Source organism: Edaphocola flava, assembly GCF_004118155.1.
GTDB classification, from domain to species: domain Bacteria; phylum Bacteroidota; class Bacteroidia; order Chitinophagales; family Chitinophagaceae; genus Edaphocola; species Edaphocola flava.
In genome coordinates, this window is sequence record NZ_SAIQ01000003.1 from 173,015 (window position 1) to 230,685 (window position 57,671).

Below are 57,671 nucleotides of genomic sequence, written 5' to 3' on the forward strand. Positions count from 1 at the left end.
TTGTACCTTCTTCAAAATGCAGTTTATCAAAACCTACATTACCGGCAATGTTATTACACAGTGCTACCAGATCCTGTCGATACTCAACTCCCGTAACGGTTGCAGGTTTCTTCAGGGTATTGGTCAGGTAATCATATAAGGCAAAGGTCAGGTATCCCTTACCGGCACCCATATCAGCTACATGCAGCATATCCTTTGCCGGCAGCTCTTTCAGCAGGGTACTTAAGATTTCTATATAGTGATTGATCTGACGGAATTTATCCTGCGCACTTTTATATACCTTTCCTTCTGCGTCTGTGATCTGTAATTCATGCAGGTACTGCTTGCCATTGGCTTCCAGCTTACGCTGCTTGGTACGGTCATGAGATTTCTCAGGCACCACATTCAGACTGGCTTTGCCTTTACGGAAGGTCAGTGTATTGCTTTTATTAAACTCCAGAACGGCATCAAATGCAGTGGTAAAAAGAGTGGCAATACGAAACTGATCTGTAGCAATATGAGTACTCAGCTCTGTACGGGCCTCCTCCGGCGTATAGTTCTTTACAATATCCCTGGTCTTATAGCGATACGTAAAACTCAGCATCGCCTTCTGTTTGATCAGCACTGCTTTTACATAGATATTCTTCAGCGGCTCTGTGCCACGGTAGTTACCCAGGCTGATCTTCACCAGGCTATCGTCAGCCATGCTCTGGTCCAGGGCAGCAAAAAAGTCATTAAAAGCAGTTTGCATAAAACAGGTATTTTTTTAACACAACAACACCAGGTAAACTGGTGTTGCTGAATCAGAATGATCAAAAATATTATCAGTAAAGACTAGTGTCTGAAGTGTCTCTGACCGGTCATTACCATAGCCAGGTTATGCTCCTTACAGTATTCAATGCTGTCTTTATCGCGGATAGAGCCACCCGGTTGGATAAAGGCTACAACACCTTCTTTATCGGCCATCTCCACACAGTCATTGAATGGGAAGAAAGCATCAGATGCCAGTACAGCACCATTCAGGTCAAACTTGAATTGTTTGGCTTTTTCAATCGCATGACGCAGGGCATCTACACGGCTGGTCTGACCACAACCTTTACCAATCAGTTGTTTATCTTTTACTAATGCGATTGCATTACTTTTTAGGTGTTTACAAACGATGTTTGCAAACGTCAGTTCTGCTTTTTCTGCTTCGGTAACCGTTCTGCCGCCAACATCTTCCCATTTCTCGAAGTTGCCCTGATCTGCGTCCTGTACCAGTGTACCATTCAGGATAGACTTAAAGTTGGTTACATAAGAAGCCGTTTGCTCGTTCATCGCCAGCAGGATACGGTTTTTCTTGGATTTCAGGATCGCCAGTGCTTCTTCGTCGAAAGAAGGTGCCATTAATACTTCAAAGAAGATCTCGTTGATCGCATTAGCCGTAGCTACATCAACCGTTTTATTGGTAATCAGTACACCACCAAAAGCACTTTCCGGATCACCGGCCAGCGCAGCATCCCAGGCTTCTTTTACCGTAGTTCTTGCAGCCACACCGCATACGTTGGTATGTTTAATGATCGCAAATACAGCATCATCAGCCGCTTTGAAATCGCTGATCAGTTGTACCGCAGCATCAACATCAACCAGGTTATTATAAGACAGTTCTTTACCGTTTACCTGGTTGAAGATTTCGTTCAGGTCACCGTAGAAGCTTGCAGACTGATGAGGGTTCTCACCGTAACGCAGGCTCTGCTTATGTTTCAGCGGTTGTAAAATAGTACCGTTAAAGTAGTTGTTGATCGCAATATCGTAGTTCATTACTACTTCAAATGCTTTGGCAGCAAATGCTTTACGCTGTTCCAGACTGGTTTCACCATTTTGCTCACGCAGCATGTTTTCCAGTACAGCATAATCATGCTTATCGGCCAGTACTACTAAGTCTTTAAAGTTTTTAGCCGCCGCACGAATCATAGAAGGTCCACCGATATCGATTTTCTCGATGATCAGTTGCTCTTCGTTAGTATTTTTTAAAGTCTCTTCAAATGGATACAGATCTACAATCACCAGGTCGATCTCCGGGATATTGTATTCTTTCATTTCTGCCAGATCCTGCTCATTGCTTCTTCTGCCCAGGATACCACCGAATACTGCAGGGTGCAGGGTTTTCACGCGGCCGCCCAGAATAGCAGGGTAGGTAGTCAGGCTTTCTACCGGAACACATGGGATGCTCAGGTCTTCAATAAACTGCTGTGTACCACCAGTAGAGTAAATGGTTACTCCCTGACGGTGCAGTTCCTGCACCAGCGGTGCCAGACCATCTTTGTAGAATACGGAAATTAAAGCCGATTTGATCGATTTTGTAGACATATAATTTATATTGAAATATTAGCCAATTGCTTTGGGCTGCAAATTTCGGTATTTTTTGCAAGTATTCAAAAAGTACCTTCAACAGGCCGCCCAGCACATCCAACAATAAGCGGCAGCAGGCTACCACACTCCCTTAATCAGCACATTGATGTATAGATAATGCTTCCGAAATAGGACAAAAGAGCTGTTTTCAGGTGTAGTTGACAGGATAGCAGCATTTTTTTTATTAAAATAGATTTTTTCTCAAATAAATGAATTAATAAAAACCATCCTATTATAAATTACCAAAAATAAATTATTTTATTTTTTCACTGTTTCATGAATTATTTGTCACAGTACTGTTTTATTTCACATTTTTATGATATACCTTAGCTTTAGTTAACGGATTTATAAAGAGAAAGGCGTAAAACTGATCACTGAGGCCTGAAAAAAATCAATATGATGCAGTATAAAAAGAGTTATTACTTTATTAAAGGAAATGTGCTTGTCGGCGGAAAATATGAAATCATTTATTCCACTTTATCCAATAAACTATATGCCCTGGATCAACAGATCGGCGGATTGATAGAAGAAGGACAGTTTGAACAGATACCGGAAAATATCCTGAATAAGCTGGTGGAAGATAAGTTCATACGGTTATCGGAAACAAACGAACTGCAGGAACACATTACGGTAAACAAGCAGGCTATCGATAATGACAGCTATACCTTATACCAGTCTATACAGCCCTCTGCGAACTGCCAGTTAGGATGCAGTTACTGCGGCCAGTCTCACAACAAAAAGACAATGGGCTTCTTCCAGGAAGAGGCCATCCTGAGCAGGGTAGTGCATAACCTTACTAAGAAGGAGTATAAGGCACTGGGTATTTGCTGGTTTGGCGGTGAGCCGCTGATGGGGATCAAATCTATCCGCAGCCTGAGCAACCGGTTTCAGGATTTATGCAATGAACAGCAACTGGACTATAGTGCAAAGATCGTTACTAACGGGCTTAGCCTGAAACGGGAGATATTCTTTGACCTGCTGCTGAACCATAAGGTAGATGAGTTTGAGATCACCCTGGATGGTACGGCAACCTATCATGACCAGCGCAGGCATACTAAGGAGGGTAACCATACATTCGATATTATCCTCAACAACCTCAAATCTATTGTAAATGATGAACGGTTTGCACAGCATAAGCCAACACTGATCATTCGTTCCAATATAGACAAGAACAATTACGAGAGTATTACTGAACTGGTAGAACTGCTGGAACAGGAAAATATATTCAAGTACGCCAAGTTCTACCTGGCTCCGATCCACTCCTGGGGTAATGATGCGCACTTTACCTCGCTCTCTGATACTGAATTTGCAGATATAGAGCTGGAGATGAAGCTGCAATTACTGGCCAAAGGCTATCCGATACAATTTGTACCCGGCCAGCAGAAGAATATTGTGTGCATGAGCCTGAAAGATAATGCGGAACTGTTTGATGCAGAAGGCAACCTCTTTAACTGCTCCGAAGTATCGCAGGTGCCGGTGTATGAGAATAATAATAACCAGCACCGCATTGCACAGTACACTCATTCTTCCAACGAACTGATCGATGAGACCTTCCGTCCGTTCAGCAACTGGAACGATACTATCCTGAAAGGGGAGGTGCCTTGCTCTACATGCAAGATACTACCCATATGCGGAGGACAATGTCCTAAACTATGGCATGAGGGTATACAAGCCTGCCCATCTGTGAAGTTCAATTTCCCAGACCGCATTGTAGCACAGTTCTATGCCAATAATATGCTGGATGCAAATAAGAATGAAATGAACTACCTGAGCATAGGCTAAACCGGCATTGCCGGTAACCAACCTGATATTTTCTAACCCCTAAATACATATCAATTATGAACAGTTTCGAACAACTGAAGAAAAAGCTGGAAGTAGTAAAGCTGGAAGAACGCCTGGAAATGGTACAAATGGTGCCTTCTGCAACATTAGAAGCAGGCGATAATGGCTGTTGCTCCTTCACCGACTCCAGCTGTAACCCTAAAGAAGTTGTAAAACCAACTCCGAAATAGTATTTATTCCTAACCCCTAAACAATAACAATTATGAACAACAGTTTCGAACAACTGAAGAAAAAACTGGAAGTAGTAAAGCTGGAAGAGCGCCTGGAAATGGTACAATTAGTAGCCTCAACTGCCACCCTGGAAGGTGACAATGGCTGTTGCTCTTTTACCGATTCTAACTGCAATCCTAAAGAAGTTGTAAAACCAACCACTAAGTAATTTTTTTCCTAATCCTTAATCAACAAAACTATGAACAACAGTTTCGATCAATTAAAGAAAAAACTCGAAGTAGTAAAACTGGAAGAGCGCCTGGAAATGGTGCAACTGGTACCATCACAATCTTTAGAAGAAGGCAGCAACGGCTGTTGCTCATGGACTGACTCCAGCTGTAACCCTAAAGAAGTAGTTAAGCCGACACCAACGACTAAAGGCTAGTCCGGAATAACCACTTATTATCATGAATAATTTCGAACAGTTGAAAAGCTGCCTGAAGTAGTAAACAATGAAGGAGTGCCTGTACAATGGCACTACAAATTCCTTCATAAACTGTACCCGATAGCAGCAATGCTGCATCCGTACAGGTGCGGGTCGTAACCTGAGTGTGAAGGCCTGCCACAACTAAACAGCGCAAACGATTTTATCCAAGATACTAAACCGGCCAGGGTTCGCCACTGTATAAAGTGGCCCCTGGCTTGTTTTAACCATACTATACCGACCATCTTAATATCAGCACGTATGAATTTATATAACGAAGCACTGACAAAGGCCACGCTGAAGCGATTCTTCCGCGAGGATCATGAATCTATTTATGAACGGTATCAGGACTACCTGTTATTCAATAACGAACATTGCCTGAAAGAGCATGATTTTGAGAATGTATTTACCCTCAACAGCCAGTTGGGTAACCGGTTGTACTTCTCCTTTCACTTTGGGCCGTTCTTGTATATTCTGTACCACCTGATCAAAAGAATGGAGATAGATGTTATTTTCATTGCCTCGCAGCATTCGCGCGACAGGGTTGAGCATTTTATTGAATTCTCTAAAACGGTAGATCTTAAGTTTAATGAAAATACGGTTATATACGCCGATTCGTATACAGGCTTCCGCCAGATTGTAGAAGCCATGAAATCCGGCAAAGCTTTATTCTCGCTGATTGATATCGGATCGGGATCGAATGCTATTGACAAAAGTAATAATGTAAAAGAAATTGAATTGCTGCAAGAGACAATGCTGGTGCGCAACAGCTTATTTGAGATCGCCGCCAAACTGAAATACCCGATTACCCAGGGGCTTGGCTACTGGAAAGACGGGAAGCGGCATATCGAATTAAAGGACATTGAGCCAGAACAGTTTTCTATGGCTGCTGTCTGGAAAGACTTTGAAAAAATGCTGGTACAATATCCTGAACAATGGGAATCGTACCATACTATATATAAATTCATGAAACCATCCCTGCCTGGTGATACAGACCATATAGCCCGGGAGCAGGACTATACCTTCTGCAAAGACCGGTATGACATCCTTAAAGACAAAGACAATAAGTATCTTTTTGCACAGGAGTACTTCTCCTTCTTCAAGATCAGTGACCGCACTACAGAAATTATCGAGTACTGCGAGACCAATAACCTTACTTTTAAACTGGACGAAATAGAGGAGCTGTTTGAGCACAACGGATTTGTAACAGACCTGATCAAATATAAAATTATAGGCACATGCTAGAGCGATTTACAGAAAATGTTGCAGCGGTACAACTTCACCATAACCAGTCTGAGGAGCGTTATTTTATCGAGTTCAATAATAATTTTTTCCTCATCAGTGAGTTCACTTTTGGCTTTATAGAGTACGTCAAAAAGAATCCGGGTATTAATTACGGCAGTATCGGAAATCAATTTCAGTTAAGTCCCGAAGAGACTACTTTTATTGTAGAGAACCTGAATAATGAGGTGCATGACATCATCAGCACAGAACACAAGAGTTCGGTTAAATTAAAGATCACTTTACTGAATGCCCGCTATGTCAATATTATATCGGACAAGCTCAAATTCCTGATCAGACCCAGCCTGCTGCAGTTTATCATTGGCTTGCTGGCTGTGGTGGCTATGTATATTGGTATGTATTATTACCTGAAAGGGCATATCACAAAAGTGACAGGGGTAAACTATTATATCCTTTATCCCATCTTTCTGTGTACCCTCATCATTCATGAACTGGGCCATTCGGTAGCCACCAAGAGATTCAATCTGGCACCACGCGAAATTGGTTTCGGGCTCTTCTTTATCCTGCCGGTACTGTATTCCAATATCAGTTGTATATGGGTATTGAATAAGGAAAAGAGAATCATTGTAAACCTTTCGGGTATCTTCTTCCAGCTGTTTTTTACACTGGTCATGAGTATTATTTTCTTTGCTCATAAAGAATTCCTGTTTGTATTGTATAATATCAATATTGCTGTGATCTTCTTTTCCCTGTTTCCGTTTATTAAAACAGACGGGTACTGGGTACTATCAGATTTCTTTGGCAAGCCCAATCTCTTTGAAAATTCTAATCAGTACCTCTATAAATTATTCAAGAAAGAAGTGAAGTTTGATCTGTTCTACTTTTTCTACAGCATTGCACATTTCATTTTTATCTTTTATGTATTGAGTATATTTATACGCAATATGTCTGGTGTATTAGACATCGACTTCCATAATATCACTTATATATCCCTGTTCAAAGGTATATACTCTTTGATATTCGTATACTTTCTTATTAATAGTATCATCAGTAAATTCAAATCATAAAATGAGCAAACGCTATATTGTATACCTGATGCTGGCCTGCGCTGCCGGATCATTGAGTGCCTGCCGCTTTTTCAGTAATGGCAATGACAAGACCAATGTAAACGAAATTAAATACAGCAGTAACCAGCTATCCCTTAAAGGCAATGCAACGATTACCGTATTGCGCACAGACGATGATACTGCAAGCATCCGCATTTTAAATGAGGATAAATACAAGGTATCCAGAACCGGTTCTGAAGTATACCTGTACCAGGAGCCGGGAAAGGGATCATCAAAAGCCACAGCAGAGAAGGATCAATACCCGCGTATAGAGTTTCGTGTGCCTAAAAAAACGACCAGCTTAAACCTGGAGTTATTAAGAAACGGCGACATTATCCTGGCCGACAGCTTTGACCTCAGCGAGCTTGCCATAAGTCTGAATGGCAATGGGGACATTTCAAGTCCTTACAAAACAAAAGTCGGCACCTGTACCATGACCCTGAGCGGAAACGGAGATATAACCTTCAACCAGATTGAAGCGCAGACCATCAATACAACTTTGAATGGTAACGGCGATATCCTGCTGGAGGGAACGACCAGAGTACACAATTCAGACAATAATGCAGACATCAATACCGAACGCTTAGTGATCTTAAAATAAAACCTTACATGAATTATAAAGTAATACTGACTACCAGTGCCGCCAGCTTATTCTTTGTGACTGGATATGCCCAGAATAATGATACGATTGCCTCTACCGCAGATACCAGCCAGATGATCAAAGGCCAGAACATGAAAGAAGTGGTAGTTGAGAGCCGTCGCAGCCTTGCTATAGTAAAAGCTGACCGGACCATCTTCAACTTTGCCGGACATGATTTCCTGACGAACGGATCTACTCTGGAAGGCTTGAAAAAACTACCCGGATTACTGGTTTCTGATGTGACAGGCGTGGTATACCAGGGTAAACAACTAACGGTGTATGTTGATGGCAGACCGGTGAATCTCTCCTCCGGCGACCTGAACAATTACCTGGAAGGAATGCCAGGTAACTCGGTAGACCGGGTAGAGGTAATTACCCAGCCCGGGGCCGAATTTCCGGCTACAGGTGGGGGAGCCATCGTTAATATTATTACGTCCAATAATTCTATGGACTATTTCTCGGCTACCTATGGCAATGGCATCAGTTATGCACCAGACAGTAAAAACCTGAGATTTAACAATAACCTTTCCCTCAATTCAAGGATAAAAAATGTAGGACTGCAATTGCAGATCGGGCAGAACCATATTGAGCAAACGCAAAACAGCCGTTTCTTTAAAGAGCAAAACACTTATTCAACGAATAATGTTGACCGCACACTCAATTACACGTTCCTGAATGCCGGCCTGAAATATTATTTCAAAAGAGACCGCCTTATCCTGAACTACAGGCTGAGTCATAACCGGGACAAGTCATCTATATACTCCTTCAGTACCGGTTTCCAGTCAGACGACAATGGCCTGGCCAACAGGAATAACCATGACCTTGCCGCGACCTATCAGAAAAGATTTAAGCAGCCCGGTCAGACCCTGGATGTCAACCTCAGCTATAACACCAACCGTAACCTCAATAACCTGGAGTCTAAACAGCAGAACACTCCGGCATTGCTCGACAATGAAAACATAAGCGAAATACTGCTCGCCAAGATCGACTATAGTCAGAGTCTTACAATCGGTGGCCTGCGCGAGTCCAGCATTAATGGAGGATTGCTGATGGAAGGTGTCGATTTCAGAACCAACAGCTTCGAGATCAGGAATTTTAAATACCAGAGAAATACACTGGCTGCATACCTGGAACTGAAAGGCTCTTACCATAAATGGGATTTCATCCTGGGCAATCGCCTGGAAAAATACGATATATCCGGTGCTTTCATCACAGACAAGGTACCGTCCTACAATAAGCTGCGGTATTACCCCAATGCTACGCTACAGTATAATATCATGAAGGGGATACACCTCAACATGAATTATAACAGTAAGATTACCTTACCTAACCTGGCAGCACTGAACCCGAACAATGTCAATTATGTAAACCCTAATTTATCCTTTGGTGGTAATCCGGGATTGGCGCCTACACTTTCTGACAACTATGAAGTGAAGCTGAGTGCATTCAATTACTTTTTCGTGTCCTATAATATAAGACATGCCCGCAACTTCATCACTGACAGGTTGGTTGACGTTAATGGCACAGTAAATAATGTTATGGTGAATGTGCCGGAGCTGATGCATTATAATTTCAATATCGGTATTCCTGTTCCGTTCATGATCTTCACCAAAGGGCTGAAGCAGACATTGCAATTCAACTTTAACCCAGATGAAATGAATTTTCTGTATGCCCAGGCCGGAAACAATCGTTTCAATATTGAAGGCATTACCTCCAAATCGATCTGGAACCTACACCTCACTACACAGCTGGTACTGCCATTGAAAGTAAAACTGATGGCACAGTATTATTCCTCATCGAAAGGCGGTAATCATTATTACTTCATGATACAGCAGCCATTGAATAACCAGTTTGACCTGAACCTGTCGCGCCGTTTCTGGAACAATAATCTCTCGGCCTCAGTATTTGTGTATGACCTGTTCAATACCAACCGGAATGCACTACAGGATATGGGCTCCGGTGTAAGCTACTACAGCAAGTATGACACCAGGAGATTCGGACTCTCCCTCAGCTATAAATTCCGCTCAGGCCACTCCAAAAAAACCAAGGAAGATCAGTTTATAGATGATCAGCCAAGAACGGAAACACCAACAAATATTGTTCAGTAAAAAATAAAAATATCCGGTAGTATACCGGATATTTTTATTTTCAGAAGGCCGAAAAATCACATTAACATATTACATCATACATACATCGGCAACAGTAAGCATATTATCTTATCGTTAAGGATATAAGTGCCTGTATATTAATAAATTGTTGTTTCCCTGCTCAAGTGAATCATAATTTAAATATTGGTCTAATTTTGCGATTCAGTTCAATTATAATATGAAAAAATTATCTCTACTGTTGCTCTGTGGTACGCTCGCTGCATCCACATTAACCTTTAACGCCTGCGTTAAAAAAGGACATGACGAACCTATCGACAATACAGGAAATGATCCTAAGATTCCTGTTACCCATACTATTGCACAAGTATTAGCCATGCCGATTGGTACTGCTATTACGGAAGATGTTGTGGTATCTGGTATTGTTGTTATGGATGACCGCAGTGGTAACTATTATAAAAAATTCGTTATTCAGGATGAAACCGGCGGACTGGAAATCAACCTGGATCAGAATAATATCTACAATGACTATCCTGTAGGCCGTAAAGTATATATTAAATGTAAGGGCCTTACCATGGGTACTTATGGCGGTATGATTCAACTGGGTTATGGTCTGGATGAAAGACAATCTATAGTAGCTATTCCATTTGCAATGGCCGATAACTTTATCGTAAAGGCTAATTATCCGAACCCGATCAAGGTCGATACCTTCTCTTATGATGAGCTGGCTAATGCTGAAGCAAACGGTGCCCGTCTGAATACGCTTGTAGCCATCAGAAATACACAGTTTACCAATCCTGGTCAGCCTTATGCTGCACCAAGCGGAACAACCAATAGAGACCTGGAAGGTTGTGGTGCTTCTGGTACCGGTATTGTATTAAGAACAAGTAACTACTCCCGTTTTCAACCAGTGACGACTCCGACAGGTAGTGGTGTAATTGTGGGTCTGTATACCAAATTCGTTTCCGGTAGCCGCAGCACACCGCAGTTATTCATCAGAGATACAACTGACGTACGCTTCTCTGGTGCGAGATGCGGATCGGCTAATGGGGTAACCTTATTCAGTGAAGACTTTACCGGTGGCGCGGCCAATGCGATCGTAAGCTTAACCGGCTGGTCTAATGTAGCTGAAGCGGGAACTATGCAATATGTATATGGCGGTTCTAATCCTTACGCTAAGATTACAGCGTACCAATCGGGACAGTCTGATGTAAAGTCATGGCTGATCACCCCTGCTGTAAATTTAAGCGGGTACAGCACGTATGCTTTATCCCTGAGATCTACTTATGGTTTCCCTGATGCGGCAACACTTAAAGCATATGTAACGACAAGTTATAATGGTAACCCGGCTGCTTCTTCATGGACAGAGCTGGATGCGATTACCGTATCCGGACAGGCCAACTGGGCATGGAAAGATATCAATGTGAGCATTCCAGCATCTTTTGCAGGTCAGCAGGTATATATCGGCTTTAAATATACCGGTAGTTCCAGCGGGGCAACAGGTACTTTTGAGGTTGATGATATCAAAGTATTAGGAAACTAATGTTCCTATAAATTATTGTGATAAAGGTTGCTTTATATGAGCAACCTTTTTTTATATCTTTGCGGGGCAAAACAATATTGTTATCTTTTATCTTTCTTTATGAAAATAGGTATTGTGTGCTATCCTACGTTTGGAGGGAGTGGTGTGTTGGCGACAGAATTGGGTATAGCATTGGCCGACAAAGGCCACGATGTACACTTTATTACTTATCAGCAGCCGGTTAGGCTGATCAATAGTTTCAGACCGAATATCTTTTTCCACGAAGTCAGCGTACCGGTGTACCCGTTGTTTGACTTTCCGCCGTATGAGACAGCACTGGTGAGCACCCTGGTAAGTGTAGTAAATAACTATGACCTGGATGTACTGCATGTACACTATGCCATTCCACATGCCTCTGCAGCATACTTTGCCCAGCAGATCCTGAAGAAAGGTGGTAAAGGTTTACCGTACATCACCACACTGCATGGTACAGACATTACCCTCGTAGGCCGCGACAAGACCTATGCGCCTGTAGTAACCTTCTCCATGAACCAGTCTTCTGCGATTACAGCTGTATCTAACAACCTGAAAGAAGAAACACTGGCTTACTTCGATATTGAGAAGGAGATTGATGTGATCTACAACTTCGTTGATGTGGACCGCTTCCAGCGAAAAGATAAATCTCATTTCAAAAAAATGATTGCTCCGAACGGAGAGAAGATCATTGCCCATGTCTCTAACTTCCGTAAGGTAAAAAGGGTAGATGATGTGATCAAGATCTTTGAAAAAATCCGTAAAGAGGTACCCAGTAAATTACTGATGATCGGTGACGGACCGGAGCGTATCGAGGCAGAGGAACTGGTAAAACAGTTCTGTAACCTGCAGACAGACGTTCGCTTCCTGGGTAAACAGGAGCAGGTCGAAGAGATATTCAGTGTAACGGACCTCTTCCTGCTGCCATCAGCGTACGAGAGTTTCGGGCTTGCCGCACTGGAAGCTATGGCCTGTGGTATACCGGTTATTTCCAGCAATGCAGGCGGCTTGCCAGAGATCAATACTCATGGCGAAACAGGGTACCTGAGCGATGTTGGTGATGTAGATGATATGGCAGACTGGGGCATTAAATTGCTGGGCAATGAAGATTTACTGAGCAAAATGAAAGAAAATGCGTATAATCGTGCTCACAGCTTCACCATTGACAAAGTAGTTCCTCAATATGAAGCCTTATACAACCGTGTGATCGACGAATACAAAAAAAGCAAGTAATTTTTTCATGAGTGTACCTCCAGCACCAAAACCATACAGCCAGTTCCGGGCATTCCTGGCTTTAACCAAAGCCTCTATTAAGTCAATGCTGAAGAGCCCCTCATCGGTGGTATTCAGCCTGGCATTCCCACTGGTCTTTATCCTGGTATTCGGATTCATGGGAGGCAGCAGGAACAGCATCAGCGTGGCGCTGGACCCCAATAGTGATACTTTAAATCCTATATACAGGGAGCTGAGTCATAACCCGATTGTAAAATTCAACCGGGACATCAAAGACACTGCCGAGCTGAATGCACAATTACAAAAAGGCGCGCTGGCTACGGTATTAAATATCCGCAAAGACACAAAGCAAAACGGCAGGTATATCGTAGATATTCATTCCAATGTAGCGAAGATGGCCAATGCAGAACAGCTGCAGGCCATTATTAATCAATCGATGCTGGATGAAGACTCCTTACTGCACCATCGTTCGGCGGAAATTGTTGCGGTAAACAAAACCATTATCCAGTCCCGCCAGTTCAAAACTATAGACTTTATATTGCCCGGACAATTGGGCTTCTCTTTACTGGCAGCCAGTGTATTCGGCACAGCATTCGTATTTTTCCATTTACGCCAGATGCTGGTACTGAAGCGCTTCTTCGCCACACCTATCCGACGCAGTAATATGCTGCTGAGCGAAGGGGTAGCGCGGCTGATCTTCCAGTTATTGGGTGCATTACTCATCATCCTGATCGGTAAATATTTCTTTGATTACACCCTGGTCAACGGGGCAAGTACCGTATTTTCGATGCTGGTGGTTTCGGCTATTGCCCTGCTGGTATTCATGAGCTTTGGATTTGTGATCAGCGGTATTGCCAAAAGCGATGCGACTATTCCACCATTAGCCAATATCTTTACCCTGCCGCAGTTCTTACTGGCAGGTACATTCTTCTCTATAGATGCTTTACCCAAATGGCTGCAGTTCTTTGCGAAACTGATGCCGCTAACTTATTACAACAATGCACTGCGGGCCATCGCTTTTGACGGGGCCAGCCTCTGGCAGGTGAAGTGGGAGATCCTGGTGCTGCTGATCTGGGGCGTGATCGGGTATGGCCTTGCAGCCAAGCTCTTTAAGTGGGAGTAACACTAATTTCAAAAAAACAATTATGATTCAATTCGATAAATTTACTTTAGCCAACGGTCTTCGCGTGATCGTGCATAAAGACGAAACCACCCCTATGGTGGCCGTAAATGTACTGTATGATGTGGGCGCACGTGATGAAGAGGAGCACAGAACAGGATTTGCACACTTATTTGAACACCTGATGTTTGGCGGTTCTGTCAACATTCCTGAATATGATGAGCCATTGCAGATGGCCGGTGGGGAGAATAATGCCTATACGACAAACGACTTCACCAATTACTACATTCAATTACCCAAAGAGAATATCGAAACGGCTTTGTGGCTGGAGAGTGATCGTATGCTTTCCCTGGCGTTTAGTGAAAAGAGCCTGGAAGTGCAGCGTAAGGTGGTGTGCGAAGAGTTTAAAGAACACTATATCAACAAGCCTTATGGTGATGCCTGGAAGCATGTACGTGAGCTGACCTATACTACCCATCCTTATAAATGGATGACCATCGGTAAGGAACTCAGCCATATAGAAGAGGCACAGCTGGAAGATGTAAAGGCTTTCTTCAAAAAGCATTACAATCCTTTAAATGCGATCTTGTGTGTAGCGGGAGATGTAGAGACCGAAGCCATAAAAGTACTGGTAGAAAAGTGGTTTGGCAATATCCCTTCAGGAGAGAAATATACCCGTCAATTGCCTGCAGAACCAGTACAAACCGAAGATCGCAGAAAAACCATTACGGCAGACGTACCCCTGAATGCACTGTACAAAACCTGGCATATCGGTAACCGTTTAGACAATCAATACCATGCGGCAGATATTATTACAGAAGTGATGGGCAGCGGACAATCGTCCCGTATGTACCAGGAGCTGGTTAAGGAACAACGCCTGTTCAGCAACATCAGCTGTTATCATACCGGCAGTATAGATCCGGGTATTATCGTGGTAGAAGGTAAGCTGGTAGAGGGTGTGGCTATTGAAGATGCAGAAGCGGCTGTGGATGCTGCCCTGAAAACATTACAGGACAAAGGTATTACGGAAGAAGAACTGCATAAATCCATCAACAGACTGGAATCTATGGTTGCTTTCGAAGATATGAACCTGCTGGCCCGTGCCAATAACCTGGCGTTTTATGAACTGCTGGGCGATGCCGATATGATGAACACCGAAATGACGAAGTATGCACTGGTAACTGCTGCTGAGGTAAAAGAAGTAGCCAGAGAAATTTTCAGACCGGGCAATAGTAATACATTGCACTACCTGAAACAATCCAATGCACCGGTTGCAGAATAGTAATCATAATTAATATATAAACAGACAAGGCTCCGGAAATTCCGGAGCCTTGTCTGTTTATATATTAGGGCCATCCGCATGTAGTAACCTATCTTGTCCGTCCTTTTGTCCGGCAACAAAAGGACCAAAAATGCCTTTGTTTTCATCAAGGCGATTGCATAGCACCGCCATTTTGTACCGTTGCGTGCATTGATCGTCTGAGCTTAACGTGTGATCCGTTCGGTGCTCAACGATCGCAGCTCCACTCCAAAATGGCTATCGCTGTGATGAAAACAATAAGCGATCCGTACCGTACGGATCGCTTAATAACGGCCTTATAAATCCGGCGTTAATAAAATCATTGGCTCGGTCGATTAGTTGCAAACCACAGTCTGAGCGCAGCGTTCTGGTTTGCGACCGACCGACATGTAATACGTTTCAACTAGAATCCTAAAGTCAGGGTCAGCAAGTAATTACGGCCTGCCTGAGGGAAGTAGTAATTAAATGTTTGCATACCACCATACAGGTAGCTGAAGGTATAACCCTTAGATTCATATTTCTTGTCCAGGATATTATTTACAGAAAGGCTGATGCCTGCTTCTTTGACCCAGCGGTTGCAGATCGAATAGTTCAGGCGTACATTAGCCAGTGCGTAAGGGTCAATGCTGCGTGCAGTATTAGATGTATTATCTAGGTACTGACGGCCTACATACTTACCGATCAGGTCTATGGTGAAGTTCTGATCTATATCCATCTCAAACGGACAGAAGGATAGGGTAGCACCCGCTATGGTATTAGGCGACAGGGCAATGTCTGTATTGCTGTGCTGCACTTCCAGTTGCCCGCCGTTATCATAGTCATCAATATATTCGGTAAATGATTTGATCTTGTTCTGAGACAAAGTCAGGTTAGCCTGTACGTTCAGCCACGGAGCTACTTGCGAAGAACCGAACAGCTCCAGACCACGGCGATAGCTCTGACCTACATTGCTGCGGGTATAAGCGCCTACATCATTGATCTTACCGGTAGCCACCAGTTGGTCTTTATACAGCATATAATACAGCTGTGCACCCAGGCTGGTACGGCCATTGTTGTACTGGTAGCCCAGTTCAATATCATTCAGCTGCTCCGGCTTAGGAATCTGGTTTACACCAGCTTCAAAATCATCACGATTAGGCTCTTTATTAGCCATCGCATAAGAACCAAATACTTTATGTGCACCCTTGATATAGCTCAGACCAAACTTCGGGTTAAAGAACAGGTATTGCTCGTCGGTAGATACACCCGGGTTTTTGCGGAAGCCATTGATCTTGTATTGCACCGATCTCAGCTGCAGGTCAGCATATCCGTACAGATGAGCAGCCAGCTGCTGTTCCAGCTTGCCATAGATATTAGCATCTGTTTTATGTGCGGTAAGATTATACCAGCGGTAATCGGCCGGTACACCACCTTCCTTTGCCCAGGTTACATAACCATAGTGCCTGGCATCATATTGCGATAAAGCACCACCCAGTACCAGCTGCGTTCTGCCCCTGGTATACATCAGGGAAGCCACCGCACCATAGTTGTAGTTGTCCAGCCATAACTGGCGGGTCAGGGATGTTTCGGTCAGTGTATCGGAACCCACAATCCTGTCTGGTAAGCCATAAGTACTATAGCTTTCTCCCATACGATACTCATTGTAATATCCTCGGCCGCGGGTCAGGTACAGACCAGCATTCAGTTTCAGGGAATTATTGAACTTATGGTTGAAGAATAACTGATAGAAATCCTGCTGGTAATTATCGGTCTGGTTGTTGTAATATGTACCGTCATCCTTCAGGCCCAGCTCATTATATGTACGATTGGTTGATAAAGAATCCTGTGGTACACCATTCCAGGACTGACCGGTCTTTTCCTTACCGGTAAAGAGATTGAACTTAATATTGGTACGCTCATTGCGACTGGTCCATCCGGCCAGTAACTGTGCCGATTTCAGATCAGATGCACTGCGGTCGACATAACCATCGCTGGAGAGTTTGGACAGGCGCACATCTATATTAAAGCCACCTTTAAGGCGACCGCTTCCGGCCATCAGTGTATGTCTTAAAGTATTGAATGAGCCTACCGTATTGATCGCGCGGGCCGATGCCAGATTCTGCTGATCCATATTACTGATATTAACCGTACCACCGAAAGCACCGCTACCATTAGTACTGGAGCCCACACCGCGCTGTATCTGTATACTTCCGGCAGAGGAAATGAGATCAGGTATATTCACCATAAACGAACCCTGCGATTCCGCATCGTTCACCGGTATACCGTTAATGGTAAAATTGATTCTTTGCCCATCCGTACCACGCACCCGTATATCGGTATAACCAAGCCCGTTACCGGCATCGGAATTGATCAGTACAGAAGGTGTCTGGTCCAGGAGATTGATTACATCACGGCCATCATTACCTTTGGCAATGTCCTGGCGGTTGAGGGTAGTGGCGGCAAATGGTGCTTTGGTACTGGCCCTCAGGGCAATTACCTCTACAGGAGTCAGCTCCCGGTTACGGGTAGTGTCCTGCTGTGCCTGTACAGCAGTAGTGCAGGCCAGGCCTGCCACAAGAATTGAGGCTTGTTTCTTCATATCTATTACACAATTACAATTATTGACGTATGCATACGGGGGCACGGTACAGTATCCTGTCCTGTGTAATGAGTAAGTATGTCAGCGAAAACTTTAGTACTTCCCATTCCTAACCAGCATTACCTGGTCCAGGTTCTACGAGTATGATCTCAGCCTGATAGTAAGGCACCCCGTGGTCGATCCCGAAGGATCTTGCGCTGCAAAGCTAATCACAAATATCCTGTTCTGCAAGAAAACAGGGCAATAAAAAAAGGATAGCCAGGCTATCCTTTTCTACAAAACCATTATCTGATATTAAGACTGCATAGCACCCTTAATATCATTTCCGGCATTTTTAGCAGTATTTTTCATGTCCTTAACGGCATCAGCAGCAATATCAGCGGCTTTCTCTTTTTTATTGATCAGATCCTTGATATAGGTCTCTGCCTCGGCCCAGTATTCCTTCAGCGCATCGGTACCTTTGGTACTCAGCTCTGCAAAATACTCTTTGGCCTTATCAAAAGAAGTCTCTGCATCATCTTTAATCTTGTTTGCCTTATTCTTCAGATTATCGGTCAGCTTTTCTTTATCTTCTTCACTCATGGTCGCATACTTCAATGCCGCAGCACCTGCTGCTACACCTAAGAGGAAGGTAGCGATGTGTTTTGGTTTTACGTTCATAGTACTCATTTTTGAAAGGTGGATAATGAATTTTTATTAAAATTATTGCTTTTTGTTTGCTAATCAGCAAAATGGAGCAGGATTAACGTTTGCTTACAAAAGAAATAAAATTACCTTAACAGGAACAGGTAACAAGAATACGCCAGTAGGGAACTATACTGGTTTCCTAAAACCGGACCGGATACTCCATTAGTTTTTTACATATGGATCATTTTCCAAAGCAAAGACCAGGATTCCCGAAAACGGAACACATAAACAGTTTTACACTTCATAAATTAATGATTTTCAATAATAATAAATTGTGGCACGGCTTTGGCATATACTAATGTGTAAGCGGTTAAATAAACTTTACAGATTTATATAAGAGTGTGTTTCATTGAAGTATAAACTATTCTTCTTTACAGATCAAAACAGAGCTGTGTGATAGTAACAAAATATTTTATGGCGGCTAACCATAAGTTATCAGAGGAGTAAATGAAAAAGGAGTCAAAGTTTCTACTTTGACTCCTCATCTTTTTATACCATACGCTTATGTTAAGGTTGATAAACAACTTTGTATACGAGCTGACGTTCATGATCTTTGAAGGTTAGCAAGTAAGTTCCCGGTGGTAAAGATTTCAAAGAAATTTCTTTACGCTCTTTCGTTCCGGTAATTACTGCCGCTACCTGCTGTCCTAATATATTCAGCACCTTACATTCTGTCTCTTCCCAACCGCTATGCAGTTGAATAGTAACCTGGCCATCTTTCGTTATTGTAGGGAAAACGCTGATTCCTTCTGCGTCTTCTTTAATCTTCACATTCAGTACAGGGCTGTATTTAATATCCCCTTCATTATTCTTCCAGTACAAACGGTAATAATTCATACCATTTGAAGGATAATCATCTATGATCTGATATGTATTTGTACCCTCAGATAATTTTACAGAAGAGACTGTGCGATCAAAATGCCGTGCATCCGTTCCCTGGCTGGCATACAATGTAATATCCGGAGCAGTTGAATTCATGATAAAATCAAGCTGAACACGATTATTAGAAATGGCTTTTGCATCAAAATGATTCAGGCTTGCAGGTAAAGGGATGGGCAAAAGTACAATCTGAATATTATTATGTTCGGCATAGGCCTCTACTCTGATCGTGCTATTAGTATCCAGGATACCAGTCCAGATATTATTTATGGTAAATGCATTATTAGGACTTACATACTGCGTAGTTGTGCCATTATTAATAGTTATTTTCAATTTGCCGGCTGCCCTCAAGAGGTTGATCTGGTAGATGCCTCGCGTAAATCCTTTTCGCTTATATACTGTTGTAACAGCAGATGCGGTTGAAAATGCACAGCCATGGTAACCGGGCGCATTATGTGGCCCAGTGCCGTACCAGGCATAATAGTCATTACTGTTAAAGCCCAGGCTGTCGGTACTGAACTGTCCATAATATTTGGGATTCGCCCCATAGAATGGATTACTACTTGTATTTCCTCCGCTATAGGCAGAAACAAGCCATTTAAAGTTACCCCAAAGTGCCGTGTCCGCAATATTGGCCTCTCCGCGCTTTATGGTATAGGTAGGGCTGGTATAGATACATCCATTCAGGAAAGTGCGGAAATAAAAGTTACCGGTATCTGCAAACGTCCGCGACAACTGTACTGCCGTTGATACCTGGGCATTGTTGGCGGCATTATACCAACGTACACTATCGTATTGTAAATTACCAATGCCCCATTTCACTGTATCTTCATAACAGAGGGTAGATACCGCTGGGGTACTGCCACTGTTGATCGGATCGGTAGGTGTAGTACTGATCGGTAAGGTGCGTACACTAAGTGCACCGCTGCTATGCCTTGCTGCCACAGCAAAATACTGTGTTCCATTCCATTGCTGTCCTGCTCCCAAAATAGTAGCGGCAGACAGTAATGCTTTATTTGCCGGATGCTGTACACTATCTACCGGTTCCATATATTTATTTCCAAGCCTGTAGATAATATATTTACCTCCTGCATTAGCGGCCACCGTATCCCAGCGCAGGCCTATGGTATCGGTACAGATGCGGGTCAGAGAGAGATTAGTTGGTGTAACCATTACATGAAAATAATCACTGGTATCTACCAGACCGGTATTGCGCTGTTTGACAACGATACGCGCTGTGGCACTATTCGGGAAAGAGGCAGGTACGGCATACTCGTAATATCGTTTATTATAATCCAGAGTGGCAAGTTGGGTAAATGACTCGGCACTGCTGCGCTGCAGGTACACCTCCAGGCTATCGGCTGTACCAGCCTGCTGGTTACTGATATTCCAGGTCATCATGAGTCCATTACCCTTAGGCATACGGTACGCTGCAACCGGACTGGTAATCTCGATCTGGTACGGAACCATATCGTAGGTCAGTGCATAAGGCTGAGGTCCCTGAGGCACTGACTTACCCTTAACATAAACCGTATAATTACCCGCAAGCGGATTATCAATAGTTACCTGTTCTACATTATTCAGGGTATCTATTTTCCTTTGTGGCAAATCGTAAACGGTAGCAGGGGTCGGGTTCAGTACCCAGGGGCGCAGGGTATCACCCACAGGACTGATCACAAAAACATCCAGGTCATTGACCAATGCTTTTACCGCGCCTACAGCGCCCTGGTAATCGTGCCAGTACAGCATAAACTTGGCCTCGCTGGTGCCTGCCGGTACGGCAATCGTATATTGAGCAGCACCACCAGATCCTTGTGGCATGGAGCCCGTCATCAGGTGCTGTTGCTCTATAGCTCTTTTTGCCCGTAAAGGATTCATGGTACCAAAGCCGGTTTTAAAGTCTATCCCTTTCTTATCTATATCGTAGGCCGTATTCAGCATTACGGCTTTAACCACATCGCTGCGCGGCACGGTTGTGCCGTATGTTGTATTATACACTTCATACAATATGGCTGCAAACCCCGCTATACCGGGAGCTGCAAACGAGCTGCCATTCATGCCTTCTGCGCATATATCCGGCTTCAGACGGCCGTCTCCTGTCGGGCCTTTACTGGTCCAATCGCAATGCTCACCCGGCTTTGCGGAAGAGTGTACCGTAAAATTGTTTTTATTCATCAGAATGCCACCACACATATTGGCCCAGCCTGCAGGATAACCGTGATAAGGCCCTGAGCCACCGACATTCCCGGCAGCATAGGTATGCAGATAGCCGCCCAGGCTGCGGGTTATCCTATCTAAATCGCGGGCAGCATTGTCATAGGTAATAAGTGATTGGCTACCAGAAAACCAACCTACAGAGTGATTACTCACCATAGGTTTGATATTATGATTCAGATAATAATCTTCTACGGTATTGTACCAGCCTACATACAAGGAGGTAATGCCCGGAGCCGAACCGCGGTCATCAAACTCATCGTAATTATTGGCAGTACCTACAATTGCTGCAATGGTTGTACCATGTGCATTTACAGCCGTTCCGAAATATTGCGGATGCTGCCGTCCCCTCATATTTAAATCGTATACAGTGTCTTCCCCGAAGGTTTCATAATTACCAAAATAGACACCATTACCGGCTGCACCAAGATTATATTGATAATTGGCCGCAAATACCTGGTTGGCAAACATCCCACCTGTCAATTGCTCCTGGGGTTCACCTGCATATATTTCAACAGACGCGACAAAGGAAAGCCGGGCTATAGATTGTACTTGTTCCTGACTGAGGCCGCTCAACACAAGGGTATTGTCACCACAATAGGCTTCCCGTGTATATTTCAGGCCTGTTGTCTCGAGGTATTGTTGCAGCGAAGAGATATCTGTTTTGTCATATACAGAGATCATAAGCTGCGCTGCGTCTAAGTCTTGGAGCTGTTCTAATTCTGTACTGATCTTTACGGCAGGGGGCAGATCGTTCACACCTGTCAGGGGAATCAAGCGCTTACCTGCCAGCGTCTGTAGCTGATCGAGGTTTTGCGACAGATTGCCGATCTGGGCGATATAGCTATTACCAGGGTACCAGTCTTTCAACTGCACACCTGTGGCCTCTATACGGCTGCGCTCTTCGACAGATAGTATATGATCGAAGGACAAGAGTACATAATGCTTTTCTTTGGTACCGAAATCTATGGTACGCATAGTTGAAAACTGTGTAGCGGATCGGGATTGGAGCGGGAGGGTTCCTTTGTCTGTAAATAGCTGCTGCCCGGAGGCCTGCAGCACAGAACCTGCAACCGCTGCTCCAAGGAGCAGGGTGTGTAAAGTGTGTTTCATATTGAGGTGTTTTATTGATTTTAGAAATAAATTTCAATGCATAAACAAATTGTTTATACATCAATTAAATCTCAAACATGAAACAGCTTAATAAAGACATTGCATTTAAATGCAAAATCCTTTATTGTGGGGCGAAATAAAGACAAAATATCATAAGGTCCAAATTAATTATATGACTTTCATATATAGTGTTGGCGCGCTTTTGCGCTGCTATAAGCCTCGGCTTATATAACACTCTGATTAGGCAGGAAATACATTTGTTCGCACACAAGAAAAGTACTTCAACTATTCCAAAAAATCGCCCACAGGCGACAAAAACGGTATACCATCACCATTGGGGTCCGCTGCATGTTCCGGCAGGCAGCTTTAAGTAAAAAGTAAGCCCATCCATGATTTCAAAAGAAATAGAGCTTTAATGTGTACCAATATTGCTTCTTGAGCGACTTAAGACTTACCCGGTTTCTGTACGATATACGGATCGTTGAAATACCGGCCAGGCTTCATGTACACTACATTGTGCTGAAAGTCCAGAACGGTATTAAAACGCTTGAGTACCTCATTGCCCAGGATGTGAATGTTCAGTCCTGCCAAAGGCTTATTCGCCGTTTGTACCTGTACCGGCACTTTTTTCAGTGTATAATTACCCAGGTGCAACTGTTCAAGGTTTGCCGTAATAACCGGGATCTCCTTGTTCCGTCCGTCTCTCATTATTACCCTGTTCAGTTCCTTCATCTGCGCTGCAGGAAATTGAGTCTCTTTCAGCAGATCATTATCCAGCATAGCCGTACGCTGATATCCGCTGTCGTAGAGAAACCAGAAAGGCAGCTTTGTCTTGCCCTGTTGCAGGCTGCTTCGGACCAGAAATATATTATCTATATAATGCATGGGCAGCCGGGTGTATTTTTTGTCCGCCGCTATTGCTTTGGGCAGTTGTCCGTGCACCACCATAATACCCTTATCGTAGTTCAGTTCCACCACATAACCGTCAAAGAGATTCCAGCCGAAACGTCCTTCTGTACCATGTCCTGATAGCTTTGTGTCAAATACCGGGCTGGTATAATGCCGCGTACCGATCCGCAGATCATAAGGCTTGCGGTATAGGTCCAAAGGCGTTTTTAGTTTTGCAATGGTTTCTTCTTTAAGTGTAATATCACTGGAACCCGTGTCGAAATTGAGCCAGAGCGTATCGGTCCCGTTCAATACCGCCGCGATATACATGGTATTGTATTCGTTGATATACATCGGAATGGTATCATGCAGGGCAGGGTACTGCTGGCTGAAATCCAGGAGGGCAGGGCTTTGTATGCGGGTCAGGCAGGAATCTTTATCATTCAGTAGCACGACAAAGTCCTTATGGGTACCGGGTTTCAGGGTAAAGACAATAGAATCACTGTCTGTTTTAAAACGGATCTGCTCTTGTGTTGCCATCTTGGGTGTTTCAAACACATCCAGTTTTTGAGCTGGTTCAATATTCCATCGCCTGCCGGGACGGTCCTGCATATAGATCGCCGCTTTGGCGGATGTCGCCCTGATCACTGGTAGTGATTCCTGTGCAAATGCAGGAGCAGATAAACAAATGAGGGTAGCAAGCATGGATGTTTTCATGTATAATCAGATAGGAATGAATAATAGGATCAAGTAAAGTTAATAAATGTTCGTATCACCTGGTGGTGATACAATTATGTTTTTCTATTTTTTTGAATTACACAATGTAACAAGCATACACTTTTTTTTCGATAAGTAAGCTTCCGTTCCGGCCTGATTTGCAGTTACCAAATTGATGCCAAAGAGAAGAAGTGCCAAGGCGTATAAACAATAGGGCCGGATGATTTATCCGGCCCTGTAGTTTATATTATGTTACACTATTTACGATCTTAAGATCTTCTCCATGGCTTTACCTTTGGCCAGTTCATCGACCAGCTTATCCAGGTAACGGACCTTGCGTATGAGCGGCTCTTCAATTTCTTCTACACGGTAACCACAGATCATACCGGTGATCTTCACCGCATTCGGATTCATCTGCGGCGCTTCTGCAAAGAAAGCTTCCATATTGATTTTATGGTCCAGTACCTGCTGCAATCCTTTAGCATCATAACCCGTCAGCCAGAAAATGATCTGATCCAGCTCAGCTTTGGTTTTGCCTTTACGCTCCACTTTGGCAATATAATGCGGGTATACCCCAGCAAAAGACATTTTATAGACGCGTTCGATATTTTTTTCGTGCATGATTATGGTGTTTTAGCAAAGGTACAATTATCTTAATGTATGCATTTTGCAGGCTATATTTATGCAATATATTCAAGTATACCGATTGCGACAGAATCCTCCAGTATCCACCATTTCCTGCCTATGGTCAGGTATGGTTCTATAGGTTGATTGAGTAAGAAACGTACCCATACTTTTTTTGTCTGGCCGGGTTCTACCGGCCCATTATCAAAACAAATATCACCGATAAACCTTTGTTGTATAGCATCTGTATCATTGTATTCAAATACATGATCAGGTCTGTACCCTGAGATAATGCCTGTTAGCCTTCCTTCATTTTTAGTACTAAACAAAGTCAATTTTGCTTTGATGGTTATGTATGGAATATTTGGATTTTCGTAGACAAGATCTCTGATACTGGTATGCGTATACTTATCGTAAGCTATGATGTCAAATATTTTGGAAGCACCAGTGTTCAGCCAGCGTTTGTAGATCAGCTGACCATTCATATACAGATATAGTTCAGTGCCGATAAGTTCCTTATAAATTGCCATAATTTGCTTTAGATATTACCCTTTAATGTTACTGTTCCTTCTTGCGCTACGGCCATACGGTATAGAAGTTTTTGGAAGTAGTCAATATCACTTGGTACTACAACTAAATTCAGTTTTACCTGATCCTCAGTATACATGCCAAATCCTGTATAGTTTTCTCCCATAAGTGTAATTGATATGCCGATATGACCAGCATTATCAATACAGTAAAACCGCAGATTACAATATGCATAGTCTTCTATTATGCCGGCTTTATATTCGAGCACATCATTTGCAGTAGGAAAGTTGACCAGTTTTTTTGCAAAATCAATCAATTCTTTTTGAGTACTATATACATCAGTAGCACCGCTAAACAGGCCATTTGCCGCCGATACTTTCAATTCAATTATATCTTCATCCTTCCAGATGATCTGCATGGTAAGATGAGGCTGCTGTTTACTTGAAGACATTTTTAATTATGAATTAATTGCCCACAAATTAACGAAAGCAATGCGATATTTTCTTTTACAATATATCAATTAAAATGGGTTTGTGCGTTTCTGATGTTTAATAAATTGGAGCGTATAATTCCCCTTTACCGCCCATTCCCCCTTTCAAAACAGGTGTTTTTACCCTTTTATCACAAAGGGGAGGATTGTATTTTGCTAAATATTTCACAAAGTGATTAAATATTTCATCTAATGGACAAAAGCAACAAAAAATCCTCCAAAACCACTACCGGTAAGACTCCTGTACCGGATAACCTGGACCCATTATCGCAGCCTACGGCCAATGATGTGCCTTGCTGGGACAGCGAAGGCAGCCTGGACATCGTAACCCAACGCCTCAAAGAAATGTTTGTGGAGATGGGGCAGAAGACCCGCATCGAAAGTGGTCAGAAGCCGGCTGAACGTGCGGTATTCCGTAAGCAGCATGGCATTGCCTATGGTCATTTCCGCATCAATAAAGATATTGACCCTGCCTATCGCAAAGGTATTTTCGCCGGTGATAGCTACGAATGTGTTGTGCGCTTTTCGAGCGATACTGCTCCTACAGCACCCGACCTGCACACTACGCTGGGACTGGGTTTAAAGCTGTTCGGTGTTGAAGGGCCAAAACTGGAGGGCGAGGGTGATACCGCAGATTTCATCTTCCAGAATATAGACCGCTTTTTTGCCCGTGATGCACAGCAGATGTGCAGCTTTACCACTGCGGGGGTGATCGATCATAATTACGATGCCTATATAGACAAGCACCCTGAACTGGCGGAGATCCTCAATGCCATGAACAAGGTGGAGGCGAGTTGCCTCAGTGCCGGCTACTGGGCTATCCTGCCGTTCAAACTGGGCGAAACGCAGATTGTAAAATACCGCCTGGTACCGGTAGATACGGACCGTGGTGCGCCAGTAGATAATAATAATTACCTGGCCCTGGACCTGCAGCAACGCCTGCGCAATAAGCCGGCTACCTTCCGTTTCGAAATCCAGCTGCGTACCAATGACAACATGCTGATTAACGATGCGCAACAGGTATGGAGCGTGGAGGAGAGTCCTTATATCGCCATTGCAGAACTGCACCTGCCGCAACAGGATATCTGTGCGATAGGTCAGCCGGAATTCGGCAGCAACCTTGCCTTTAATATATGGCGCACATTGGCGGAGCATGAGCCATTAGGTTCGATTGCCCATGTACGTAAAACGGTATATGCCGCCAGTGCGGAGGCACGTCATCAGGCTAATGGGCAGCAATTGCAGGAACCCAATATTGTTAATCCACATTTTGAGGGTAATACCGATGAGGATAGCAAGTGTATTGTTACCGCAGGCATTTATCCACCGATTGGCGTAATGCGCGTGGGTAATAGTGAAAGAGAATATTTTATCGGGCCATTGGTTGATGAGCCGGAGGTGAAAACCGATGATTATGCCTATCGTGATCATACCGGTGCGTTGAAGCGCCAGGCGGCACAATTCCGCATCTATGGCTTCAATGCCGCGGGTAAGGCCGTGAAAGAACTGACAGCCGACAATGCCGAGATCACCTGGCATAGTCATCTGGCCAATCAGAAAGCATCCTGGTACCAGTTCCAGATGGCACTGGATATCCCGGATGCCGCTACTGCACCGGCTTCTATGCTGCGCAATATCAATGTGGCTGACCGTAAATCGCTGCTGATTGATGGTGGCGCACGTTCGGTAAAAGGCAAAAACATCAACAGTGGTCATGAATTTAATGGCGAGTTCCAGGGCATTCCGGTGTACCTGGGTGAAATGCATACCGATGATAAAGGCCGCCTGGTAATGCTGGGCGGACGTGGGGTAGCGGCTAATGTAGACGGCGATATTGCCATCACCTTTGCCAATAATGAAGGCTGGTACGATGATATTTCTGATGGTCCGGTTACGGCCGAAGTAATCTATGGTGGTGTGGCCCTGAAAGTAGACCCAGCCTGGGTAATCTGTGCTCCGCCTGATTATGCACCCATGCAGAAATCGGTACGCACCATGTGGGACCTGATGCGTGATGTAGCCATTACTGCGGGTATGATGCCACGCCCGGCGCGCCCTTCATTCACCAAAGATATCCTGCCAATCTTCCAGCGCATGACCGATCTGCAATGGGTAAATGCCGGTTTTGCCGCAGCCTTTGGCTGGGGTGGTCAGTTTGAATATACCACCACACAATGGATCAAAAAACTGAACGATCCTTCTGCAGCCAATATGGAAATGCGCCGTACGATTTCTAATAACTTCCGCCGTTATGATGTATCCGGTGCCGAAGCACCACAGCTCTGGCCATGGTTGTATGGCGATGCCATCAGCATCCCTACACAGGGTTCGGTACGCCAGCATGCAGCCTTATCTCCCTTACAATTATCCTTCCTGGATCAATGGGTAAAAGGCGATTTCGATGCCGACTTTATCGACCGTACCGGTTGTCCGCATGTACCGGAACCAATGACTATTGATAAACTTCCGGTGGCCGATCAGCCTGATATGCTCACCAAAGCGGCTATGGACTTCTGTCTGGCCGATGCCTTCCACCCGGGTTGTGAAATGACCTGGCCCGTACGCAGTGCGGGTATGTATATGGCGCCATTCCGATTCAAACATGCGCCGAAAACACCGCCGGTAAACTCCTGGTATTATGGCCCGGTGATGAACAGTGATGTATTTACCCTGGCCAAAGGCCCTTTAATGGGCGGACAGGTTGCTGGTGGTATTACCCGCTGGATGGCCATTCCTTGGCAGACCGATACAGCTAGTTGCCGCGATGGATATACTTCTTCTTACGATCCTTATGTGCCTACCTTCTGGCCGGCACGGGTACCGAATAATATCCTGGACGAGGCCCGTTATCACGAGACCATGGACCCTAACTTGTCTGAAGAGACCCGCCGTCTGGCCTTTGCCTACCGTGCCGCCTGGCTCAATGATCTGCCGCTGGACGGACAAACGCCGAATTATACCAACCAGATCAATTCTATGATCAAGTACTTTGATAAACTGGCGATCGTACAGCCACGTCCGGGTGTGCCGGGTAATCCTTACTTCCCGGCGCAGATGCAGGTGGGTATTGTACCGAATGCGGCACAGGATCAGGCATTGCTGGAAGAATCTATGGCCGAACTGCAAGGTATTATTGCCCGCAAAGGAGCAAGCCCTGCTACGAGAACACTGCTGGGTACTGTGGTGGATCACCTGTCTACAGAAAACCTGCTCAATGAGCAAGACCTGGTGAGTACAGCCAAAGATCAGCTGGAGGAACTGGCCGAGCATATGCTGGAGACCGATTTCAAATCAACCCCTGCGGTACAGAAACTGCTCAAACTGCTGGCTACGAAAGAACCGAAACCGGCAACCGTGAAACCGGAGCTGCCGAAGAAAATCGGTGCCGGTGTACGCGAGCTCGATCGTTTCACCAATTTCGTACCCGATACCCGCAATTAATGAATACTATAAACAACAAAAACAAAGCAGAAATAGTGATCATCGGAGGGGGCGTGGCCGGCTGTACAGCCGCCATCGCCCTCTCCGGGCACTATAATGTTGTGCTGATCGATAAGCTGGCGGCGCCCGTAGCGCGCGTTGGTGAATGTCTGCCACCCGCTGCCCGGCGCATCTTCAGGCGACTGGGACTACCCAACAACTGGGCACAGGATGGGGCAGGGCAGGTCTCCGCGATTAATAGTATGGGCATACAATCCTACTGGGGTAGTGATCGCGTGCAGATTGCCGATCACCTGCGCAATCCCGATGGTTTTGGCTGGCACCTGGACCGACAGGCCTTTGAAGTATATCTGCGCAAAACCGCCCTGGAACGGGGTGTACAGGCCAGATGGCCTGCAAAACTGCATAGCGCACACTATGAGCAGCAGCGCTGGCATATTACTGCTGTAGATGATATGGCTGAAAACGGCAGAGAAGTGCACCATATAGAAGCCAGACTGGTAATCGATGCCAGTGGCCGGTCATCACACTTTGCCCGTAAAGCCGATGTGGCGCGACAAATACAAGACAAACTGATTTCCTGCTGGGCCGTATTGCCCGATAAGGAAGACCATAAACTAAGCACTATTTCAGCAGCAGCCAATGGCTGGTGGTATAGTTCCGCCTTGCCCGGAAACAGGCGGGTACTGGCTTTCCAGACCGATGCCGACCTGGTCGACCGTGCCGCACTCCGCAGCACGAGCGGTTACCTGGACCTGGCACAGGACAATCCACAGATCAGCACCTTGCTGGAGCGTGTTGATGGCGCTATTGATTATAGAGGCACTGTAGCCGCCAATTCCAGCTGCCTGGAACAGTTTGCCGGACCACAATGGGTAGCCCTGGGCGATGCCGCCATGAGCTTCGATCCCTTATCCTCACAAGGCATGTACAATGCCATGGCAGGAGCCATGCAGCTGACCGAACTGATACAGCAGACCCAGGTACTGGCGGACAATAATTTTAAAAATCTGGACCTGTTCAATACCACCTATACCCAACAGATGAACAGCATCTGGCAGCAATACCTGCGGCACAAGGATCTCTTTTACCGACAGGAGCGGAGGTGGTTGGGAGAGGTGTTTTGGAGGAGGAGGGGGTGAGGGAGAGTTATTCGATTTGGTAATAATGACTAATTTTAAGCTCAATATTTACTTTCTAAGGATTTTTAAAGACCTCGATCATTAATTCATGATCTACAGTTCCTTTAGTCGGGACATTATTGGGGCGGATAAATTTATTATCCTTATGATCGTAGTATAATCCCATTATTCCGATCTTACACTGCAAGAAATCCTCAGCAATTATTTTACAAAGACTCAGTTTATTAGTTGTATTGTTATTAATATAGCAATTATATCCCTGAGGGCTATAACAAACGATCATATTTCCTCCAGGGAAAAAAGCATTCATTTTTTTCCATTGATCTTTATTGATAGGATTATTTATTTTTTTCGCTTGAAAGACTAAGGATTTATAAAAATCTTGGTCTGTTATTCTATCACGATAATGCAGTGTAATTATTCCGTCTGCACCAATTGTTTTCTCCATTGCATTTCTTCCTCTTCCTCTTACTTTATTATAATGAAAACGCCATTCGTAGTCCTTATTAGTATGCCATTGGGTTCTCATTTTACCAAAGAAATCTCCAGTTAATGTGTCTTCATCTTGATTTGCAAACTCCCAACCAGATTCTGCTGTTGGACATTGATTTAATATATGTGCTTTTAACTCATCGGAAATGTAATATGGTATTGGTATCATTGTGTTTAATATTTATATTTCTTAGTTGTAGTAACAAATAAGCTACATTAAAAATTGGTTACTGTTACTAAATAGGTACTACATTAACATCTCCGAACCATTCTTTAGCCTTTGTTATAATTTGTGCATCTGGATTGTGAAAGAATACTGCTAAATTTTCTTTTGCACGCGTACAACACACGTAGAATATTTTTTGAGTCCTTGCTAGAACTCTTGGAAAAGATTCAAGTTTACTTTTCGTCTTTGATTTCCCATCTACAAGCTGTTGGTAAATGTTTTCTTGATCAAAGAGGTAACTAAAATTGTAATCATTCCAATTACCATTATCTAGGATAACTAAGACGTTATTAAACTCTGCTCCTTTAGTTTTGTGTTGCGTTGAAAATGGTGTTTGTCCTTCTAGATATTCATACAATTTTTGAAATTCACTAAACTTAACAGCCTTTACCCGATTATATAAGTACTCCTTATGCTCTTTAAAGGAAATTACCTTGTCATCAATCAAACAGATCTCCTTTTTACTAGCATCATTAATGACTTCTTCAATTGTTTTATCTCCAACATTCACAAGACTTTCGATATTTTCTTTTAAAGCTTTTTTGCTTGCAATGTTTATTATTCTAACTCGATAATCGGTTACCCTTAAAAACTCATTGTATTTTTTATTCTGATAGAGGGAAATGTTATTCTGAATTTTGAATAAATGCTTAATAAGATTATCTCTTTTGGAGCCTTTCTTTTTTTCATCATCTTCATCTTGTTTTTTATCATCAAGTAATTGATCTTTGTCAACGTATATTTTGGAAAATTCAGTGTATTTTAATGATTTGGCATAAGCATATAATTCTGCATTATCATCGATAAAAGTCTGCATTGTATTCGTTGGACTGACAGCGTTTAATTCTTTTCCGATTTTGTCCTGCTGTAAAGCTTCAATTACTTCTCCAAATGTATTTTCAGAAAAGTCTGTATCAACATTATTATCCTTAATATACTTTTTAATCCTATCTCTATAGCCTAATATATGATCTTTATCATAAATATCCATCAAGCTTCTAAAACCCGCTTTGCCTGCTATTAAATTATGAGTTAAGTTTAGTTCTTTTGTTTCTTTTGAATTTTTAAAATCCCAACTATAATTTTCTTCCAAAAACTTTTTAACTTTTTGAATATCTCCATCAGCAGAATGTAGAAACAAAACAGTACCTGGCTTTATTGAACCTCCAATCATGTTTGGAGCATTTGGGTCAGTAGAAGGTTCTTGAGTTATACCATCGGTACGAAGTTTGTTTGCTAAATCAATAATAAGTTGAGGATTCCTTCTATTTTGTTTCTTTGGGATTTCATTTACTTTATCAAGATCACTTCCTTTATAATCGTCTAAATTACCAATACCTTCTTCGTAAATTGATTGCATCGCATCCCCAAAAAAACCGATAATATTCTTTCGCTCACTTTTTTTAAAATGGGTAAGAAATGTTTCTACAACAGCCTTGCTTGTATCCTGATACTCATCAATAAAAATGAATTTATATTTATCTTTTACAATACTGCTAAGCTTAGGATATTTTTCAAAAAGGTGATTGGCTACTATAATTAATTCATCGTGAGATATAATTCCTTCGCGTATTCTTACAAACTCTTTGTACTGTATTCCATCAGGTAAAACTGCATAGTAATTATCTGGAACGGGGTTGATTTCTTCAATAGAAATTCTTGTAACATCCTCATCATTCGCTAAGGAGATAAGTGCTTCTTTAAGCTCTTTTTGAAAGTTTTTAATACTATCCCACAAAAAATCGTGTATCGTAGATACGTTGAGATTTTTATGATTTACCCTTTCCTCAATTTCTTTAACTGCTGCATTGGTATATGTCATACAAGCGACCTTAGCAGTTGGATTTTCAGCTATTGTCTGGCGAATTACATTTACCAAGGAATAGGTTTTCCCACTCCCTGCACCACCACTCAAAAGAAAATTCCTTCCTTCGTCAATTGATTTGAAAATTTCCTGTACTTCTGGTTCTAAATTTAATCTTCCTTCAACCATAATAAACCATTTTTAATGTAAGCTGGGATACTCCAGTTGCTGAATTCTTTATCACTATGATATAAGATATCCAATGCGAAATGGGTTTTCTTTTTAACGCAAGAACCTGCTAATATATAAGCATTATTTGCACAATCATCAAATAACTTTCTATTTTGTAATCCTTGAAATTCATCTTTCTTATTGTTTACAAATGCCCGATTTACGTGGATAAAGGCATCCTCGAAACTCCTTGCGTGATAATTGTCTTCTTCCTGTTGATAGCATAGGCAAATTATTGAACTCTCAATTTTTTTTGTTCGTTTTGCGATTGGTAAAATTTTTAAATCCTCCCAAGAAGTGCCTGCTAGAAAATGTAGTAATGCGTTATTGCTCGTCTCGGCACCCAGTTTTACTTCACAGGCTTCAATAATTGGATTACCTTGCTTATCTTTATTGCCAATATCTCCAATGGAGTCAATGTCTGTAAGTATCAAAGTCTTAATACCTAAAAACTCAATGAATTTCTCGAAAATTTGAGAGTATGCCCCAACTTCTATAGTTGATATATTTTGAGATAGAAGCGGTAAAAATGCATCGGCTTTTCCTTCTGCTTCTAAACGTTTAGCTTCTTCTAAATCAACTTTTAGCATAAAAGTTGGTATCAAAATCCGTTCTGTATCTCCTTCAATAAGAATAGCCTTATCAGCGAAAAAGATTTCAGCTCTGCTAATTGTTAGGTACTGTTTTAAGAATTGATATTGTTTCTGGTCGGCATCATATTGCACTCTTAAGTCTTTCAGATTTTTGGCAGTTACACTATTCTTTACTATTATTTTCAAATATTTGATATCATCGAAATCACTATCTGCTACAATATGCGATGAATGTGTAGTAATTATATACTGCAATGGTCTTTCTATGCCATCATCTCTTTTAATCCCTTCCCCAAGCAGTTTTTTAATATTTTTTATAAAGACATACTGCATTTGGGGGTGGGTGTGCGCTTCGGGTTCTTCAATAATGAGTAAATTTATATCTGCTGGCTTTTTATCTTTTTCTTTTTTGAAGTCTTGTACTAAAATTTCAATCTCAAAAATCATACTTATTAGGTTCATATAACCTAAGCCATTGTAGTGCTCCGGTAACTTATGATTATCGTGAGTGTATACTACTGTAGTATTTCCTTCAAGCAATTCTCTATGCTGTAAAGTTGAAATAATTTCTATATCTGTGTCATTTAACTTAACACCGCCAAAATCCTGTACTTTTTTTATTACATCTTTAAATAATTTTTTGTAAATATCGCTTAATGTGCTGTCGGTTTCTGAAAGCTGATCTTTGAAATCCTCTGTAGCCTGGGTTTTATCACTACTATCTTCTTTCTTTTTATAAAGGCTGGAAGTCTGTTTTGAGAGGGTGTTTTCCTTTTCCTTGTTGGTCACATCTCTTCTTGCACTTATGTATTTAAAGCCGATTATGTCTTTTAAATTAATATTTTCACGAACAAGGTCAATTGGTTTAGTTTCAGTAATCTTATTTGTGACAGTATCGTATTCAAAAGAGAATTTATGAATCTTAAAATAAGCTTCTAAGTTTTGCTTTAAAAAATCTTTCAGTTCTCTTGGTTTATATTCTTTCTTCTTAATTTTTTTGGCATTTTCATTAGCGGTGAAGGCAGGATAGTCCGTTCTTATTCTTAAAAAATCACTATAACTAACAGTGTATTCAAAACCCAGAACAATGTTGTTATTTTCGGGGTCTAAATCCATCAATACTCTGCTTACATTAGACAAATCATCAGAATCATTATATTCAATATAAATTTTCAGTTTAACTCCTTTAGATGGGAATTCATCAGGAACAGCAGCTGACTTAATTAAACCTTCTAAATCGTTTTTAAAATCGATATTAAAGTCCTCATAGGAAAATTTGCTTTTTTCATTTATAAATTTATCAAGAACTGATAGAATAGAGGTTTTCCCCGTGTTATTTTTGCCAATAATAAGAGATAACTCATTTTCAAGGTCCATTGAAAATGTTTTCAACAATCTAAAGTTTTCAACTTCTATTTTTTTTATCTTCATAACAGCAATTTATGATAAGAAATTTAGGGTTTTGATTTATCACCTATGATATAATGTAAATTATTTAGCAATTAAGGGAATAGCCATTTTTTCTTGTAAAATGCAAATTATTTTTTTTCTTCTAAGTGATATTATCCACGTTTTTTTAACCGTAAAAATACGGTACTCTAAATTTTATGACATAAAATTTGATTGCACATCCTTTTAATTGTTTTTTATTGGATTAAATTTTTTGTCCTATAATTTATATTATGTTAAGTAATGAATTATAAAACACCCTTACACTCATTTTAAGACAATAATCTTCCTTATTATCCTACAGCAATTCAACCCCAAACCTCGAACTACATCTCAGCTGTTTCTATAAGCCCCCTGCCTACTGTTTTCGATTTTACTGTTTCATTATGATATTAAACTCACCTTTTGTTGTATTATTGTATGGTATGAAGTCTGTATTCTTTTCCTTATTCCTGCTATGCAGCACTACGGTGTTGTATGCGCAGAAGCCTGCGCTGAAGTCTGCTGTGGTGACTACTGGTGTTTCTGCGCTGATTGAATCTAATGAGCTTTGGGTGTATATACACGAGGAGCCTGAAGATGCTTTTGTGGTGGTAGATTCTTTCAAAGCTGATGCGGAGCTGGTAAAACTGCTGCGACAAGGTCGTGTACCTAAGAAACCGATTGATACGGTTACGCTGCAGGTCAAACAGAAATATCCTAAGGCGGAAGGGATTATTATCCGGGAGCGCAAGCTGGAAGGTGATGAGCAGGTGATGGTATTTATGTTTAAATAAGCTACTTAACATAATATAAGAGGTTCTCCATTTAGCAACATTTTAAATTCATTTCCTGGTCTGATTGCTGCCTTTTGCTTTTATTGTCATTAAATGAGGAGATTTCTCGACGTCGCTACGCTGTGCTCGAAATGACGAGAAGCATAAAGACTGTTGTGCGTGAAAAAGATAGTTTCGTAACGCGATTTCTAATACCCTTTGAGCGATCTGTACGGTATGGATCGCTTTCTTGTTTTCATCACAGCGATAGGCATTTTGGAGTGGAGATGCGATCGTTGAGCATTGAAAGTATCAACCGTTAAGCTCAGACGATCAAAGCACGCAACGGTACAAAATGGCGGTGCATTGCAATCGCCTTGATGAAAACAAAGGCATTTTTGGTCCTTTTGTTGCCGGACAAAAGGACGGACATTGAGATTTCTCAGCCCCGGCTACGCTGTGCTCGAAATGACGAGAAGCATAAAGTCTGTTTCTAATACCCTTTGAGCGATCTGTACTGTACGGATCGCTTTCTTGTTTTAATCACGGCGATAGTACCCTTCAAGTACCTCAGGGTATGATATCGGATACAAAAAAATATGCCACAGGAACGTTTTACGGCTCTGCAGCATATTTTTTTCGAGGCAATATTTTATTGATTATGCCAGTTTCTGTGGCGGCTCCATAATGGTGCCACATTCGGTGCAGGTACGTTTTGCTTCGTCTGCATAAAAGGCATTCATCACCGGCGGTAACTGCGTTACGATATCGGCTACCGGCAGAAATTCTTCGTATAATTTATGAGAACAGTTCTCACAATACCAGGCAAAAGAATCGAGCATAGTATCGGGGCGAACGCGTTCGATCACCAGGCCTACTGTATTGGGTCCGCGCTGCGGTGAGTGTGGTACACGTGCCGGCAACAGGAACATATCCCCTTCCTTGATTTCAATAGGTACGATCTTTCCGTCTTCAATGATGCGCACCACTACATCGCCTTCCAGCTGATAAAACAGCTCTTCTGTTTCGTTGTAGTGAAAGTCTTTACGGCTGTTGGGGCCGCCTACGACCATTACGATAAAATCATCTACTTGCTTGTACACTTGCTGATTACCTACCGGTGGTTTCAGCAGGTGACGGTGTTCATCGATCCATTTGTTCAGGTTAAAGGGACGCTGTATAGCCATAATATCTTTAGGTATGCTTTATGAATATTGAATGCTTAAAGGTAATGCTTTTTTTATATTTCCGTTTATCCTTTACGGAAAATCCATTTGCCCACTTCCTTAAAGGTTACTTTCTTACCATACATCAGGATACCGGTACGGTAGATCTTTCCGGCCATTGCGGTAGTACCGATGAAACCCAGTACCAGACAGGCTGCGGAGGTGAGCAACTGCCAGGTCGGTACACCAAACGGTATACGCGCCATCATCACAATCGGTGAAGTCAGCGGGAAGATACTGCCAAATACGGCCATACCACTGTTCGGATCTTTGATCACTGCAGTCATCAGGATAAAACTGAAGATAATCGGTAACGTAATGATGGTGGTAAACTGCTGTGCATCCTGCTGATCTTCGTTTACCAGGCTACCCACTGCTGCAAACAATGCTGCGTACAGGAAGTATCCGCCCAAAAAATAAAAGATAAACCAGCCTGCAATGCTGAACCAGTTGATGCCACCCAGTGTGGTACTGATCATCTGCATCATTTCTGCCTTACCACTGCCCTGTGCAGCCTGCGCGATCTGTGTAGCCTGCTGTGCATCAATCTTTCCGGTCATCATAGATCCGAATCCGATAAAGATTACGCCCAGGAATACAACCCAGATCAATACCTGTGTGAGTCCGACCAGGGCTACGCCTACGATCTTACCCATCATGAGCTGAAATGGTTTTACAGAGCTGATGATGATCTCTGCAATGCGATTGGTTTTTTCTTCCATCACACTGCGCATCACACTCATGCCGTAAAGTAGCATGAAGAAATATAACAGGAATCCGGATACGGTAGAGATACCACTGGCAATAGCAGAGTTAGATTTTTTCTCCTCCTGCCCTACTTTGTTTTCAAATGTAAGTGTGGAGCGGCTTGCGGCCTCGTACTGTTGTTGATTGATGCCCGCACTTTGCAGGCGTTCGTTACGCAACTGATCATTCATCTGATCAGACAGTTCGTTTTCTACTTCGATACCGAGTTGCTCGTTACTGAAAATATTTACCGTCTGTTTCTGTTGGATGTCGAATGCTGGTACATATACCAGGGCATCGAACTCCCCTGCTTTTAATTGGTTCTTCAGGGAATCGAGCGGACTAAGGCTGAATTCGAAAGCAATATTCTTGGTTGATTTTATTTTATTGACGAAGTGATGGCTGTCATCAACAATCTTAACGGTTTTTGCGCTGGAGCTCTTTACGGTCAGGTAAGTAGTCAGTGCACTGAAACCGATGAATAATAAGGGTAATAATAAGGTGGTAATGATAAAAGAGCGTTTCTTGACACGGGTCAGGTATTCGCGTTTTATAATGATTCCTGTTTTCATTGGAAGTATTGTTTAAAGGGAAACTTAATTGCTGTCAAAAGGACGTGCAGTTGGTGTATTACCAACCAGGCGTATAAAGATCTCGTTCAGTGAAGGCAGGTGCTCCTGAAATGCCAGGATATTGTTCTGCTGCTGGATATAGTGCAGTAACACATCATTGGCCGAACGCTCTGCCGGTAACTGAAAACGCAAGGTATTGTCTTTTCGCTCCAGCACGGTAATATCTGCAGGTACCGTCTGTGCGGGTTGAGACAGGTGCAGGTTGAAGATATGTTCTTTATAATCCTGTTTTATCTGGTATACACTACCGTCGAGCAGTTTGTGTCCGAGGTTGATGAGTACAATCTTGTCGCAGATCTCTTCTACCTGCTCCATACGGTGGGTACTGAAGATAATGGTGCTGCCTTCCTTGGCCAGGCGGAAGATCTCATTTTTGATCACCTCTGCATTAACCGGATCCAGTCCGCTGAAGGGTTCGTCCAGGATCAGGAGTTTGGGCTCATGTATTACCGTAGCGACAAACTGCAGTTTCTGGCTCATGCCTTTACTCAGGTCTTCTACCTTTTTGTTCCACCAGCTGCCCATCTCCAGGCGCTCGATCCAGTAACGGGCACGTTTTATGGCTTCATCCTTATTCAGGCCTTTAAGCTGTGCCAGGTAGAGGATGTGCTCCCCCACTTTCATCTTTTTATATAAGCCACGCTCCTCGGGCATATAGCCGATCATGGCGGTATTTTTCAATCCTTCAAACGGCTGTCCGTCCAGGGTGATGGAGCCGGAATCCGGGTAAAAGATACCGGTGATCATGCGCAGCAGGGTGCTCTTCCCTGCCCCGTTCGGTCCCAGCAATCCGAAGATGCTGCCCCGTTCAATATCAAAACTAATGTCGTCTACAGCCTTATGTGCAGCGTACGATTTGCTCAGGTTACGAACAGAAAGTAAAATGTTGTTGTCTTGCATTATGCGTAAATCCTTAGTGTACAGAATAAATCTTATTGCGCGATGGCAATCACTCAAAGATAGCGGAGAATTTTTAAACAGAGATGGCAATGAAAATATATCCCCTCATATTTCACCCTTTTTGGATTTACATTGATTGGCGGTATTCCGTGCATAACAAGGCCCTGCCTATAAGACAGGGCCTTGAATATGGTGAGGTTGTTTATCGCAGCAGCGTTACATCTCCCTTAAATGTTTTGGTAGAGCCATCCAGGAATACGATCGTGACGAGGTAGCAATACACATCCTGGCTCTGAAGCTGGCCTTTGAAAGTACCATCCCAGCCAATATTGACATGTGCCGTAGAAAAGAGTAACTGTCCCCAGCGGTTCACAATTCTGAAATCGGTCAGCTGGTAACCATCGTCTATAGCAAGGACCGGCATGAAGACATCATTAACCCCATCTCCGTTAGGCGTAAAGGCATTAGGCATCATAACCTCAGGACGGTATGGCCTTACGGTAAAGCTTACTTTAGCCGTATCGGTACAGCCCTCCTCACTGGTGCCGGAAATTACTACCGTCATGCCCGTCGTTGCTTTAAAGCTCTGGGAGAGACTTTGCTGATCGGCAAAGGCACTGGCTGGGGTCCATGAATATACCGAATATGGTTGTCCGTCTGCACTGTGGGTACTGATCGTCACCTCCTGTCCTTCATAAGGATTGTCCAGATTGATGCTGGCCTGCAGATCAAAATGTACGATACGGATATTGATATCCCGGATCATACTGTCGCAACCATGCGATGTCTTGAAGGTATCTTTTACCAATGCATTCTGGGTATAGGTCACTCCATTGTACACAAAGTTGGCACAGCTGGTAGTATCAATAATCTGGGTGATATGGTATTCTGGATAAACCGTCAGTTGCGTAGTACGGTATAAGCTATCGCACCCATATATGGTATGCAGGGTATCCTGTACGGTTGCATTGGTTGTATAAGTAACACCCTTAAAAGTAATACTACCACAGCTGGTCAGTGCCTGGCTGGTAGTTACCGGGTTTACCGATACGACATTCAGGTTAAGGGTAACAATACTGTCACAACCATTGGCATTGACCAGTGTATCCTTTGCGGTATTATTCGGAGTGGTATATACTATGCCGTTAAAGGTATAGCTGTTACCCGCACAGATTGTGGCCTGCTGTATGCCATAAGTTTTAGCATGTACTGCCAGGTTCAGGGTGATGATACTATCGCAGGCATTGGCATTCGGTATGGTGTCTTTGACCCCGCTTACAGATGCAGTATAGGTGATGCCGTTAAATGTGTAGCTATTCCCTTCACAGATATACACATTCCGGTTGCCGGTAAGGTATGGCTTGATGACAATAGTCATCGTTGTGGTGGCAGCACATTGTCCTGCAGTCGGTGTGAAAGTGTACGTTGTCGTAGCCGTGTTGTTGATAACCGGGCTCCAGGTACCGCTGATGCTGTTATTTGAAGTAGTTGGTAATGCAGCCAGTGGCGTATTGATACATACCGGTGGTATCTGGGTAAATGCCGGAATAGTTGGCGGATTCACCACAATAGTCATCGTCGTAGTGGTGGCGCATACGCCGGCTACGGGCGTAAACGTATAGGTAGTGGTTACGGTATTATTAATAGCTGGTGTCCATGTGCCGCTGATCCCATTATTAGAAATCGTGGGCAATGCATTCAGAACAGCTCCGGCACAGATGGGTGCCACCGGTGTAAATGTGGGTGTCGTATTCGGATTCACCGTAATAGTCATAGTTGTGCTGTTAGCACACTGACCGGCATTGGGCGTAAAGGTATAGGTAGTGGTAGCAGTATTGTTCAAAGCCGGACTCCAGGTGCCGCTGATCCCATTGGTGGAGCTAAGGGGCAATGCTGCAAGGGCTGCTCCGGAACAGATTGGTCCGACTTGTGTAAACACCGGTGTCAGAATAGGATTCACGACTATTGTCATGGTGGCTGGTATCGCACACTGTCCGACAGTTGGGGTAAATGTATAGGTTGTCGTTGCGGTATTATTCAATGCGGGCGCCCATGTGCCATTGATTCCGTTTGTTGAGGTTACCGGCAATGCATTCAATGTAGCTCCGGAACAGATCGGTGCCACCTGTGTAAATGCAGGTAGTATATTGTTGTTGATCTGTATCGTCATCGTCGCTGTAGTAGCGCATTGTCCCGCTGTTGGGGTAAATGTATAGGTAGTGGTTACCGTATTGTTCAATGCCGGGCTCCAGGTGCCGGTATACCCGTTCAGCGAGGTAGTCGGTAAGGGTGCTAAAGTCGCACCCACACATACCGGCAGTACCTGGGTAAAGGTTGGGGTGATATTCGGATTGACGGTTACCGTCATTGTGGTGCTGGTCGCACATAAACCAGCATTCGGTGTAAAGGTATAGGTAGTGGTGGTGGCGTTATTCCAGGCTGGTGCCCAGGTACCACTGATCCCGTTGGTGGAGGTATTGACTAATGGTGATGCTGCCGTTCCGGCACATACAGGTGCCACTTGTGTGAAGGTGGGCGTGACATTCGGGTTGACGGTAATGGTCATACTTGCGGTTGTAGCGCATAGTCCTGCCGTTGGGGTAAAGGTATACGTTGTGGTCGCTGTATTATTCAATGCCGGACTCCAGGTACCGGTATATCCGTTCAATGAGGTAGTGGGTAATGCACTTAATGTGCCTCCGGCACAGATGGGTGCTACCTGTGTAAAGGTTGGCGTTATATTAGGGTTTACCGTAACAGTCATGCTCGCTGTTGTCGCACATAATCCTGCCGTTGGGGTAAAGGTATAGGTTGTGGTGGCCGTATTGTTTAATGCCGGACTCCAGGTACCGGTAATGTTATTAGTGGACGTAGTCGGCAGAGCCGCCAGTGTACCTCCCGAACAAATGGGCGCGACTTGTGTAAATGTTGGTGTTACATTCGGGTTCACCGTAACAGTCATGCTTGCTGTTGTAGCGCAGGAGCCTGCACTTGGGGTAAAAGTATAGGTGGTGGTTGCCGTATTATTCAAAGCCGGACTCCAGGTACCGCTAATATTGTTAGTAGCAGTTGTCGGCAATGCTGCAAGAGCACCTCCGCTACAGATCGGTGCCACCTGTGTAAATGCCGGTGTGACGGCCTGCTGGATATTCAGGTTGATGACAAAATTGGTATCACATATATTGGCTCCGGTTACATTGATCGTATCATAATTAGACTGTGTTGTAGTTCCGGCAGGAATTGTAAGCCCATTCCATGTTACAGGTAGCTGATTGCTGCAATAGGAAAGCGTAATGGGTACATACGGATTCAGGTAATTTATATTCAGTGTATCATACAAGGTAGTGACTGTTGTGGAGTTACAACCTATAGTACCGGTGTACTTGGCTATGTAATAATCCGTTGCTGTATCGGTGGTAATGGACACACAGTTTGTGTTAGCATATGGTGTAGTACTATTGCCTTTATACCAGGTATAACTACCCCCTGCATTGAAGAACAGTATTGGTGCATAGCTTATACTGCTGGTGGTATAGGTGCTACCCGATGGGGTGAATCGTTGTGCTTCGGGTACGGTAACCGTCCATGCGGCACTGGTTGGTCCTCTGCCGGCAATAAATACCCCCGATGCACTAGTCATTCCCCTTACTCCCTGCACGCCTTTGCCTACAGCGGTAGTACTGGGCCAGCTGGTACAATTTTGTTTTTTATTGATGTGCATTTCAATCACATTGCTGGTCTCGTATAAGATCAATTGATTGATCGTCTCCATACTGGTACACTGGTAATACCCTACCCGACAGAACTCAACCACAAAGCGCCTGTTCGGGGCTTTGCCCGTTGTCATATACCGGATTGTACTGACCGGGTATGTAGCCACATTCAGGTCCTGGAATGGGAACATGATTACATTATTCAGTTCTCCTGCTGTCTCTGCGCTGGCATATACATAGTCGCTGTGCTGACCGGCAAGTGCTGTATTGAAAGAGATGAAGTTATTGTCTGAAATAACGCACTGACTATAGTTTTGCCCGTAAAAACTGAAAGGGAAACCTATATTAATCACTGTAGAAAATTCATCATCAAAACTGATATTGGATAAGGTGCTGGAAGGGGTTGCCGCACAAACATTAAATGTGGTGGCCTTACATACAGTCGTATCACTGATCGTAATATCCATCTGGGCATGGACGGTAAAGCTGCATATGAATAGCAGTATCCAGAATATACCATAGCAGCGTTTTGTCATATATGGAAGGGTATTTTTACACTTTTATACTCTATAAAGATATTATAATATGTTAAAAAAGAAACATTTTTGAGGTGTATAAACGCGTTGTGCAGGTTAAAAAATGTTAACTGACCATACGCATGTGGTCAACTATTTTATTGGTCCTTTTGTCGGGCAAAAAAAGGACCAGAATGCCTTTGTTTTCATCAAGGCGATTGCTAAGGCACTGCCATTTTGTACCGTTGCCGTGCATTGATCGTCTGAGCTTAACGTGTGGCGCGCTCGCATCTCCAACCAAAAATGGCTATCGCTGTGATGAAAACAATAAGCGATCTGTATAGTACAGATCGCTCGAAAGGCCTTATACATCCGGCATTCATAAAATCATTGGCTCGGTCGTAAATGTTAATTCAAAGGGCCCCGTTCTCACAGGGCCCATTGAATTTTTAAAGATTAATTTATCTGAGCAGTGTTACATCTCCTTTATAGAATTTCTTCGTACCGTCCATCAGTACAATAGTTACTGCATAGAAGTATACATCCTGGCTTTGCAGCGCTCCTTTAAAGGTACCGTCCCAGCCTATGTTGACATGTGACGTAGAGAACAGCAACTGGCCCCAGCGGTTGAATATTCTGAAGTCTGTTAACTGGTATCCTCTGTCAATACTCAGCACCGGCATGAACACATCGTTTTGTCCATCGCCGTTTGGTGTAAAGGCATTCGGGATCATAATCTCCGGCTGGTAAGGTCTTACTTTAAAGTCCACCACAGCTGTATCTCTACAACCTCCAGGTCCTACCCCGGTAATGATTACATGCTGTCCGGTTGTGGCTGTAAAGGTTTGCGACAATGCAGTCTGATCGCTAAAGAAGGAGAATGGTGTCCAGGAAATAACCGCATATGGCATGTTGCCTGAAGTCTGAATATGTACTTCTTCACCTTCATAAGGATCTTCTGGTGTTACGGTCGCCTGTAATTCAAAATTGACGATCTGTATATTAATGTTATTGATCACGCTATCGCAGCCATGTATGGTATATAAGGTATCTTTTATGGTAACACTTTCTGTGTAAGTAACCCCATCATATACCAGTTTACCACAGGCTATAGTATCGATCGTTTGTCCGTAGTGGTATTCCGGATACACCGTAATGTTTGTGGTGCGATACAGGCTGTCACAACCCAATTGGGTATGTAAGGTGTCATGCACCACTGCATTGTTGTTATAAGGTTGTCCGTTGAAATATACAGTACCACATCCTGTCAGATTATAAGTAGCGCTGATCGGGTTAACCGGTACTACCGTTAAGTTCAGCGTAACAATACTGTCACAGCCATGACTGTTGACCAGTGTATCTTTCGCTGTGCTGTTGGATGTAGTGTAGTTCACCCCATTGAATACATAAGTATTGCCCTGGCAGATGGTCGCCGTTTGGGTACCATATGTTTTCGGATATACATTCAGGTTCAGGGTGATGATACTGTCACAGGTATTCTGATTAGGAATAGTATCCTTAACGCCATTTACAGAAGCAGTATAAACAAGACCGTTAAAGGTATAACTACCGCCTTCGCACATAGATACATTGCGGGTGCCTGTCAGGTATGGATTAATGACAATAGTCATGGTAGTACTGCCAGAACACTGTCCGTTGCTAACAGGAGTAAAGGTGTAGGTTGTAGTAGCCATATTGTTTATGGCCGGAGACCATGTTCCGGTTACTCCGTTAGTAGATGTGGTAGCTAAGGGACTGATTGGCGTTCCTGCACAAACCGGGCCAACTGGCGTAAATACCGGTATTACATTCGGATTTACAGTAATCGTCATGGTTGTCGGTAAGGCACACTGGCCGGCAGCAGGAGTAAACGTATAAGTAGTTGTAGTTGTATTATTGATAGCAGGGCTCCAGCTACCACTGATACCATTGGTCGAAACCGTAGGTAAAGCCGCAAGTGGTGCACCACTACAGATCGGATTTACCTGTACAAAAGCAGGTGTCGCACTTGGAGTGATCGCAATCGTCATTGTGGTACTGATGGCACATTGTCCCACAGCTGGTGTGAACGTATAGGTAGTGGTCGCCATATTATTGATAGCCGGACTCCAGCTACCGTTAATACCATTCAGCGAAGTGGTTGGTAAGGCACTTAAAGAAGTGCCGGCACATACCGGCCCAACTGCTGTAAATGTTGGTGTAACAATTGGATTTACCGTGATGGTCATCGTTGTGGTATTCGCACATTGACCTGCTGTTGGTGTGAACGTATAGGTAGTAGTAGTCGTATTATTCAGTGCAGGTGCCCAGGTACCGCTGATACCATTGGTAGATGTTGTAGGTAAGGCATTTAACGTACCTCCGCTACAGATCGGTGCCACCTGAGTGAATGCCGGTGTCAGGTTAGGGTTCACTGTAATGGTCATCGTTGCAGTGCTGGCACATTGTCCTGCTGTTGGCGTGAACGTATACGTAGTAGTCGCTGTATTGTTCAGTGCCGGTGCCCAGGTACCGCTGATACCATTGGTAGATGTTGTAGGTAAGGCACTCAAGGCACCTCCCGAACAGATTGGGGCTACTTGTGTAAACGCAGGTGCAACATTCGGATTTACCGTAATGGTCATCGTTGTAGTTGTCGCACATTGTCCGGCAGCTGGTGTAAAGGTATAGGTTGTGGTCGCTGTATTGTTCAGTGCTGGTGACCAGGTACCGCTGACGCCGTTGGTAGATGTTGTAGGTAAGGCGCTCAGCGCAGCTCCAGAGCATACTGCCCCAACCGCAGTAAAGGTTGGTGTAACGACCGGATTTACGGTAATGGTCATCGTTGTGGTCGTCGCACACTGTCCTGCGGTTGGCGTAAAGGTATAGGTAGTGGTCGCTGTATTATTCAGCGCAGGTGACCATATACCCGTAATACTATTGTTAGATGTCGTTGGTAAAGGACTTAAAGTCGCTCCTGCACATACAGGTGCTATTGGCGTAAAGGTAGGTGTTGTATTATTATTTACAGCAATCGTCATAGTTGCAGTGCTGGCACATTGACCTGCAGTTGGCGTAAACGTATATGTAGTGGTGGCCGTATTGTTGAGTGCCGGTGCCCATGTACCATTGATACCATTGGTAGATGTTGTAGGCAGAGGGCTCAAGGTTGCTCCGGCACAGATTGAATTGACCTGTGTAAAGGCTGGTATCACCAGAGGATTTACCGTAATAGTCATCGTTGCAGTGCTGGCACATTGACCTGCGGTCGGCGTAAATGTATAAGTAGTGGTTGTGGTATTGTTCAATGCAGGTGACCATGTACCGCTGATACCATTCGTAGACGTAGTAGGTAAGGCTCCCAAAGAAGTACCTGCACATACCGGTCCTACTGCTGTAAACGTTGGGGTAACGATTGGATTTACCGTAATGGTCATGGTTGTAGTATTCGCACATTGACCTGCGGTTGGCGTGAACGTATAGGTTGTGGTCGCTGTATTATTCAGCGCAGGTGCCCATGTACCATTGATACCATTAGTAGATGTCGTTGGTAAAGGACTTAAAGGGGCTCCTGCACAAACAGGTGCTAATGGCGCAAAAGTAGGTGTTGTATTATTATTTACAGCAATGGTCATGGTTGCCGTGGTAGCACATTGTCCTGCCGTTGGTGTAAATGTATATGTAGTGGTCGCTGTATTATTCAGTGCTGGCGCCCAGGTACCATTGATACCATTCGTAGACGTTGTAGGCAAAGGACTCAGGGTTGCTCCGGCGCAGATCGAATTTACCTGGGTAAAGGCCGGTGTAATCAGAGGATTAACCGTAATGGTCATCTGGGCAGGATTGGCACATTGTGTAGTATCCGGGATAAAGGTATAGGTTGTTGTCGCCGTATTGTTTATAGCAGGACTCCAGCTACCGGTAATGCCGTTGTTGGCTGTAGTCGGTAATGGATTTAAAGTGCTGCCTGCACAGATCGGAGCCACTTGTGTAAATACGGGGTTCACAATCGGGTTCACTACGATGGTCATAGTGGTCGTAGTGGCACACTGTCCGGCATTAGGGGTAAACGTATAGGTAGTGGTTACATTGCTGTTGGCTACCGGGCTCCAGGTACCATGTACACCATTCAGAGAGGTCGTTGGTATCGGATTGATCTTGGTACCCAGACACACTGAAGGCTCCTGTGCAAACTGTGGCACCACAACCGGATTTACCGTAATGGTCATGGTTGTAGCAGCAGCACACTGTCCGGCAGTTGGGGTAAAGGTATAGGTCGTTGTAGTGTTATTGTTTATAGCCGGGCTCCAGGTACCGGTAATACCATTGTTGGACGTTGTAGGCAATGCTGCCAGCGGTGCACCCGCACAGATAGCAGGCACCTGCGTAAATAATGGTGTTGCACTGTTTACGACAATTGTCATCGTAGCAGTGGCAGCACATTGTCCCGCTGTTGGAGTAAAGGTGTATGTAGTAGTCGTGTTATTGTTGATCGCCGCAGGACTCCAGGTACCGGTAATCCCATTGTTGGAGGTTGTAGGCAACGGAGCTACGGTAGCCCCCTGGCATATAGGTCCTACCTGTGTAAATGACGGAGTAGTACTGTTTACAACTACCGTAAGGCTTACATTGCCCGTTGCACATTGTCCCGGATTAGCGGTAAAGGTATAGGTAGTGGTTGCAGTATTATTCCAGGTCGGGCTCCAGGTACCAGTGATACCATTGGAAGAAGTTGACTGGAGTGGATTAGGCGCACCGTAACATACCGCAGGAATCGGTGCAAAGGTTGGTGTTACACTGTTTACCGTTACAGTCATAGTGGTATTAACAGCACATTGTCCGGGTTCAGGTATAAAGGTATAGGTAGTGGTAGCCGTATTATTCCAGGCCGGACTCCAGCCACCGTTAATGCCGTTTGTAGAAGTTGGAGGTAGTGGATTAGCTGTGCTGCCATAACAAACCGGTGGAATGGCATTGAAGGTAGGTGTGATTGTATTGGGTAATACCACAATAGTCATTGTTGCGGTATCGGCACACTGTCCCGGATTCGGTGTAAAAGTATAGGTAGTCGTAGCACCACTATTAGGGGCCGGGCTCCAGGTACCGCCAAATCCATTGTTGGATGTTGTGGGTAATGGTCCTAGCACACCTCCTAGACATACAGGAGGTACCTGTGTAAACGTAGGTTCCAGGATTGGCAATACCTGTACGGTCATGGTGGTTGGCACCGCACATTGCCCGGCATCCGGTGTAAAGGTATACGTAGTAGTCGCCTGGCTATTCATAGCCGGACTCCAGCTACCATGTATATTATTAGTAGATGTGGTAGGCAATGCTCCTAATGATCCGCCGATACAAATAGGATCTACCTGGTTAAAGGTAGGTACCGTATTATTATTGATCTGTATATACATAACCGCCGGTAAGGCACAAGGGTGTGATGTAGCGTGGAAAGTATAGGTTCCTGATGTGGTATTACTGATCGGTGAAGGTGTCCAGAAACCTGTTATACCATTGGCAGATGTTGTGGACAATGGTGGTATCGTACTACCAATACAATACGGCGGGTATTGACCAAAAAATGGTTGTATACTAGGTCTTACGGCAATTGTCATTGTCGTTGATGCAGCACAGGTACCAGCATTTGGAGTAAAGGTATAAGTAGTTGTCGCTGTATTATTGATTGCCGGACTCCAGGTACCGTTGATTCCGTTGTTGGAAGTGGTCGGTAATGGATTCATTGTTGCGCCGGAACATATCGTATCTACCTGCGTAAATGTGGGTATAACAGCCGGAGTAATATTCAGGTTTACCGTAAATGTAGTGTCGCAAGTGCCTCCGGTAACCAGTGCGGTACCAAAGTTATTCTGACTGGTAGTACCTGCAGGAATGGTCAAGCCATTCCATGTAACGGGTAGTTGATTGCTGCAATAAGAAAGTGTTTTGGTTGCAGTGATATTATTATGATGTACAAATACGGTATCCTGTGCCGTCATGGTCACATTAGAATTACAGCCGATCGTACCGGTATACACCGCTACATAATAGTTCACAGCCGGATTCGTAGTAATACTCACACAGTTGGTCGTTGCAAATGGCGTACTGCTACCCTGGGCATACCAGGCAAATGTTCCGCCAGGATTAAAGAAGGGTTCCTGATTATAGCCGATATTGCTTACCGTATAGCTCGAACTGCCGGATGGTGTAAAGCGCATGCCTTCTCCGGATGCAGTCCAGGTTGTACTTGCTGGTCCCCTGCCCGCTGCAAATACCGCTGTTGCATTTGAGGTGGCCCGTACTCCCTGTACCCCCTTTCCAACCGAAGTACCGATTGGCCAGGTGGCACATTCCTGTTTCTGTGCAATATGCATCTCAATAGTATTCGTACCCTCGCTCAATACAAGCTGATCGGTAGCTGTAATACCATTACAACTATAATAACCCACATTACAAAATTCAATAATAAACTTCCTGTTTGGTGCACTGCCAATGGTTTTATAACGAATGATGCCATTGCTGTTAGAAGGGTTCAGATCCTGGAAAGGAAACATAATCACATTATCCAGCTGACCTGCACCTAAGGCATCCTGATACTTAAACAGGCTTACCTGTCCTGCCAGACTGGTATTAAAGGAGATAAAATTGTTGTCTGAAATAACCAGTTGCGTAAACGTTTGGCCATAAAATGTAAACGGAAAGCCAATGCTGATCGCTGATGAAAACTTGTCATCCATGTCGATGTTTGGCAATGTGCTGGCCGGTGGTGTCGCGCAAACCGAAAATGTTGTTGTCTTACAAACTGTTGTGTCCGTAACCGTCATGCCTAGTTGTGCCCTGGAAGAAAAACATACCAGACAAAACCATACTAGTAAATGTAGATGCTTTGCCATACCCCTGTAAAATGTAGTTGAAAAAATGTTAAAACCTTAATATGTTAAAGTTCTATAAATTTACAACACATATATAGCAATGTCAATTATGTTTGCGTTAAGCGGGGCATTTTTGTAAAGAAAATGAGCGGAGTTAACCTATGTTAATCAGTTTTGTTAACCATTGTTAATTAATTAGATAGCTTGCCCTTCTTCAACAAGAAATGAGGCTGATAAGTCAGGAACAGACTGTAGTTGTAGTTAAGCTTCTGGTAGTTGAGATCATAGAAAGGTTCAAGACGTACATCGAGGTCAATCTCCTTCATCACCTTGCGTTGGTATGCCAGACCCAGGGTGATCAACTTTCGCTCCCGTGCCGGCAATTCCTGCTTGTTGGGATTAAAGCTCTGGGACTGGAACAGGACTCCTCCCGTTGGCGAAATGAATTGTTTACCCTGCCAGTAGCTCAACGTAGTGTAAAATCCATCTTTGAAGCGCACATTGGCATTGGCATAAATACCAGAGCCGTTACGGTAAGGCATATCACTGTTACCAGCAAGATCTTTATAGTATAGATAATAGGCATTTGCCCCTATCCCTTTGACAATGTTTCCTGATTTAAGTTTATGTACCCAGTCCAGACCAACCGTTGCATTAAACAGGGTTACCGTCGGCGCACTGGTTGTATCCCACTGGCCTCCGTTATGGCTGGCCAGCAATTGTACAGGTATACTAAAGCGGTGTGCTTTATCTCCGGAGGATAGTTTAATACGGGTATGGTTACCTACAGTAAACCGTTCATTATAGTTTACCCCGTAGTATTGCTGCTTTTGCCAGTCTACCCAAAGGTCGGTGTAGATGTGTTTTTTATCGGCTTTCAATTGAATGCCATGCTCCAGGTAATTAGTCATAAGTCTTTCATACCCATACATAGGATCTATCATGCCATGGCTTATGTTACCCGCGAGGTTACCGAAAGTGAGGCTATAGCCATTACGATGCAAGTCCAGCTGATACCAGGGAGCCACCTTAACCAGACCATCGGTGCCGAAATCTTTTTTGAGGTATACCCCACCCTGCAGACTTACATGCTTATTAGGCTTATAAGTGAGGGCAAAAGTATTCTGGGTTCCAAATAAGGTATATCCGCTCAGAGAGGGCAGAAAATACTCATTATTCCTGAAAAAATTATTAGAGTACACGCTGAAATACAATCCATCATCCAGCTTTCGCAGTGCGCGCATATCCAGCTGTTCCGGTTTGTTACTGATCTGGGCATGTGCCGTTAAGGAGCCGGATAACAGCAGCAATAATGCATAAAAGCGTGTACTCATGTAATATTAGTTAAGCTTGGTTTTCTTTAACGATATATTTTCTCCATTTGTCTATCACCGCAACCATATCGTCCGGCAGTTCGGAGCTGAAGAGCATTTGCTCCCCTGTAGCAGGATGCACAAATCCCAGCTCTTTGGCATGTAAGGCCTGACGCGGCATTAATTTGAAACAGTTTTCTACAAACTGTTTGTATTTGGAATAAACCGTTCCTTTTACAATACGGTCTCCACCATAGGTTTCATCATTAAAAAGCGGGTGACCTATCAGGCGGCTGTGTACACGGATCTGGTGCGTACGGCCGGTCTCCAGTCTGAACTCCAGCAGAGAAACATAATGAAATTGTTCCAGTACTTTATAATGCGTTACGGCATGCTTACCATAATCTCCGTCAGGGAAAGCATCCATCTTTTTACGGAAGCGCATATTGCGACCGATATTGGCGGTAATCGTGCCTTCCGGCTGTTCAAAGTGGCCCCATGCCAGCGCGATATAACGACGGTGGATGGTATGTGCCTGAAACTGTAAAGACAGATGCTTAGCAGCAGCTTCGTTTTTAGCCACAAGGATCAGACCACTCGTATCTTTATCAATACGGTGTACCAGCCCTACTCTTGGCAGTTCTATAATACGACCTTTATCTTCAGGAGGGTTCAGGTACCAGGCTACACCATTGACCAGCGTACCGGAATAGTTACCGCTGCCCGGGTGCACCACAATACCAGCCTGCTTATTGATCACAAGTACATCATCATCTTCATAGAAAATGTCCAGATCCATTTGTTCCGGTATAATATCGGTACGATCAGGACGGCGGTTGTCAAAAACAACAACTTCCATGCCCGGCTTTACCTTAAAGTTAGACTTCACCGTTTTGCCATCAACCAATACGTGGCCCTCGTCAATAGCAATCTGCACCTTATTCCGCGTAGCACCTTCCACACGATTCATGACGAATTTATCTACACGCAGGGGTTCCTGCCCTTTATCTACTATTATACGGAGCCGTTCCTCCAGTTCTTGTTCCTGTTCGCCATCTTCACTTTCCGTCAATTCCTCGTCTTCCCATTCTTCTGTATGCATACATTCAAAAATTTAAACCGCGAAAATACAACATCTATATTAGTTAAAAATTTATAAAATCACAATATTAGTTTCATCGGGCTGTTTTATTTCCTATTTTCGCTGTTGAATGAAAAAAATGTTCGCCATATTAATGCTGTTTATGTACAGCCTGTCCGTTTCCGGATCGGTAGTACAAATGCATTTCTGCGGGCAGGAAATAGAGTCAATCAGTTTCCTGGAGTCGAACAAATCATGTTGTTGCGCTGCTGCAAAAGACAAATCTGCGGATCAGCATATCAGCAAACAGGATAAGGAATGCTGCGATAATGTAGCTATTTCTTTAAAAATCAGTGCCGACCAGCATGTAGAGGCAGCCAAGCAGCTACAATTACTGCAGACAGTAGCCGCCGTGCCACCATTACTGCATTATGCCGTATATGAAGCTCCCTATGTGGCCGGAGTAGAGCAGGCATCATATGATGCCAATGCCCCTCCACCCGGGCTCTGGCAGGACATTCCTTTATATAAATTGTTTCAGCGCATTGTGTATTACGGTTAAAACTTCACTTGGATGTTTATTATTCATTTGAATCTTTTACTAACCCGATACATAATTCATTAAACAATGAGACAGTCTATTATAGCCTTAACGGCCCTATTTACAATATATTCTACCCCAATCTCCTCATTTGCACAGGAATCTTCAAAGATCAAATCTGAAACCATTAAGGTAAAAGGTGTATGCAGTATGTGCAAAAAACGTATTGAAGATGCCGCGTACATTAAAGGAGTTAAACGTGCCGATTGGGATCAGAAAACCCAGGAACTGAAACTGGTATATAATTCAGACAAAACCGATCTGAAAACAATCGAACAAAGTATAGCCCGCAAAGGACACGATGCCGGAGCTATACTGGCCGATAAGGATCAGTACAAAAAACTTCCTTCCTGCTGCGCATATAATGATGGTGCTGAATGCGCCCATTAATGCATAAAGCAATCCCATTAAGCTTTGTCTTTGCCCTGGGTTTATCGGGTACAGTCAGCCAGGCATCTGCGCAGGATGCAGTGGCAGACACGATCGTAGCTATGCAAACAGTTACGGGTCATGTATTTGATGCTCAGCAGAAAGATGGTATGGTAGGTGTGACCATACATACCCCGGACAATCGTCACCACCAGGTTACGGACGAGAACGGAGCCTTCACTATACAAGTACCAGCCGGTACCAGCCAGTTGATATTCAGTTTTATGGGCTACCGCACAGAAACGGTTTCCCTTACTGCGGGTACTACTGCCATAGAGGTGAAGATGCAGGAGGCCGGCCTTAAAGAAGGCAAGGAGCTGGGTACTGTAGAGGTAACCAGCCGCCGCAAGACAACAGAGATCGGCCTGAGTGGCACTATGAAAGTAGAGAAGATCGGCAGCGGCGAACTGATGAAGGCAGCCTGCTGTAACCTGAGCGAAAGTTTTGAAACTACTCCTTCTGTTGATGTCGGCTTTACCGATGCTGTAAGCGGCTATAAGCAGATCCAGATGCTGGGTCTGGCGGGAGCATACACAACATTTACCAGAGAGAATATACCTGATATACGCGGACTGGCTTCCATTACCGGCCTTAGCTTTACTCCGGGTACATTTGTCGAAAGCATGCAGCTGAGCAAAGGTACCGGCAGTGTGGTGAATGGTTATGAAGGTACAGCCGGACAGATCAATGTGGAATGGATCAAACCATTTGAAGATAAGGCGCCTAAATGGCTCATCAATGGCTATCAGAGCACACAGGGCCGTTCAGAAGGCAACCTGGTGTATAATCATAATTTCAACAAACATTTAAGCACAAGTGTATTGCTCCATGGACGTTCCGACTGGATGAAGGTCGATATGAATAATGATGGCTTCCTGGACAACCCGAGAGGGAATAACTTTGTCGGCAGTAACCGCTGGTTCTATTTCGGAGACCGTGGCCTCGAAATCCAGGGCGGCATTAAAGTCGTAAACCTGAATACTATTGGCGGACAGACAAATTACGCTGAGGGTACACCACAGGTAGCCGGTAATCCATGGGGTTATGAAAATAAGGTGAATCGTCTGGAAGGCTGGGCCAAGATCGGTAAAGTATTCCCGGAAAAGCCTTATAAAAGTATGGGGCTGCAGCTTGCCGCAACCATTCACGAACAGGATAATCAATACGGTGCCCGTAGTTATAATGGTCGTCAGCAGAGCTTCTATGCCAACTATATCTACCAGACTATAATCAATAATACCAATCATACGGTTAAAGGTGGGGCCAGTGCTCAATATGATGCATACCAGGAAACATTTACCGGTACGCCATTGAAACGTACCGAAGTGGTACCGGGAGTATTTGCAGAATATGCGTATAAGTACCTGAACAAATTCAATATGGTAGCCGGACTGAGGGCCGATTATCATAATCTCTTCGGGGCTTTCCTTACGCCTCGGCTGCACCTGCGTTATGCACCGGCTGAAAATACTGCCATTCGTGCTTCTGTAGGAAGAGCACAGCGTACGGCCAATTTCCTGACAGAGAATATGGGACTGATGGCTTCTTCGCGTGCATTTATGATCAATGGCAATGATATCAGTACGTTAAATAATAATACTTACCCCTTCAAGCCCGAAGTGGCCTGGAATATGGGTTTGAACCTGACGCAGAAGTTCAGACTGAACTATCGTGACGGTAGCTTTGGTGTAGATTATTACTTTACCGATTTCACCAACCAGATTGTGGTAGATATGGAGGAGTACAATAAAGTAAACTTCTATAACCTGAACGGAAAGTCTTATTCGCACAGCATACATGCACAGCTTGATTATGAACTGATCCGTAATCTGGATGTTCGCCTGGCGTACCGCTTCTATGATATCAAAACCCAATACAACAGCGGATTGAAGGAAAAACCACTGGTAGCGGCCAAAAGAGCCTTTGCCAATATCGGTTATCGTACCCGCAATGACTGGAAGTTTGACTATACCGTGCAATGGATCGGGACCAAACGTGTGCCACAACGCTATAACGATCATGAGCAGCATGTACATGGTTCGGATTATTCGCCAAGCTACTGGATGATGAATGCGCAGATCAACAAATCATTCAAAGAGGGTAAATATGAAGTGTACCTGGGCATGGAGAACATCGGAAATATCATGCAGCACCCACTGATAACCGACGCATCCAATCCTTTTGGTAATAACTTTGATGCCTCACTGGTTTGGGGTTCGGGAATGGGCAGAAATATCTATGCCGGTTTCCGCCTTAATTTGAAATAGACTAAGTATTGCATGCCAGCTATATCCTGTGTCTTACGCCAACGGCAGGAGATAATTTTGATACCTTAGCTATCCTTTGATCGCTTAGGGCCGGCCTTATAAATCCGGCGTCAAGAAAATCATTGGCTCGGTCGATAAAGTTGCAAACCACTGTCTGAACGAAGTGAGTCTGGTTTGCGACCGACCGACACATTGATTTTTAGCCAGGGATTTATACAGCCTTGATTTTTTGGCGCTACCTTTTGCATCAAGGCAAAAGGTAGCAATCAATATATAACAATAAGATTCTATAGCACAAACCAGGCTCAGAAATGAGCCTGGTTTGTGCTATATGCTCCTGTATTATCAATATATTATCATACAGGGATGCCCGCTTTATAAAAAATAAGATAAATTTGCTCAAATGTTGAACATGAGAAAAGTTGTAATGACCCTTATCCTGGGGGCATTTTTATATCCTTTTACCCTTTCTGCACAAACCGAAAACTCTCCGGAACTGCAGCAAATCATTACCAGTGCAGGAAAGTTCCTGTCCCAGAATGATTTTGATAATGCCGCAGCCATGTATACACAGGCCATCCGTATGGCACCGGAAAATGTTGCGCTGCGCCGGGATCTGGCCTATACTTACTTCCTGAAGAAAGATCTTGACCGTGCAAAACAGACGATTGAACCGGTATTGAACTCTTCTTCTGCTGATGAGCAGACCTTCCAGCTGGCCGCTGCTATTGAGCAGGCCAACGGAAATTTCGCCAAGGCAAAGAAAATTGTATCCTCCGGACTGGATAAGTTCCCCAATTCTGGCTTATTGTATAATATGAAAGGCAATCTGCTGATTGTAGATGCCAAGAATAACAGCAGTGCCTTAAAGGAATGGAACACCGGTATTCAGAAAGAACCTGCCTACCCTACCAATTATTATAATGCGGCCAAGGCATACTTTCAGAACGGAGAGTATATGTGGGCACTGATCTATGCCGAAACCTTCATCAACCTGGAGCCGTATACGGCCAAGACGGTAGATATGAAGCGTATGCTGCTGGACGGATATAAGAAAGTATTCAGCCAGATGAGTGATAATACCCTGCCGGAATTTAATAACAGCAAATCGACTCAAAAACAGAAGAACGATTTCGCCGGCGCTTTTAAACAATCCATTAATACCAATATTTCGACCATCAGCGATGGATTTGATGTCGATAACCTTACCATGCTGCGCACCCGTTTCCTGGTATATTGGAACAACAATTTTGCACAGCAATATCCGCAGTCATTATATACATACCAGACGCGCATTGTAAAGAACGGCCATTTCAATGCTTATAACCAATGGTTGTTTGGGGCTGTAGATAACTCTCAGAATTTTACCGCCTGGGCTACCCAGTTCAAAGATGCGATTAA

The 57,671-nt window shown here is 43.8% G+C and carries 38 protein-coding genes (2 of these 38 running past the window's edge); 19 read left to right on the forward strand and 19 right to left on the reverse strand.

What is annotated here, in order from left to right; all coding sequences use genetic code 11:
- Nucleotides 1–730, reverse strand: partial view of a class I SAM-dependent methyltransferase gene (locus tag EMP01_RS10330; protein WP_129021442.1) — the 5' portion only. 452 nt of this gene lie to the left of the window's left edge; only the first 730 of its 1,182 coding nucleotides appear in the window; its start codon is at nt 728–730; the stop codon falls past the left edge of the window.
- A gap of 83 nt (nt 731–813) precedes the next feature.
- Nucleotides 814–2,328, reverse strand: coding sequence for a bifunctional phosphoribosylaminoimidazolecarboxamide formyltransferase/IMP cyclohydrolase (purH, locus tag EMP01_RS10335; RefSeq protein WP_129021443.1), 1,515 nt, complete (start codon nt 2,326–2,328; stop codon nt 814–816).
- A gap of 438 nt (nt 2,329–2,766) precedes the next feature.
- Here purH and EMP01_RS10340 point away from each other — a divergent pair, with 438 nt between their 5' ends.
- The 12 genes from EMP01_RS10340 (at nt 2,767) to EMP01_RS10385 (ending at nt 15,129) form a co-directional block, all read left to right on the forward strand.
- Nucleotides 2,767–4,152, forward strand: coding sequence for a radical SAM/SPASM domain-containing protein (locus EMP01_RS10340; RefSeq protein WP_129021444.1), 1,386 nt, complete (start codon nt 2,767–2,769; stop codon nt 4,150–4,152).
- A gap of 56 nt (nt 4,153–4,208) precedes the next feature.
- Nucleotides 4,209–4,382 carry a hypothetical protein gene (locus tag EMP01_RS15535; RefSeq protein WP_161971310.1) on the forward strand — a complete coding sequence of 58 codons (174 nt, stop codon included), beginning with the start codon at nt 4,209–4,211 and terminating at the stop codon, nt 4,380–4,382.
- Nucleotides 4,383–4,414: 32 nt separating this feature from the next.
- The gene (locus EMP01_RS15540; RefSeq protein WP_161971311.1) at nt 4,415–4,591 is read left to right on the forward strand and encodes a hypothetical protein; all 177 of its coding nucleotides are present in this window, start codon (nt 4,415–4,417) and stop codon (nt 4,589–4,591) included.
- 30 nt (nt 4,592–4,621) lie between these two features.
- A complete protein-coding gene (locus EMP01_RS10345) occupies nt 4,622–4,807 on the forward strand; it encodes a hypothetical protein (RefSeq protein WP_129021445.1) in 186 nt (61 codons plus the stop codon).
- A 300-nt stretch (nt 4,808–5,107) separates the two neighbouring features.
- Entirely contained in the window at nt 5,108–6,091 is a 984-nt protein-coding gene (locus tag EMP01_RS10350) for a lysophospholipid acyltransferase family protein (RefSeq protein WP_129021446.1), read from the forward strand.
- Nucleotides 6,085–7,155 (forward strand): zinc metalloprotease, encoded by a 1,071-nt coding sequence (locus EMP01_RS10355; protein WP_129021447.1) that lies wholly within the window; start codon nt 6,085–6,087, stop codon nt 7,153–7,155. Before EMP01_RS10350 ends, EMP01_RS10355 begins: the two co-directional genes overlap by 7 nt.
- A 1-nt stretch (nt 7,156) precedes the next feature.
- Nucleotides 7,157–7,795: a GIN domain-containing protein gene (locus tag EMP01_RS10360; RefSeq protein WP_129021448.1), complete on the forward strand. Its 639-nt coding sequence runs from the start codon at nt 7,157–7,159 to the stop codon at nt 7,793–7,795.
- Between the two features lie 8 nt (nt 7,796–7,803).
- A complete protein-coding gene (locus EMP01_RS10365) occupies nt 7,804–9,942 on the forward strand; it encodes an outer membrane beta-barrel family protein (RefSeq protein ID WP_129021449.1) in 2,139 nt (712 codons plus the stop codon).
- A gap of 217 nt (nt 9,943–10,159) precedes the next feature.
- On the forward strand, nt 10,160–11,482 hold the full coding sequence (locus EMP01_RS10370; protein WP_129021450.1) for a DUF5689 domain-containing protein: 1,323 nt from the start codon (nt 10,160–10,162) through the stop codon (nt 11,480–11,482).
- A gap of 99 nt (nt 11,483–11,581) precedes the next feature.
- The gene (bshA, locus tag EMP01_RS10375) at nt 11,582–12,727 is read left to right on the forward strand and encodes an N-acetyl-alpha-D-glucosaminyl L-malate synthase BshA (RefSeq protein ID WP_129021451.1); all 1,146 of its coding nucleotides are present in this window, start codon (nt 11,582–11,584) and stop codon (nt 12,725–12,727) included.
- A gap of 7 nt (nt 12,728–12,734) precedes the next feature.
- Nucleotides 12,735–13,850 carry an ABC transporter permease gene (locus tag EMP01_RS10380; RefSeq protein ID WP_129021452.1) on the forward strand — a complete coding sequence of 372 codons (1,116 nt, stop codon included), beginning with the start codon at nt 12,735–12,737 and terminating at the stop codon, nt 13,848–13,850.
- A 22-nt stretch (nt 13,851–13,872) separates the two neighbouring features.
- Entirely contained in the window at nt 13,873–15,129 is a 1,257-nt protein-coding gene (locus EMP01_RS10385) for a M16 family metallopeptidase (RefSeq protein ID WP_129021453.1), read from the forward strand.
- 421 nt (nt 15,130–15,550) lie between these two features.
- Here EMP01_RS10385 and EMP01_RS10390 read toward each other — a convergent pair whose 3' ends face one another.
- The 7 genes from EMP01_RS10390 to EMP01_RS10420 form a co-directional block, all read right to left on the reverse strand.
- Nucleotides 15,551–17,725 (reverse strand): TonB-dependent receptor, encoded by a 2,175-nt coding sequence (locus EMP01_RS10390; protein WP_129021454.1) that lies wholly within the window; start codon nt 17,723–17,725, stop codon nt 15,551–15,553.
- 294 nt (nt 17,726–18,019) lie between these two features.
- On the reverse strand, nt 18,020–18,385 hold the full coding sequence (locus tag EMP01_RS10395; protein WP_129021455.1) for a hypothetical protein: 366 nt from the start codon (nt 18,383–18,385) through the stop codon (nt 18,020–18,022).
- 534 nt (nt 18,386–18,919) lie between these two features.
- Complete coding sequence (locus tag EMP01_RS10400; protein WP_129021456.1) at nt 18,920–22,618, reverse strand: S8 family serine peptidase; 3,699 nt, start codon at nt 22,616–22,618, stop codon at nt 18,920–18,922.
- Between the two features lie 444 nt (nt 22,619–23,062).
- Nucleotides 23,063–24,223 carry a pepsin/retropepsin-like aspartic protease family protein gene (locus EMP01_RS10405; RefSeq protein WP_129021457.1) on the reverse strand — a complete coding sequence of 387 codons (1,161 nt, stop codon included), beginning with the start codon at nt 24,221–24,223 and terminating at the stop codon, nt 23,063–23,065.
- A gap of 261 nt (nt 24,224–24,484) precedes the next feature.
- Nucleotides 24,485–24,844, reverse strand: a complete 360-nt coding sequence (locus tag EMP01_RS10410; protein ID WP_129021458.1) for a DUF2200 domain-containing protein — start codon at nt 24,842–24,844, stop codon at nt 24,485–24,487.
- Between the two features lie 59 nt (nt 24,845–24,903).
- Nucleotides 24,904–25,377 carry a hypothetical protein gene (locus tag EMP01_RS10415; RefSeq protein WP_129021459.1) on the reverse strand — a complete coding sequence of 158 codons (474 nt, stop codon included), beginning with the start codon at nt 25,375–25,377 and terminating at the stop codon, nt 24,904–24,906.
- An 8-nt stretch (nt 25,378–25,385) separates the two neighbouring features.
- The gene (locus tag EMP01_RS10420) at nt 25,386–25,826 is read right to left on the reverse strand and encodes a hypothetical protein (protein WP_129021460.1); all 441 of its coding nucleotides are present in this window, start codon (nt 25,824–25,826) and stop codon (nt 25,386–25,388) included.
- Nucleotides 25,827–26,057: 231 nt separating this feature from the next.
- Between EMP01_RS10420 and EMP01_RS10425 the strand changes: the two genes are divergently transcribed.
- Both EMP01_RS10425 and EMP01_RS10430 read left to right on the forward strand, forming a co-directional pair.
- On the forward strand, nt 26,058–29,306 hold the full coding sequence (locus EMP01_RS10425) for a LodA/GoxA family CTQ-dependent oxidase (RefSeq protein ID WP_161971312.1): 3,249 nt from the start codon (nt 26,058–26,060) through the stop codon (nt 29,304–29,306).
- Nucleotides 29,306–30,448, forward strand: coding sequence for an NAD(P)/FAD-dependent oxidoreductase (locus tag EMP01_RS10430; RefSeq protein ID WP_129021461.1), 1,143 nt, complete (start codon nt 29,306–29,308; stop codon nt 30,446–30,448). Before EMP01_RS10425 ends, EMP01_RS10430 begins: the two co-directional genes overlap by 1 nt.
- Nucleotides 30,449–30,503: 55 nt before the next feature.
- Here EMP01_RS10430 and EMP01_RS10435 read toward each other — a convergent pair whose 3' ends face one another.
- The 3 genes from EMP01_RS10435 to EMP01_RS10445 form a co-directional block, all read right to left on the reverse strand.
- The gene (locus EMP01_RS10435) at nt 30,504–31,109 is read right to left on the reverse strand and encodes a hypothetical protein (protein ID WP_129021462.1); all 606 of its coding nucleotides are present in this window, start codon (nt 31,107–31,109) and stop codon (nt 30,504–30,506) included.
- A 67-nt stretch (nt 31,110–31,176) separates the two neighbouring features.
- The gene (locus EMP01_RS10440) at nt 31,177–33,159 is read right to left on the reverse strand and encodes a UvrD-helicase domain-containing protein (RefSeq protein ID WP_129021463.1); all 1,983 of its coding nucleotides are present in this window, start codon (nt 33,157–33,159) and stop codon (nt 31,177–31,179) included.
- The gene (locus EMP01_RS10445; protein ID WP_129021464.1) at nt 33,141–35,225 is read right to left on the reverse strand and encodes an ATP-dependent endonuclease; all 2,085 of its coding nucleotides are present in this window, start codon (nt 35,223–35,225) and stop codon (nt 33,141–33,143) included. The genes EMP01_RS10440 and EMP01_RS10445 overlap by 19 nt, the downstream gene beginning before the upstream one ends.
- Before the next feature lie 404 nt (nt 35,226–35,629).
- Between EMP01_RS10445 and EMP01_RS10450 the strand changes: the two genes are divergently transcribed.
- Nucleotides 35,630–36,019 carry a hypothetical protein gene (locus EMP01_RS10450; protein WP_129021465.1) on the forward strand — a complete coding sequence of 130 codons (390 nt, stop codon included), beginning with the start codon at nt 35,630–35,632 and terminating at the stop codon, nt 36,017–36,019.
- Between the two features lie 638 nt (nt 36,020–36,657).
- Here the strand turns inward: EMP01_RS10450 and EMP01_RS10455 are convergent.
- The 7 genes from EMP01_RS10455 to EMP01_RS10485 form a co-directional block, all read right to left on the reverse strand.
- The gene (locus EMP01_RS10455) at nt 36,658–37,185 is read right to left on the reverse strand and encodes a 3-hydroxyanthranilate 3,4-dioxygenase (RefSeq protein ID WP_202616051.1); all 528 of its coding nucleotides are present in this window, start codon (nt 37,183–37,185) and stop codon (nt 36,658–36,660) included.
- A gap of 65 nt (nt 37,186–37,250) precedes the next feature.
- Nucleotides 37,251–38,543: an ABC transporter permease gene (locus tag EMP01_RS10460; RefSeq protein WP_129021466.1), complete on the reverse strand. Its 1,293-nt coding sequence runs from the start codon at nt 38,541–38,543 to the stop codon at nt 37,251–37,253.
- A 24-nt stretch (nt 38,544–38,567) separates the two neighbouring features.
- Nucleotides 38,568–39,503 carry an ABC transporter ATP-binding protein gene (locus tag EMP01_RS10465; protein ID WP_129021467.1) on the reverse strand — a complete coding sequence of 312 codons (936 nt, stop codon included), beginning with the start codon at nt 39,501–39,503 and terminating at the stop codon, nt 38,568–38,570.
- Nucleotides 39,504–39,705: 202 nt separating this feature from the next.
- On the reverse strand, nt 39,706–43,752 hold the full coding sequence (locus EMP01_RS10470; protein WP_129021468.1) for a gliding motility-associated C-terminal domain-containing protein: 4,047 nt from the start codon (nt 43,750–43,752) through the stop codon (nt 39,706–39,708).
- Nucleotides 43,753–44,192: 440 nt separating this feature from the next.
- Nucleotides 44,193–50,600, reverse strand: a complete 6,408-nt coding sequence (locus tag EMP01_RS15735) for a gliding motility-associated C-terminal domain-containing protein (protein WP_237559519.1) — start codon at nt 50,598–50,600, stop codon at nt 44,193–44,195.
- A gap of 170 nt (nt 50,601–50,770) precedes the next feature.
- Nucleotides 50,771–51,913: a hypothetical protein gene (locus EMP01_RS10480; protein WP_129021469.1), complete on the reverse strand. Its 1,143-nt coding sequence runs from the start codon at nt 51,911–51,913 to the stop codon at nt 50,771–50,773.
- A 10-nt stretch (nt 51,914–51,923) separates the two neighbouring features.
- Nucleotides 51,924–52,994 carry an RluA family pseudouridine synthase gene (locus EMP01_RS10485; protein ID WP_129021470.1) on the reverse strand — a complete coding sequence of 357 codons (1,071 nt, stop codon included), beginning with the start codon at nt 52,992–52,994 and terminating at the stop codon, nt 51,924–51,926.
- 109 nt (nt 52,995–53,103) lie between these two features.
- Here EMP01_RS10485 and EMP01_RS10490 point away from each other — a divergent pair, with 109 nt between their 5' ends.
- The 4 genes from EMP01_RS10490 to EMP01_RS10505 form a co-directional block, all read left to right on the forward strand.
- Nucleotides 53,104–53,535, forward strand: coding sequence for an HYC_CC_PP family protein (locus EMP01_RS10490; RefSeq protein ID WP_129021471.1), 432 nt, complete (start codon nt 53,104–53,106; stop codon nt 53,533–53,535).
- A gap of 66 nt (nt 53,536–53,601) precedes the next feature.
- Nucleotides 53,602–53,964 carry a heavy-metal-associated domain-containing protein gene (locus tag EMP01_RS10495; protein ID WP_129021472.1) on the forward strand — a complete coding sequence of 121 codons (363 nt, stop codon included), beginning with the start codon at nt 53,602–53,604 and terminating at the stop codon, nt 53,962–53,964.
- Nucleotides 53,964–56,270, forward strand: coding sequence for a TonB-dependent receptor (locus EMP01_RS10500; protein WP_161971313.1), 2,307 nt, complete (start codon nt 53,964–53,966; stop codon nt 56,268–56,270). The genes EMP01_RS10495 and EMP01_RS10500 overlap by 1 nt, the downstream gene beginning before the upstream one ends.
- 412 nt (nt 56,271–56,682) lie before the next feature.
- On the forward strand, nt 56,683–57,671 hold the 5' portion of the coding sequence (locus tag EMP01_RS10505) for a tetratricopeptide repeat protein (protein ID WP_161971314.1). Its footprint extends 70 nt past the window's final position; the window shows 989 of its 1,059 coding nt (coding positions 1–989); its start codon is at nt 56,683–56,685; the stop codon falls past the right edge of the window.

Excerpts from the sequence above, each read along its gene's own strand:
- EMP01_RS10435 (WP_129021462.1), bottom strand. The coding sequence starts at position 31,109 with ATGATACCAATACCATATTACATTTCCGATGAGTTAAAAGCACATATA.
- EMP01_RS10465 (WP_129021467.1), bottom strand. The coding sequence starts at position 39,503 with ATGCAAGACAACAACATTTTACTTTCTGTTCGTAACCTGAGCAAATCG.
- EMP01_RS15535 (WP_161971310.1), top strand. The coding sequence starts at position 4,209 with ATGAACAGTTTCGAACAACTGAAGAAAAAGCTGGAAGTAGTAAAGCTG.
- EMP01_RS10405 (WP_129021457.1), bottom strand. The coding sequence starts at position 24,223 with ATGAAAACATCCATGCTTGCTACCCTCATTTGTTTATCTGCTCCTGCA.
- EMP01_RS10385 (WP_129021453.1), top strand. The coding sequence starts at position 13,873 with ATGATTCAATTCGATAAATTTACTTTAGCCAACGGTCTTCGCGTGATC.
- EMP01_RS10500 (WP_161971313.1), top strand. The coding sequence starts at position 53,964 with ATGCATAAAGCAATCCCATTAAGCTTTGTCTTTGCCCTGGGTTTATCG.
- EMP01_RS10345 (WP_129021445.1), top strand. The coding sequence starts at position 4,622 with ATGAACAACAGTTTCGATCAATTAAAGAAAAAACTCGAAGTAGTAAAA.
- EMP01_RS15735 (WP_237559519.1), bottom strand. The coding sequence starts at position 50,600 with ATGGCAAAGCATCTACATTTACTAGTATGGTTTTGTCTGGTATGTTTT.
- EMP01_RS10425 (WP_161971312.1), top strand. The coding sequence starts at position 26,058 with ATGGACAAAAGCAACAAAAAATCCTCCAAAACCACTACCGGTAAGACT.
- EMP01_RS10455 (WP_202616051.1), bottom strand. The coding sequence starts at position 37,185 with ATGGCTATACAGCGTCCCTTTAACCTGAACAAATGGATCGATGAACAC.
- EMP01_RS10480 (WP_129021469.1), bottom strand. The coding sequence starts at position 51,913 with ATGAGTACACGCTTTTATGCATTATTGCTGCTGTTATCCGGCTCCTTA.
- EMP01_RS15540 (WP_161971311.1), top strand. The coding sequence starts at position 4,415 with ATGAACAACAGTTTCGAACAACTGAAGAAAAAACTGGAAGTAGTAAAG.
- EMP01_RS10395 (WP_129021455.1), bottom strand. The coding sequence starts at position 18,385 with ATGAACGTAAAACCAAAACACATCGCTACCTTCCTCTTAGGTGTAGCA.
- EMP01_RS10420 (WP_129021460.1), bottom strand. The coding sequence starts at position 25,826 with ATGTCTTCAAGTAAACAGCAGCCTCATCTTACCATGCAGATCATCTGG.
- bshA (WP_129021451.1), top strand. The coding sequence starts at position 11,582 with ATGAAAATAGGTATTGTGTGCTATCCTACGTTTGGAGGGAGTGGTGTG.
- EMP01_RS10470 (WP_129021468.1), bottom strand. The coding sequence starts at position 43,752 with ATGACAAAACGCTGCTATGGTATATTCTGGATACTGCTATTCATATGC.
- EMP01_RS10340 (WP_129021444.1), top strand. The coding sequence starts at position 2,767 with ATGATGCAGTATAAAAAGAGTTATTACTTTATTAAAGGAAATGTGCTT.
- EMP01_RS10495 (WP_129021472.1), top strand. The coding sequence starts at position 53,602 with ATGAGACAGTCTATTATAGCCTTAACGGCCCTATTTACAATATATTCT.
- EMP01_RS10365 (WP_129021449.1), top strand. The coding sequence starts at position 7,804 with ATGAATTATAAAGTAATACTGACTACCAGTGCCGCCAGCTTATTCTTT.
- EMP01_RS10445 (WP_129021464.1), bottom strand. The coding sequence starts at position 35,225 with ATGAAGATAAAAAAAATAGAAGTTGAAAACTTTAGATTGTTGAAAACA.
- EMP01_RS10485 (WP_129021470.1), bottom strand. The coding sequence starts at position 52,994 with ATGCATACAGAAGAATGGGAAGACGAGGAATTGACGGAAAGTGAAGAT.
- EMP01_RS10390 (WP_129021454.1), bottom strand. The coding sequence starts at position 17,725 with ATGAAGAAACAAGCCTCAATTCTTGTGGCAGGCCTGGCCTGCACTACT.
- EMP01_RS10380 (WP_129021452.1), top strand. The coding sequence starts at position 12,735 with ATGAGTGTACCTCCAGCACCAAAACCATACAGCCAGTTCCGGGCATTC.
- EMP01_RS10450 (WP_129021465.1), top strand. The coding sequence starts at position 35,630 with ATGATATTAAACTCACCTTTTGTTGTATTATTGTATGGTATGAAGTCT.
- EMP01_RS10360 (WP_129021448.1), top strand. The coding sequence starts at position 7,157 with ATGAGCAAACGCTATATTGTATACCTGATGCTGGCCTGCGCTGCCGGA.
- EMP01_RS10415 (WP_129021459.1), bottom strand. The coding sequence starts at position 25,377 with ATGGCAATTTATAAGGAACTTATCGGCACTGAACTATATCTGTATATG.
- EMP01_RS10400 (WP_129021456.1), bottom strand. The coding sequence starts at position 22,618 with ATGAAACACACTTTACACACCCTGCTCCTTGGAGCAGCGGTTGCAGGT.
- EMP01_RS10440 (WP_129021463.1), bottom strand. The coding sequence starts at position 33,159 with ATGGTTGAAGGAAGATTAAATTTAGAACCAGAAGTACAGGAAATTTTC.
- EMP01_RS10355 (WP_129021447.1), top strand. The coding sequence starts at position 6,085 with ATGCTAGAGCGATTTACAGAAAATGTTGCAGCGGTACAACTTCACCAT.
- EMP01_RS10410 (WP_129021458.1), bottom strand. The coding sequence starts at position 24,844 with ATGCACGAAAAAAATATCGAACGCGTCTATAAAATGTCTTTTGCTGGG.
- EMP01_RS10430 (WP_129021461.1), top strand. The coding sequence starts at position 29,306 with ATGAATACTATAAACAACAAAAACAAAGCAGAAATAGTGATCATCGGA.
- EMP01_RS10460 (WP_129021466.1), bottom strand. The coding sequence starts at position 38,543 with ATGAAAACAGGAATCATTATAAAACGCGAATACCTGACCCGTGTCAAG.
- EMP01_RS10490 (WP_129021471.1), top strand. The coding sequence starts at position 53,104 with ATGAAAAAAATGTTCGCCATATTAATGCTGTTTATGTACAGCCTGTCC.
- EMP01_RS10350 (WP_129021446.1), top strand. The coding sequence starts at position 5,108 with ATGAATTTATATAACGAAGCACTGACAAAGGCCACGCTGAAGCGATTC.
- EMP01_RS10370 (WP_129021450.1), top strand. The coding sequence starts at position 10,160 with ATGAAAAAATTATCTCTACTGTTGCTCTGTGGTACGCTCGCTGCATCC.
- purH (WP_129021443.1), bottom strand. The coding sequence starts at position 2,328 with ATGTCTACAAAATCGATCAAATCGGCTTTAATTTCCGTATTCTACAAA.